Source organism: Paucibacter sp. B2R-40 (genome assembly GCF_025717555.1).
Classification (GTDB): Bacteria; Pseudomonadota; Gammaproteobacteria; order Burkholderiales; family Burkholderiaceae_C; genus Paucibacter_A.
This window is the reverse complement of the sequence record NZ_JAJIRP010000008.1, coordinates 1-56,970: the sequence shown is the minus strand read 5'-3', so window position 1 is coordinate 56,970 and position 56,970 is coordinate 1. Positions and strand designations below refer to the sequence as shown.

Sequence of the window (56,970 nt, the reverse complement as noted above, 5' to 3'; positions counted from 1 at the left end):
CAAACAGGCCGCGACCCAGACGCTTGAGCATGGTCGTGAGATTGTCGCCGGACGCCGTCAGGCGGCTGCTCATCTGCAAATTGTGCGAGCCGCCGGCATGACCGGTGGTGCGCATCCCCAGCTTGCGGGCCGAGTAGGTGGAGAGGAAATAACCTTGCAACACACCGGCCTCCACCACGCTACGCGCCTTGGTCATGACGCCCTCATCATCGAAGGGCGAGCTGCCCTTGCCCTTGAGCTCGTGCGGGTTCTCGTTGATGTCAATATGCGAGGCCAAGACACTCTTGCCCAAGCTATCGAGAAGGAAGCTGGCACGACGATACAAGGCACCACCACTGGTGGCCTGCACGACCGCACCCAACAGACCGGCAGCGACCGTGCTTTCAAACAAAACCGGCACCTCGGCCGTAGCCACCCGGCGCGACTTCAGCCGCGACAAAGCACGCTCGGCGGCGTAGCGGCCGATGCTTTCGGGCGTGGCCAGATCGGCCGCGCTGCGCATCGAGCTGTACCAGGCGTCGCGCTGCATCTGCGCGCCCCGGCCGGCAATCGGCGCGACCGAAATCGAGTGCCGCGAGCTGGCATAGCCCCCGCGAAAGCCGCGACTATTGCCCATGAAGAAATGCGATTGCTGGGCCGACACCGCGGCGCCCTCGCTGTTTGCTATGCGCTTGTCGGTGGCGAAGGCCGCGGCCTCGCAGCGCAGCGCCATCTCGGCCGCCGCTTGCGCGTCAATCGCCCAGGGGTGAAACAGATCAAGCTCGGGCCGTGCCGACGCGTCGAGCGACAAATCTTCGGCGTCCGGCAGGCCGGCGACCGGGTCTTCCGCTGTGAAGCGGGCAATATCAAAGGCCGCGCGCACGGTGTCTTGCAAGGCCTTGCGTGAGAAGTCCGAGGTACTGGCATTGCCACGGCGCTGGCCCACATAGACCGAGATGCCGAGCGACTTGTCGCGGTTGCGCTCGACATTTTCGATCTCACCCATGCGGGTCGAGACCGACAGGCCGCAGCCTTCGGACACCTCGGCGCCGGCGTCAGAGGCACCCAATTGCTTGGCCTCGGCCAGCACATCCTCGATCAACTGCTGGAACTGCTCCACCCGGTAAGCAAAGCCGCTGACGGACTCATGCGTGCCGTGCGATGCGGTAGGAGGCGAGGATGACTTTGCGAGCTTTGACATGGATGGGAGTGCCGAATTGGGTCAGGTAATTGAGGGCTGAACGAGGAGCAGCCGGCCTTGGTGCTGCGGGCAGACGGGTGGCCTGCCTGCGAATATTGCTAGAACTAAGGGACAATCATACGAGCCGCGCACGCAAGCTGCCCGCCAAACACGCTATCCACTGCGCTGCAAGCTGCCGAAACTTTTCGACTCAGCCCAGAACACCCGCCGAACTTTGCCCAAGAACCGCCATGCGAACACAAGAAGAAAACACGACCGAAGATGACGACTTTGACGGCCCCAGCAAGAGCCAGCTCAAGCGCGAAATGACCGAGCTGCAAAAGCTGGGCAAAGAACTGATGACGCTACCCGCCAGCCGGATCGCCCCCTTGAACCTGCCGGAAATCTTGGCCGACGCGCTCAAGGACGCCAAGAAGATCACCGCCCACGAGGGCCTGCGCCGGCAGATGCAATACATCGGCAAGTTGATGCGCCGGGTCGACCCCGAGCCGCTGCGGCAGGCGGTGGCCGACTTCAAGCTCGGCTTCGCCAAGGACAGCCTGGCCTTGCATCAGAGTGAGCGTTGGCGCGAGCGCCTGCTGGCCGAGGACGCAGCGCTGCAAGACTTCATTCAAGAGCATGCCGGCATCGATGTGCAGCAACTGCGCAGCTTGGTACGCGCCGCCCGCAAGGACGCCGCGCTTGCGCCCGAGCAGCGCTCGGGCCGGGCTTACCGCGATTTGTTCCAGTTCATCAAAACCGAAGAACTGCGTATCGCGCCCAAGACAGACATGGCCGAAGCCGCCGACGAAGATGAGGACGCCGATGAGTGAGCCCGTCGAGCCCGCAAAGCAAGTAGAGCCGGTCCGCATCGGCATCGTCTCCATCAGCGACCGCGCCTCGACCGGCGTGTACGAAGACAAAGGCCTGCCGGCCCTGCAGGCTTGGCTGAGCAGCGCGCTGCACAACCCGCTCGAGTTCGAAGCGCGCCTGATCCCCGATGAGCGGCCCGTGATCGCGCAAACGCTGCGCGATCTGGTTGACACGGCTCAGTGCGATTTGATCTTGACCACCGGCGGCACCGGCCCGGCACTGCGCGACGTGACGCCCGAGGCGACGCTGGATGTGGCCGACAAGGAAATGCCCGGTTTCGGTGAGCAGATGCGGCAAATCTCGCTGCGCTTTGTGCCCACTGCCATCTTGTCGCGCCAGGTTGCGGTGATCCGGGGCAAGGCCTTGATCATCAATCTGCCCGGTCAGCCCAAGGCGATTGCCGAAACCTTGGCCGGCTTGAAAGATGCTGAGGGCAAGCAAATCGTCGACGGCATTTTTGCCGCCGTGCCCTATTGCATTGACTTGATCGGCGGGCCGTATTTGGAGACACGCGACGAGATCGTGCGCGCTTTCCGCCCGAAGTCGGCGCAGCGCCCGGCCCGCGCCTAAGCCTATTCGGCTACTTGACCAAACGACTCAAACCGGCGGCATCAAAGGCCTCGTCCTGCTGCGCGTCTTGCGGCACGCAGTCACCAACCTTGGAGTTGGTTGCCGCCGACAGCTTGCACACCGCCTGCCAGAGCAAGGCAATTTGGTGGTCATGGCCGGCCGCGTTGTCGATCAAACCGCGCATCGCCTGCGCCACCGGGTCATCACCCAGGCTGACGCCGTAGGCCGAGAAGCGCTCCGGCACTGCTGGCTTGGCTTCGCTTTTGACATCGATCTTGGCCTCGATGATGCGCGCCGGGTTGCCCACGGCGGTCGCACCCGCCGGCACCGGCTTGGTCACCACCGCACCTGAGCCAATACGCGCGCCAGCGCCGACCGTGAAGCCACCCAGCACGCAGGCATTTGCGCCGACGATGACGCCGGCCTCCAGCGTCGGGTGGCGCTTGGCGCCTTTGACCAGGGCGGTGCCGCCCAGGGTCACGCCCTGATAAATCGTGCAGCCCTCGCCGATTTCGGCCATCTCGCCGATCACGATGCCCATGCCATGGTCGATGAAGACCTTGCGCGAAATCTGCGCGCCGGGGTGGATCTCAATCCCGGTGAAAAAGCGCGTCAGATGCGAGATGAAGCGGCCCAGCCACTTGAAGCCATGCTGCCAGCACCAATGCGCGCGCCGGTGCAAGACCAGGGCATGCAAGCCCGGATAGCAGGTGAGCACCTCGAAGGCTGAGCGAGCGGCGGGGTCGCGCTCAAGAATGCAGGCAATGTCTTCGCGCAGGCGTTGGAACATGGGGGGGTGGGGGCTTGGGTGAAAAAGCAAGAAAGAGCTAGACGCGGTCGGCCAGTTTAGCGGCGCGCTTCAATCTTCGCTTTCGGGCCTGGACTTGGACCGGACTGGCTCCACCATCGCCCGCGCGATGCCGCGAAAAATATGCACCTCATCCAAACTCAACTGGACGCGGTTGAACAGCTGAGTGAGTCTGGGCATCAGCTTCCTCGGCACCAGCGGGTCCAAGTAGCCGATCGTCTCCAACGAGGCTTGCAGATGGTCCAGCATGCCCTTCACCGCCTGGACATCGGCCAATTTGGGGTCGGGCGTGCGCGCCGTCACCGCAAAACCACCGAGCGCCTGGCGCCAGTCATAGGCCAACAACTGCACCGCCTGGGCCAGATTCAGCGAGCCGTAGTCGGGATGGGTCGGGATCGACAGCACCGCGTGGCAGCGGTAGACGTCCTCGTTACTCATGCCGAAACGCTCGCAGCCGAACACCAGGCCGAGCTTATGAACTTGAGCCTCGGGGGCCGTCAGCTCGGCAAACAGCGAGCGCGGCTCGCGCAGCGGTGGGCCGAAGTCGCGCGGGATCATCGCTGTCGCGCAGGCAAAAGTGACGCCGTCCAGCGCTTCTTCCAGCGTGTCGACGATGCGCGCACTCTCCAGAATGTCGTTGGCGCTGCTGGCCAAGGAGATGGCGGCCTGCTGGGTCAGCACATCGGCGTAACGCGGCCGCACCAGCACCAACTCGGAGAAACCCATCACCTTCATGGCGCGTGCGGCGGAGCCAACATTGCCGGGGTGGCTGGTTTGAATCAGGACAAATCGTGTCATATCAACGGGCTGGGCTCAGGTCGGACCGAGCAGGCATTTGGAGGAAATGCCCAGGCTCGGCTAAAATGCGGGATTATCCTTAGTCCGGACCAAATCACCGGCTGGGGCGCCGCTCTTTTTTTCCGCCAGTCCACCTCACAAAGTCAAGGTTCTACGCATGACGCAGCAGTCTTCCCTCCATCCCATGCTCAACGTCGCCATCAAGGCGGCGCGCTCGGCCGGTGCCATCATCAACCGCGCCTCCATGGACCTCGACATCCTGAAGATCAACACGAAGGCGCCCAATGACTTCGTGACCGAGGTGGACCAAGCTGCTGAAAACATCATCATCGAGACCCTGCTCGGCGCTTACCCCGACCACGGCATCCTGGCCGAAGAGTCGGGCCGCGAGCATGGCAACAAGACCTCCGAGTTCGTCTGGATCATCGACCCGCTCGACGGCACCACCAACTTCATCCACGGCCTGCCCATGTACTGCGTGTCGATCGCCTTGGCGCATCGCGGCGTGATTCAGCAGGCCGTCGTCTACGACCCGACCCGCAACGATCTCTTCTACGCCACCAAGGGTCGCGGCGCCTTCATGAATGACCGCCGCCTGCGCGTGTCCAAACGCACCCGCATGAGCGACGCGCTGATCGGTACCGGCTTCCCCTTCCGCCGTGGCGACAACTTCAAACGCTATATGAAGATGTTCGAAGAGGTGATGGTCGAATGCGCCGGCCTGCGCCGCCCGGGTGCTGCGGCCCTGGACCTCTGCTATGTCGCAGCCGGCTATTACGACGCCTTCTTCGAGACCGGCCTGCAGCCCTGGGATGTGGCGGCCGGCTCCTTGATCATCACCGAGGCCGGTGGTCTGGTCGGCAACTTCACCGGCGAGTCCGACTATCTGCACCAGCGTGAAGTGGTCGCAGGCAGCCCGAAGATTTACGGCCAATTGGTCACCATCCTGGCGCCATACACCCGCGTGATCAAAGCCGAGGAAGAAGTGGAAGCCAGCGCTGAAGCCGGCGACTCCTCGAGCCCCGTGGCTGTACTGGCCGCCGCTGCCGAGCCCAAAAAGCGCGCCAGCGTGCGCATCCGCAAGTCGGACGACGCTCAAGCCGACTAAACTTCGACTCAAGCATGGTCACCTCAAAGCCCTCAGCCGAGGGCTTTTTCAATTGCTGCAGCCAAAGTCGATGAGCCAAGTTCAGGATTTTTCCGCCCCTCTCTCCGCACACACGCCCGTGATGGCGCAATACCTCCGCATCAAGGCCGAGCACCCGGACGAGCTGGTGTTCTTCCGCATGGGCGACTTCTACGAGGTCTTCTTTGACGATGCCCGCAAAGCCAATGCGCTGCTGGACATCACGCTGACCGCACGCGGCCAGAGCGCCGGCCAGCCGGTAGTGATGGCGGGCATTCCGGTCAATGCATTGGAGAGTTATCTGGCCAAGCTGATCAAGCTGGGCGAGGCGGTGGCGATTGCCGAGCAGGTCGGCGATGTGGCGACCAGCAAAGGTCCGGTCGAGCGCAAGGTCGTGCGCGTCGTCACGCCGGGAACTGTCACCGACAGCGAGCTGCTGGCCGACAAGCAGGATTCCGTCTTGCTGGCCGTGGTGGCGCAGGGCAAGACCTTCGGCCTGGCCTGGCTGTCGATGACGCAGGGGCAATTGGGCCTGGCGGAATGCACGGACAAAGAGCTGCCCTCCTGGCTCGCACGCTTAAGCCCCGCCGAGGTGCTGGTGGACCGCGAGAAGCAGCCTGCCGCCGTCTTGGCTGCCCATGTGCCCATCACCAACCGGCCGAGCTGGCAGTTCGATACCGCCTTGGGCGCACGCAAGCTCTGTGAGCAACTGGCGGTCGCCAGCCTGGCCGGCTTCAATGCGCAGCAGCTGAGCGCCGCGCAAGCGGCTGCCGCTGCCTTGCTCAGTTATGCCGAACACACGCAGGGCCGCGCGCTGGCCCATGTGAAGAGCTTGAGCGTGCAGCGCAGCGGCGACTTGTTGGACCTGCCGCCCGCCACCCAGCGCAATCTGGAGCTCACCGTCACCTTGCGCGGCGAGACGTCACCCACCCTGCTCTCGCTGCTGGACAGCTGCCGAACCGGCATGGGCAGCCGCGCGCTGCGCCACTGGTTGCTGCACCCCAGGCGCGAGCGGGCCGAGGCACTGGCGCGCCACGGCGCGATCGATGCCTTGCTGCAAGGCTCGCCCGAGCCCTTGCGCGAAGCGCTGCGCCAGGTCTCCGACGTGGAGCGCATCGCCGCGCGCATCGCCTTGCGCCAGGTGCGCCCGCGCGAGCTGACCGGCCTGCGCGCGACCTTGCAGGTCTTGCCCGAGCTGCAGCGTTTGGTGCCTGCCGGTAGCACCTTGTTGGACGAACTGGCCACCGGCCTCTTGGCCTCACCGCATATCGAGGAGTTGCTGAGCCGCGCGATCGCAGAAGAACCTGCCGTGCTGGTGCGCGACGGCGGCGTGATTGCCGACGGCTTCGACGCCGAACTGGATGAGCTGCGCGCCATTCAGGGCAATTGCGATGCTTTCTTGATCGATATGGAAACACGCGAACGCGCACGCACCGGCATCCCCAATCTGCGCGTGCAGTTCAACCGCGTGCATGGTTTTTTCATCGAGGTCACGCAGGGCCAGGTCGACAAGGTGCCGCTGGACTACCAGCGCAGGCAGACGCTGAAGAATGCCGAGCGCTACATCACGCCGGAGCTGAAGGCCTTCGAGGACAAAGCCTTGTCGGCGCAGGAGCGCGCGCTTTCGCGCGAAAAGCTCTTGTTCGAAATGGTGTTGGATCAGTTGAACGACGAGTTGCAGCCGCTGACTCGCCTGGGCCGTGCGCTGGCCAGCCTGGACGCGCTGGCCGCCCTGGCCGAGCGGGCGGCAACGCTGCGCTGGTGCCGCCCCGAATTCGTCAACCAGCCGGCGATCGACATCACGGCCGGGCGCCATCCGGTCGTCGAGTCGCGCCTGCGCGAGACGGGGGCCGGCGAGTTCATGGCCAATGATTGCCGGCTCGACGCGCGTACGCGCATGCTGATGATTACCGGCCCGAATATGGGCGGTAAGAGTACTTTCATGCGCCAGGTTGCCTTGATCAGCCTGCTGGCCGCGATCGGCTCCTTCGTGCCGGCCGACGCCTGCCGGCTCGGGCCCATGGACGCGATCCACACCCGTATCGGCGCGGCCGACGATTTGGCTAACGCCCAGTCCACCTTCATGCTGGAGATGACCGAGGGTGCCGCAATTTTGCACAGTGCCACCGATCAATCCCTCGTCTTGATGGACGAAATCGGGCGCGGGACATCGACCTTTGACGGCCTCGCATTGGCTGGCGCGATCGCCAGCCATTTGCACGACAAGAGCCGGGCCTTCACCTTGTTTGCGACCCACTATTTCGAGCTGACCGAGTTCCCGGCCAAGCACCGCGAGGCGATCAACTGCCATGTCGGCGCGGTCGAGAGCGGTGACTCCATCGTCTTTTTGCACGAGATCCAGCCGGGGCCGGCCAGCCGCAGCTACGGCGTGCAAGTGGCCCGTCTGGCCGGCATGCCGGCCAGCCTGGTGCGCCAAGCGCGCGCGACCCTGGAGGCGCTGGAAGCCAAGGCCGACGAAGGCCGTGCGCAGATCGACCTGTTCGCGCCGCCACCGGCCGCGACTATGGCCACCGCCGTCACCGAAGCGACAAGCGCTTTGCATTTGGCAATGGATGATGTCGACCCCGACACCTTGAGCCCGCGCGAAGCACTGGCCCTGGTCTATCAATTGAAGAGCCTGAGTGAAGCAGCCCCTTGAATCCATGAGCAAGACCATCGTCTTCTCGCATGCCAACGGCTTTGGCGCCGGCTGCTATCGCCTGCTGTTCGAGGCCTGGCGTAGCGCCGGCTGGAGCGTCCACGCGTTACCCATCATTGGCCACGACCCCGCCTACCCCGTCACCAATAACTGGCCGCATCTGCGTTCCCAGCTGATTCATTTCATCGAGGACGAAGTACAGCCGCAAATGGCAAGCCCGGGCCCGGTGGTGCTGATCGGCCATTCGCTGGGCGGGCTATTGAGCTTGCTGGTCAGCAGCCGGCGGCCCGACTTGGTGCAAGCCTTGATCTTGCTGGATGCCCCGCTGGTGGCCGGCTGGCGAGCCCGCAGCTTGCAACTGGTCAAAGCAACGCGGCTGATTTCGCGGGTCTCGCCGGGCCGAGTCTCCAGCCAGCGCCGGCACGAGTGGCCCGACAAGCACGCGGTACACAAGCACTTTGCTGCAAAAGACAAGTTCGCCCGCTGGGACCCCCGCGTTTTACGAGACTATGTCGAGAGCGGCTTCGAGGACAGCAGCGACGGCAAAACCAGGCTGCGCTTCAGCCGCGAGCAGGAGACGCGCATCTACAACACCCTGCCCCATCATCTGGGCCGTTTGATTGAACGCTATCCACCGCATTGCCCGGTCGCCTTTGTGGCCGGCACGGAGTCTGAGGAACTTCGCATGGCAGGCTCGGCCGCATCCAAGGCCTTGGCCAAAAATCACTTCGCTTGGATTGAAGGCTCACACCTCTTCCCCTTCGAGCGGCCGGACGCCACCGCCGCCCTGGTGCTGCAAATGCTGAAAGCGATGCCGGTACTGGCAAGCCCAGCCACCTGACCCCTCTATAATCGCGTTTTACCACCACAGCGTTTTTGAAAGACGCTGCACGACATGACCAAATACGTCTACGTCACGGGCGGTGTGGTGTCCTCACTCGGCAAGGGCATCGCATCGGCTTCACTGGCTGCCATCCTCGAATCTCGCGGCCTCAAGGTCACCCTGATCAAGCTCGATCCCTACATCAACGTGGATCCGGGCACGATGTCCCCGTTCCAACATGGTGAGGTGTTCGTCACCGAAGACGGTGCCGAAACCGATCTGGATCTGGGCCACTACGAGCGCTTCATCACCACCCGCATGAAGAAGGCCAACAACTTCACCACCGGGCAAATTTATATGTCGGTGCTGGAGAAGGAACGCCGCGGCGACTACCTCGGCAAGACCGTGCAGGTGATCCCGCACATCACCAACGAGATCCAGGATTTCGTGCGCCGCGGTGCCGGCGTGGGCACTGCCGATGCGGTCGATGTGGCGATCGTCGAAATCGGCGGCACCGTCGGTGACATCGAGTCGCTGCCCTTCCTAGAAGCCGCGCGGCAAATGAGCTTGAAGGCCGGCCCAAACAATGTCGCCTTCGTGCACCTGTCCTATGTGCCTTGGATTGCCGCCGCCGGCGAGCTCAAGACCAAACCGACGCAACACACGGTGCAGAAGATGCGCGAAATCGGCATCCAGCCCGACGCTTTGCTGTGCCGCGCCGACCGTCGCATTCCGGATGACGAGCGCGAGAAAATTTCGCTCTTCACCAATGTGCCCGAATACGGCGTGATCTCGATGTGGGACGTGGACACCATCTACAAGGTGCCGCGTATGTTGCATGAGCAGGGTCTGGATCAGCTGATCTGCACCAAGCTGCAACTCAACACCAAATCGGCCGACTTGCGCCGTTGGGACACCCTGGTGCACGAGGTGCTGAACCCGGCCAAGGACGTGCGCGTTGCCATGTGCGGCAAGTACACCGACCTCAGCGATTCCTACAAGTCGCTGAACGAGGCGCTGCGCCATGCCGGCATCCACAACCATGCCCGCGTGAACATTGAGTATGTGGATTCGGAGTTGCTGACAGCAGCCAATATCGACCAGCTGGCGCAGTACGACGCTATTCTGGTACCCGGTGGCTTCGGCAAGCGCGGCGTGGAGGGCAAGATTTTGGCCGCCCAATATGCTCGTGAACACAAGCGCCCTTACCTGGGCATCTGCCTGGGCATGCAGGTCGCCACGATCGAGTACGCGCGCCATATGGCGGGCCTGGCCGGTGCCAACTCGACCGAGTTCGACCCCGAGACGCCGCATCCGGTGATCGCCTTGATCGATGAATGGCAGGACGCCGACGGCAGCATACAAAAGCGCGATGAAAAGTCCAATCTGGGTGGCACCATGCGTCTGGGTGCGCAGAGCTCGGATGTCGCCCCCGGCACCTTGGCTTTTGACATCTACGGCCCGGTGGTCACCGAACGTCATCGTCATCGCTATGAGGCGAACGAACATTACCTCGACAAGCTGCGTGAGGCGGGTCTTGTCATTTCGGCCATCACCCAGCGCGAGAAGCTGACCGAGATGGTCGAATTGCCGCGTGCGGTTCACCCTTGGTATGTGGGCGTGCAGTTCCACCCCGAGTTCAAGTCAACGCCGTGGGACGGCCACCCGCTGTTCACCGCCTTCATCAAGGCTGCCTTGGACCATAAATTAGCTTGAAGGAATCTAGACCATGAAGCTTTGCGGTTTTGAGGTCGGCATCGACCGTCCTTTCTTTTTGATTGCAGGCACCTGTTCGATCGAGGGGCTGGAAATGTCCATCGAGGTAGCCGGTCGGCTCAAAGAAGCCTGCGCGGGCTTAAGCATTCCACTGATCTACAAGGGCTCCTTCGACAAGGCCAATCGCTCGTCAGGCTCAACCAAGCGCGGTGTCGGCATGGACGCCGGGCTGAAGATCCTGGACGAGGTGCGCAAGCAACTGCAGCTGCCCATCATCACCGATGTGCATGAGGAGTCGCAGGTGAATGAGGTGGCCAGCGTCGTCGATGTGCTGCAAACGCCGGCCTTCCTGTGTCGCCAAACCGACTTCATCCGGGCAGTAGCCAAATCAGGCAAACCGGTCAACATCAAGAAGGGCCAGTTCCTGGCACCTTGGGACATGAAGAACGTTATCGACAAAGCCCGCGACGCTGCGCGCGAGGCCGGCCTGTCCGAGGACCGCTTCCTGGCCTGCGAGCGTGGCGTTAGCTTTGGCTACAACAACTTGCTTGCGGATATGTGCAGCTTGGCTGAAATGCGCAAGACCGGCGCACCAGTTGTGTTCGACGTCACCCACTCGGTGCAAAAGCCCGGCGGCCAGGGCACCAGCAGCGGCGGCGCTCGCGAGATGGTCCCTGTGCTGGCCCGGGCCGGCGTTGGCGCAGGCGTGGCCGGGCTCTTCATGGAAACTCATCCACGCCCGAATGAGGCTTGGTCCGATGGCCCCAATGCCGTGCCGCTCAAGCATATGCGCGCACTGCTGGAGCAGCTGGTCGCGATCGACCGCGTCGTCAAATCAAAACCTTTGCTCGAGGATGACTTCAGCTTCTGATAGCGCTGAATCAGCCACGCTCCTAACGCCCATGCCCCACGCCTACATCATCGTCAACTCCACGATCAGCAACCCCGAGCAATATACGGCTTACCGCCAGATCGCCAGCAAGGCGATCGAAGCCTACGGCGCCGAAGTGTGCATCCGTGGCGGTGAGATCGAAGTGCTGGAGGGTGATTGGACGCCGGACCGCGTGGTGCTCTTGAAGTTCCCTTCGACGCAAAGAGCGCGCGAGTTCTACAACTCGCCCGAGTACAGCCTCGCGCGCCAAGCTCGCGAGGGTGCGGCCGTGATGCGCATGGTGCTGGTAGAAGGCATCTGATGTAGCAGGCCCCCGGCTTCGATCTTGTTCAGCGCTGGTAACTACTAGCTGGCAAGATGCGGTCGAGACCAATTGTTTGTTTAAACCTTTCGGAGATTTTGAATGAGTGCCATTGTTGACATCGTCGGGCGTGAAATCTTGGACAGCCGCGGCAACCCTACCGTCGAATGCGATGTGTTGCTGGAGTCGGGCGTGATGGGCCGCGCCGCTGTGCCGTCCGGCGCATCGACCGGTTCACGCGAAGCGATCGAGCTGCGTGATGGCGACAAGAGCCGCTACCTTGGCAAGGGCGTGCTGAAGGCTGTTGAGCACATCAACGGTGAAATCTCCGAAGCCGTCTTGGGTCTGGACGCATCCGAGCAAGCCTTTCTGGACCGCACGCTGATCGACCTCGACGGCACCGATAACAAGGGCCGCCTGGGCGCCAATGCGATGCTGGCCGTGTCCATGGCCGTCGCTCGCGCTGCGGCCGAAGAGTCGGGCCTGCCGCTGTATCGCTACTTCGGCGGCATGGGTGCGTGCCAATTGCCGGTGCCGATGATGAACGTGATCAACGGCGGCGCGCATGCCAACAACAGCTTGGATCTGCAAGAGCTGATGATCATCCCGGTGGGCGCACCGAGCTTCCGTGAAGCCGTTCGCTGGGGCGCCGAGGTGTTCCACGCGCTGAAGAAGATCCTGCATGACAAGGGCATCAGCACGGCAGTGGGCGACGAAGGCGGTTTTGCGCCAAGCGTTGAAAACCACGAAGCCGCGATTCAAATGATTCTGGAAGCCATCGACAAGGCCGGCTACACGGCCGGCGAGCAAATCGCCATCGGCCTGGACTGCGCCGCCAGCGAGTTCTACAAGGACGGCAAGTACGAGTTGGGCGCCGAAGGCCTGAGCCTGAGCGCTCAAGAGTGGACCGACATGTTGTCCACTTGGGTCGACAAGTACCCGATCATTTCGATCGAAGACGGCATGGCTGAAGGCGACTGGGACGGCTGGAAGCTGTTGACCGACCGCCTGGGCAAGACCGTACAAATTGTCGGTGACGACTTGTTCGTGACCAACACCAAGATTTTGCAAGAAGGCATCGACAAAGGCATTGCCAACTCGATCCTGATCAAGATCAACCAGATCGGCACCTTGACCGAGACCTTCGCCGCGATCGAAATGGCCAAGCGCGCCGGCTACACCGCGGTGATCTCGCACCGTTCGGGCGAAACCGAAGACTCAACCATTGCCGACATCGCCGTGGGCACCAATGCCGGCCAGATCAAGACCGGTTCCTTGAGCCGCTCGGACCGTATGGCCAAGTACAACCAGTTGCTGCGCATCGAAGAAGACCTGGGTGATATCGCTTACTACCCTGGTCGCGCCGCGTTCTACAACCTGCGCTAAAGGCTGAGAACTTTTTACTGCGCGACCGCCATACGTCGGTGGCCTAGCCCAACGGTCACTCGCTTCACCGCGAAGTTTCAGCAAAGCTAAAAGTTCTCAGTCACAGGCACGCCGAGCTTGCTGCTCGGCTAAACTGCCGCCGTGAAAGTCATCAGCATCATCCTCGTCGCCTTTTTGCTGGCCATCCAAGCCCAACTCTGGTTGGGCAAGGGTGGCCTGCCGCGCGGCGTGCATCTGCGCGCGGTGCTCACACAGACTCAAGCCGAGAATGAACAAGCGCGGGTTCGCAACGCGCAACTCGAGGCCGAGTTGCGCGACCTGCGCGAAGGCCTGGAAATGGTCGAGGAAAAGGCCCGCTTCGAGCTGGGCATGATCAAGCCCGACGAAATCTTCGTCCAAGTCCGCCGCTGAGCGCTGGACTGCTGAACGCCATGGACGCGCTGTTACAGCCGCTGCAAGCCCTGCTCTTGCCGGCTTTTGAGCTGCTCGGCAGCCCCATCACCTGGATCGAGATCATCGCCTTTGCCCTGGCAGTCTGGATGGTGCTCTGCAATATGCGCGTGCATATGCTGGCCTGGCCCTTGGCCATCATCAGCTCGCTGCTCTACTTTGTCTTGTTCTGGAGCGGCAAGCTCTACGGCGAAGCTTCGCTGCAACTGCTGTTCGCAGCCCTTGCGCTATGGGGCTGGTGGCAGTGGCTGCGCGGCAAGGGCGAGGACGGCAAAGCGTTACGCGTGCGGCGCTTAAGCCCGCAGGGGCTGGCCGTCGCCGTGCTTGCCACGCTGCTGGCTTGGCCGGCACTGGGCTTTTTCCTGCAACATCAAACCGATTCGCAAGTGCCGTTCTGGGATGCATTCCCGACCGTGGCCAGCCTCTTGGGCCAATGGTTGTTGGCACGCAAGTACCAGGAAAACTGGAGTGTCTGGGTACTGGTCAATGTGGTCAGCGTGGCGCTGTTTGCCTACAAGGGCTACTGGCTGACGGTGCTGCTGTATGCCGTCTTCATCCCGATGTCGGTGGCCGGCTGGCGGGCCTGGGCGCAGCGGCTGCCACCTCGGGCAGCCGCCGCTTGATGAGCGCAGGCGATCCAACGTGACAGCCATGCTGATCGCCATCGTCGGCGCCGAGAGCACGGGCAAGTCGGCGTTAGCGCAAGACCTGACCCTTAGCCTGGCCGAAGCCACCGGCCTTCGCTGCGTCACCGTTCCAGAGCGTTTGCGCAGTTGGTGCGAAGCGGCAGGTCGCACCCCTCGCGCCGACGAGCAGCACAGCATCGCCGGCGAGCATATGGCCAATATCGACGCCGCCACCGCGCTCAACGACATCGTCGTTTGCGACACCACGGCCTTGATGACCGCCGTCTACAGCCAATATCTTTTTCAAGACGACAGCTTGATGGCGGCGGCCCAGGCCTTTCACCGGCGCTGCGCGCTGACCTTGTTGACCGCCTTGGATCTGCCCTGGGTAGCCGATGGCATTCAGCGCGACGGCCCACAGGTCCGAGCACCCATCGACGGATTGATTCGGCGTGCACTCCTGAGCGCTGGCCTAAGTTGGTCCGTTGTCGCGGGCCTTGAGCAGGCTCGGGTGGATGCGGCCTTGAACGTGATCACGCCACTCTTGAAAACCAAACCAAGTCCCAAGCGCGGCTTGTTCAGCCGACTCAGCAACAGGCAGGACGCCCTGCCCGAATGGCGCTGGGCCTGTGATAACTGCGATGTACCCGAATGCGAGCATCTGGTGCTGCAAAGTGCGCCAAAGCTACTGGCCTAAAGACAAGCCCAGGCCCTGCGCGGCCAGCAGCAAGGGGTGATCCAGCGGCACCAAGCGATTACGCCCGGCCACCTCGGCCAAGGCTACATCGCGCATCTCAGAGCCTTGCAAAACAATCATGCGGCCGAAGCTTGCCTGTTTGACCAGTTGAGCTGCGGCCCAGCCGAATTGCGTCGCCAGAATGCGATCGAACGCGGTCGGCGATCCCCCGCGCTGCACATGACCCAGCAAGGTTGAGCGTACCTCGCTGCTCAACAAACCCTGCAACTGATGGGCCAATACGGCACCGACTCCGCCCAGTCGAACCGGGTCGGGGCTGTCGGCCAAGGTTTGGCTAACGACCATACCTGCGTCTCGCGGATGCGCCCCTTCGGCGATGCATATGAGGGTGTGGCCGGCGCCCGCTTGCTCGCGCCGGCGGCACACATCTGCCACCGCCGCCACGCTATAAGGCAGCTCAGGAATCAGAATGACATCGGCCGCGCCGGCAATGCCGCCTTGCAATGCGATCCAGCCGGCATAACGTCCCATCGTCTCGGCAATCATCACCCGGCCATGGCTGCGCGCGGTGGTCTCCAGCCGGTCCAGCGCTTCGGCCACGATGCTGACCGCACTGTCGAAGCCGAAGCTGCGGTCTGTCAGGCATAAATCGTTGTCTATGGTCTTGGGCACGCCGACAATGGGCAGGCCCATGCGGCTGAGCTTGTTGGCGATGGCCATCGAACCATCGCCGCCGATCACGACCAAGGCGTCCAGGTTCAACTCCTGCACATACTCCATCAAATCGGTGGATACATCGGCCCCTCCCGCAGCGAAATAATGGAACGGATCACAGCGATTGTGGGTACCCAAAATGGTGCCGCCTTGCGCCAAGATGCCACCGACGGCCGCCTCGTCCAGCGCAAGCACCTGCCGATCCAGAAGTCCCAAAAAACCGCGGCGGATGCCTGTCACCCGGGCGCCGCATTGATTGATCAGCGCCAGCGTCACAGCGCGGATCACCGCGTTCAGGCCGGGGCAGTCGCCGCCACCTGTCAAGATACCAATATGCACGGGCCTGGCCTTTTCGATCCGCCTATTTGCTCAACACCAACCTGGCCCCGAAACCGAGCAGAAACAAGCCCGCCACCCGGTTCAACCAAACACCGACGGCCGGCTTGGCGCGCATGCGCTCGGCCAAATGGTGGGTCAACAAGACCATCACCAATCCATAGGCAAAGGTCAGCACCGCAATCGTCAACGCCATCGCGGCAAAGGTCAGCAAACCTTGATGCCGAGTCGGGCTGACAAACAAGGGGAAAAAGGCCATGTAAAAGATGATGGCCTTGGGGTTGAGCAAGGTGATCAAGACCGTCTGCTTGAAATAGTCGCGTGGCCGAATATTGAGCAGCGGCGCCGCGCCCGGCTTGGCCAGCATCATCTTCGCGCCCAGGTAGGCCAGATAGGCCGCGCCCGACCATTGCACCACCTGAAAGGCACTTGGGTAAGCCGTTAACAAGGCGGCCACACCCGCAACCGCCAGCCACATCAAAATTTGATCACCGGCGATCACGCCCAGGGTGGCCGCCATACCGCCACGCATGCCGCCCTTGCCGGTCGAGGTGATCAAGGCCAGATTGCCGGGCCCGGGAATCATCAAAAACACGATGATGGCCAAAGCAAACGCCGGGTAATCGGTAATTCCGAACATGCCGCACTCCAAGAATTAGGCCTCAGTCTAACGGGATCACCGCGCCAGCAAGAGGTAGTCAAACAGCTGCGCTCCGCCGGCCCCGCCCAAGGGCACCAGCAAGGCCTTCAACAAGGGCTGCTCGAACATCGGCGCAAACGCGCCGGTTTGATTGCCCTCAACCGAGGCGATCAAGCGCTTGAAGGGTTCCACCAAGACCGCCATATCGGACCGGCCTCCTGCCAACCAGCGCAGATCGGCATTCATGCTGGCCAGCGCGCGCTTGCGGGTTTTCTCTGCTGCAATTTTCAATAACGATGCCAGCACGATCAGCCAAATCAGGTAGAGGCTGATGGAAACAGCGATCGCCGGTGTCAGCGACCAGTTGTCGAACAGTCGGCTGCGCGCCACCACCAGCAGGGCCAACACAAGAAATGGGCCGATCACCAGGCGCGAGACATATTCGGTGCGCCGCGCCACCACTTGCACATCCAGCCAGTCGTCCAACAAACAGTGGAAAGCGCCACTTTGGGGTCCACCTTGGGGCAAAGCCGAGACGCTGTCTTGCCGCTCCTCCAAACGTGCCGGGAACAAACGCTGCCAAAGCGGCGCATGCAACTCACCCAACTGCTGGGCGAAATGCGCAATCGTGGCCTGCGGATAGGCCGAACGACCGCAATTCAAGTGTCCGATGAAGCGAAAGGCCAGCATGGTGGCGTCCGCCACCGCCACCACCAACAGCGGCAACAACAGCAAAGTGGCATACAGGGTCGCTCGCACCAATTGCCGATGCTCGGACCCGCGCACGGGCACTTCGGGCACCTGCCCTTCGCTGAGGCCGATGAACAGCGCCGTGACCACCAGCACACTGATCAAATACCAAACAATCGTGCGCGCGGCGCGCGGCCGGCTGTCGCCGCGCTCACCGTACTGTGTCCACAAGCTCAAGAAGTCACTGCTCTCGCCGCAGGGCCGCTGCCAGGTCGAAATGCTGATCTGTCTGAACCAGCCTTTGAGCATGCCCTGCACACCGATGCGCGAAACACCGGGCGCCTTGGCCTGCGGCAGTTGCAGCCAAGCCGAATCCTGGTGCATGCGCCTGAGCGTGTCGGACCAAGCAAAGTCCAGCGTCCACAGAATGGTCATCAAGGCCAATAAATGGATCAGTTGCGAGGGCCATGCGCTGACACCTTGCAACCAGGTCACGGGTTCGCAATCCAGACAGACCTTGTATTCGGCGCCCGGCCAAGCCACCCAGACCCAGGCACAGGCAATCAAGGCCAACACCGCCACATGCAGCTTGTCGACACCCGCCTCTTGCTCCGCCGTCGAAGCGACGGCGTTGCGCTGCTGCGCCAGCAAGCTGGGCATGACCGCCAGCAAAGCGGCAAATGCAGCCAATGCCGACAAAATCAAGGTCTGGGCAAAGCTCATTTGCTGCGGCCGCACCAGCTCGATCAGCGAGCAAAAGACATAGGCACACAGCGCTGCATGCAAAGCCACCAACACCACCGCAGGCAAATTCATCGGCAAGGCATCGGGCGCGAGAGGCCGGCGCAAATAGGCCATCCGCGCTTGCCTGATCGCCGGCGTTGAGGGCCATACCAACAGCCCAATCAGCATCAGCGCTGCCACCAATCCCGCCACGATCAACCGCGCCGAGCCTGAATTTGCTGGCTGATTCAGCAAGGCATAACCGCTCAGCGGCACGGCGCCGTTGCGGCCAATTTCGTACAGCGACGGGTTGTCAAGTGCATCGCTGGCGGCCAACTTTTCCTCGTCCAGACATTCAACACTGCGACAAGCTGCTCGCCGGGCGGCCAAATAGCTGGCGGTTTGATAGACATCGCGCAGCGGCGGTGTGCCGGCCTGCAAGTCGACAAGGCCCGGCTTGGGCGGATAGAACTCCAGCGGCAGACTGGTGGCGACGATCAAATTTCGGGTGAACGCTTGGACACGCGGATGCAGGAAGCGCGCGTCCATATCGGTGGTGAAAAACACCTTGTCCGAGAAAGTGTCGTGCAGCGCTTGCAGGACCAAGAGTTTGTCGTGCACATCATTGGCCAGAATGCCGATGGCACCGATGGGTCCACCGCTGCCCGGGGCTTCGCTGTTCCTCAAAGAGCTGGCCAAGCGGCGCAGATAGTCGAGCTGATCACGGCTTTCAGGCCACTCCAAGGCGGTCGCCTTGCTAGCGGCAGCGCGCTCATTGCTTTCACGCCCAGCATCGCGGGTCGTCACACCGTCAATGCCGCGAAAGAAATAGACCGGCTCGAAGCTCAAGTTGTGAAAATCCTTCAGCCGATGTTGCAACTCATTGACCAAGGACTGCGAGTAGATCGAGTCTCGCTCCGCCACCACCACCAGCCGCCGCTGCTCATTGGCCGGCAGGCGCAATTGCAACTCGGCCACCAAGCGTTTGATTAACTCGTTATCGGTGCTGATCGTGCGCTGAAAATCGATCTTCACCGGCGGCTTGTCGCCCAGCATGCGGTTGAACTTCTCATTCAAGAAAGCGTCCAAATCCTGCTTGCGCAACTCATCCAGCATATTGCTCGACGCGGTGGAGGCCGAGTTGAAGATCTTTGCTCCCGCCAAAAGCCGGTAGCCCTGCAAGGCCGGCCTTGGGTCGGCCAGCAAAGGGCAGCTCAGCACCTGCTCGGCCTTGTTGAAAACGCGCGCCTCCTGCGGCGCGCTGCCGGCGGAACTATCGACTTCGCTCTCCTGCGCCGGCGCATTGGCGATCACCGATGCGGCGGCAGCCTTGCAGTCACAAGCGAGTCCGCGCTCGCCCAGCGCTTCGAAAACTGGTTTTGAATCCTTGGCAAAAACCTCGCTGGCGCGGCGTAAGTCGCTCAGTGCGGTGCGCAAGGCGTCGGTGGACGAGGGCCCGATGATGGCCAAGCGAGGCACGGTGCGACTGGGCTTCACGCAAGGAGCGCGGTTGGCCACCAACTCGGGCCCGAACATGGCGTCCACCATGCGCGCCAAGCCGTCGAGCTTGGAGTCAGGCAGCGCAGACTCATCGACCCACAACACAGCCACTTGCTCAAACCGGCGTAACGGCCCCGTCGTATCGGCTTCACGGTGACGATTGCGTTTGGCCAGCATCTCGTAAGGGACGGTGAACTTGGCCTTGTCGGACGGTTTTGGCGCGCCGGCCCTGCGCAACTCGCGGCAAACCGGAGGATCGTTGTTGGAAAGTAGTTGAGCTGACGTGGAGGCGGAGGTAGAGCCGGACGTTGAGGCGGACGTTGAGGCGGCTGCCCCAGAGGCAGGCGCCTCTGGGGAATTGAGGCTCTGATGCCGGCGCGCGGCCCGCGCCGCCTCGCAGTCATTGGTCAGGCGCTGAACATCAAATTCGAGCAGGCCGATGCGCTCGGCGTTGTCAGGCACATAACCTTGAGCTTGCAGACCGGCGAGTACGGCATAGCGGGTCCGCCGTCGCCCCTCTTCTGCGCCAACAAAAGGGTTGCCAGGCACCAAGGCCAGCACAACGAGTGACTCACTGACGTCCTTGTCGCCGTCCCGGTCAAGCCGGTCACGCAAGACTTCGGGGCGACGCGCGCCTTCCCAACTGCTGCGGCAGGCCGCGATGCCGGAGGTCTTGACGACGCGCTCGCAGCGCTCGGCGCGCTCCAGCTCATAGCGACGCAAGGCCGCAAAAGGGTCTTCCCAAAGCCTGGCGTCGACCTCCATTTCGGCACTGAGCGAGCTTTGTGCCCGCTCCTTCTCGGCCGGTCTGAGTTGCTCGAAGGCATGTGGCACCAGCTGCGTGCTGCCTACAAATGCCACCAGCACCGCCACACTGGTCCAAGGTATGCCGCCGCCTTTGGAATCTGACATCGCACTCTCCCCAGACCGACTTCGGTACGTAGCCAAGCAAGGCCTTGGCTCGGGCCCTGCAAGCCCGCGAAGGTCGCAGTTCGGTGCGGGAGAGTCAATCCCCTAGTTGCTATTCAACGACGGGGCCTGCGGCCCTACTGCACCGTGCCGCTGCCGCCGGCTTGTGCCAGGTCCGAGGCAAACAGCTCGCCCACATCGACCGCGTCATAGTGATACTGGCGGCCACAGAACTCGCAGCCGATCTCGACATTGCCTCGCTCGGCCAGCACCGAATCCAGCTCTTCTCGCCCCAAGCCCTTGAGCATCTGACCGACACGTTCGGGCGAACAGGTGCAGGCGAATTTGGGCGTTAGCGGCTCAAAGCGGCGCACCGACTCCTCCCAGAACAGGCGGCGCAGGACGGTCTCGGCGTCCAGCCCCAGCAACTCATCGGCAGTCAAGGTCGAAGCCAGGATGCTGATGCGGTTGAAAGCATCGGAGAGGCCGATGTCATCCTCATTGCGGGCGCCCTGTCCCTCAAGATTGCCCTCACCCTGCATGGGCAGACGCTGGATCAACAGGCCGGCGGCGATCTCGTCATTGGCGAACAAAATCATCTTGGTGTCCAACTGCTCGGACTGCAGCATGTAATGCTCCAGCACCTCGGAGAGCTTTTGCAGCGGCTCTTTTTGATCACCATGCAGCGGCACCACGCCTTGATAGGGTTGCTGGCCCGGCAGACGATCCTTGGGATCGAGCGTGATCGCGCAGCGCCCCTGGCCATGCACGTTGAGCATCGCCTCTAACTGCGCACCCGCAGGCACCTCGCCGACCACTTTGGCGGTCGCGCGAAAGCTCAAATCCGGTTGCACCTCGGCCACGGCCAGTTTGACCGGGCCGTCACCAAAGACCTGCAGCACCAAGGCGCCATTGAACTTGATATTGGACTGCATCAAGACCGCCGCAGCGGCCATTTCGCCCAGCAGCGCACGCAGCTCGGGCGGATGTGCCCCAACCGCCTCACGGCGCTGCAAGACCTCGCGCCAGCTGTCGGTCAAGCGCACCAACATGCCGCGCACCGGCAGACCTTCAAACAAAAATTTATGCAGTTCACTCATTGGAATTAATCTTCAGTTTCTTCAAGCCTTGCGCATAGCGCTGACTGTTCTGGATGTAATGCGCAGCACTCGCCTTGAGGCCTTCTATTTGCGCTTCGGTCAGGGGGCGCAGCACCTTGGCGGGGCTGCCGACAATCAGCGAGCCGTCCGGGAATTCCTTGCCCTCGGTCACCAAGGCGCCCGCGCCGACCAGGCAATGCTTGCCGATGCGCGCGCCGTTAAGCACCACCGCGCCGATGCCGATCAGCGAGTAGTCGCCGACCGTGCAGCCATGCAACATGCATTGGTGGCCGACCGTCACGCCCTGACCCAGCACCAGCGGAAAACCGTGATCAGCGTGCAAGACCGAGCCGTCCTGGATATTCGTGCCGGCGCCAATGGTCAACTGCTCGGTATCGCCTCTGAGCACCGCCTTGAACCAAACCGACACCTCGGCGCCCAAGCTGACGCGGCCGATGACTTCGGCACTTTCGGCCACCCAGGCCGAGTCGGCCATCTCCGGGCTAAATTCGTCCAACTGATAGATGGCCATGCGCCTCCCGACGAAAAACGTTGATTTTAAGTGCGCGAGCGCAGCCAACCGATAATTCGAGCATGGAAACTCGCTCGCTGGCCCTGAAGGTTTTATGTTTGCAAGATCCGGCCGAAAAAGCCGCCGCCGCGCAGCACCTGTATGCCCAGGTCTTGGCCGGCTTGCCGCTCGATGAGAGTTTGCAGATCGCGCGCCCCGAGGGCGTGCCGGGGCGGCCGCTCAAGCCGCAGCTGATGTCGGCGCTTCAAGTGCCCAAGCGCTCGCCCTTCACTGCCTCCGGGCGCGCGGCGCTGCTGCATGCGATCGCCCATATCGAATTCAACGCCATCAATTTGGCGCTCGATGCGGTTTGGCGTTTCGCCGATATGCCTCGCCAATTTTACCTGGACTGGCTGAAGGTCGCTGCCGAAGAGGCTCAGCACTTCAATTTGTTGCACGCGCATTTGCAAAGCCTGGGCCACTCGTATGGTGACTTTGATGCCCATGACGGCTTGTGGACCATGGCCGAGCGCACCGCCGGCGATGTGTTGGCGCGCATGGCCCTGGTGCCGCGCACCTTGGAGGCGCGCGGCCTTGACGCCACCCCGCCGCTGCAGGCCAAGCTGGCCCGCGCCGGCGACATGCGGGCGGTGGAGATTTTGGACGTGATCCTGCGCGAGGAGGTCGGCCATGTACTGATCGGCAATCATTGGTATCGCTACCTGTGTGAATTGCAAGGGCTGGACCCGGTGGCCCTTTACCCGGATTTGGTGATCCGCTTTGAAGCGCCGCGCCTGCGGCCGCCCTTCAACCGCGGTGCGCGCGCGCTAGCGGGCTTCAGCCAGGAAGAACTGGACTATCTGGACGCTTGGGCGCGGGACTGAGGCTCTGCTCGATAATGTCGGGTTGCGCCTAAAGAGTTGCCTCCCCCCCCCCCTCCCCTATGTCCCGCATCCAAGCCAATCTGCTTCTTGTTGTCATCGCACTGATCTGGGGCTCGGCCTTTGTGGCACAAAGCCACGGCATGCAGCATCTCGGCCCCATGGCGTTCACGGGCATACGTTTTCTGATCGGCGCGCTGATGGTGGCGCCCTTGATGTGGTTTGAGTGGCGCAGCCTGGCGCTCAAGGGCCGGCCGCTGCGCCAAATCGACGGCGCCAAAATTGCTGGTCTGGGCAGCCTGCTGCTGCTGGGCGCGGCAATGCAGCAGATCGGCATTGTCAGCACCACGGTCACCAATGCCGGCTTCCTGACGGCGCTGTATGTACCTTTGGTGCCGGTCTTGGGCTGGTTGCTGTGGCGGCATCTGCCACATTGGTCGGTTTGGCCGGCGGCCTTGGCCTGTCTGGCCGGCGCCTTTTTGCTGTCCGGCGCAGAGCGTTTGGAAATCGGCGTAGGGGACTGGTGGGTGATCTGCTCGGCCTTGCCCTGGGCTTTTCACGTCGTGCTGGTGGGGCGGGTGGCAGACCGCATGGAAGCTCCCTTCTTGGTCGCCGGCGGCCAGTTCGCCGTCTGCGGCCTGCTCGCCTTGGCATGGGCCTGCTTCAATGAGCTTATGAGCTGGTCTGCCGTCGAGGCGGCCGCTTGGCCCTTGGTCTATACCGGCATGATGTCGGTCGGCGTGGCCTTCACCGCTCAAGTGGTTGCGCAGCGCTACGCGCATGCAGCAGACGCGGCCATCATCTTGTCGTCCGAGACCCTGTTTGCCGCACTGTTTGGCTACTACCTGATGGGCGACCGCCTGGGCTCCGCCGGACTGATTGGCTGCGCCCTGATCTTTGTCAGCATGTTGGCCGTACAACTGATTCCGGCTTTGACAATGCTGCAAAACAGCATTAATTCACGTTTGACGCAAAATTAAGGGTTTTCCCTTGGGTTTGTCATAGGGTTTTCACTGAGTTTCGTGACACTGAGGGCCGAGATGCATTGTTAGATGCGTCGAACGGCCCAAGCCCGATGGATCATCAAGCCATCCATGACTTGGACCTCCATAGAACAAAGGTCACTATGACCTGAATAGGGAGCCCTTCCATGTTTGCACTGAACAAGTTCATCGCCACATCGCAGCACTATTTCGTGACGCCTATGCCCAGTGACGCCAAAGTGCCAAGCACGACTGGCAGCGGCTTTGACAACAAGGTTTTTGCCGGTGAAGCACGTGGTCTGCCGATGGAACAATTGACGATGGCTGCGCTGTTGATACTGTCGGGACTGAACTTGGCCAATTCCATCCTGGCAGTTTGAGCGCGAGGGCGCTCGGATTTTTCAGAATTCAGCGCCAAACGTAGCCGACGCCTAGCAATATGTCGTAACGCGCTCTTTGCTGCACCAACGGGCTGTTTTTGATCCGGTCCGAGAACACATCTGCACTGAGAATGCCGCCGATCAACCACTGCGGATTGATCCGGTAGGACGCCACCATACTGGGCACCAAGGACCATGCATGGCCGACGCTATAGGCTGGCCGTCCAGGCGCAGCCTCTGCCGCCGAAACGCCACCGAAGTAGTAGTTAGCCAGTTTGTCCTGGCGCCACATCGCGCCCAAGCCTGGCATCACCATCCAGTTTTCATGCACCAAGGGCGCCGACCAGTTGAAGAGCAGTTCCGTGCCCTTGCTGCGACCACTGACGTCGCTGCTGAAGCGCGCCGTCCAGAGACCGACATCACTGACCAGGCCAAAGCCTAAACCCGCTTCAAGCTGGCCCTTGCGCTTTTCCATCCCATCCCATTTGGACGTATCGGCCGGATCGAGATTGCCCAGACGCAGCCGCAGGCGACCGTACAACTGCATGGAGCCCTGACGCGCGAAGGTATAAAAGGCGCGATCACCCAGGTACATAAAGTCTTTGCCGATATAGATGCCGCCGGGGATGGGCAAGGTCGTGTTGGGTCCGTCCTTGTAGACAGAGGACCCGGTGTAGGCCACGCCGCCTACCGTCCAACCGCCCGGCACCGGCGAGCGCGCTGTGTCGCCCAACATGGCCTTGATGCCCAACAAATCATCGGCTTGCGCAGCCTGCATCAACAACAAGCCCAAACAAAAAGCGGGAATAGATTTATACATAGAGGTTTGGAGTTAGCGATGATGAAACAGCCGGGAATGTAGCCGAGCCCATTCGGAGCCCACTAAAGATTGAACGCCGTCGTCCGTTTGATCGTGCGCAGCACCAACATCGAGTTGGAGCGCGCCACCTCGGGCAGTTGCATCAAGACATCGGTGTGGAAGCGCTCCAAATCCTCGGCATCTTTGTAGGCGAAGCGGATCACATAGTCGTTGGTGCCGGCCACATAAAAGCAGTCCAAAATATCCGGGCTGGCCAGCACCGCCCCCTCGAAAGCGGCCAGAGCCGCCGTCGTCATACGCTCCAAATTGATGATGGTGTAGCTGATGCCTTGCTTGCCGACCGCGCGCGGGTTGACCAAGGCCACATACTGGGCAATCACGCCAGTGTCTTCCAAGTGCTTGACGCGCCGCAAGCAGGCCGAGGGCGACAGATGCACGCGCTGCGCCAACTCCACATTGGGAAGCCGCCCGTCCTTCTGCAACTCATTCAGGATATTGCGATCAATCGCATCCAATTTCACTTCAGAACTCATATTTCGCATATTCCACCAGAAGATGTCGAAATTATGACGTCGAATTGCAAAACATCGGGTTAACGCCCTGCCAATGCGCTCACCTATTGCGTCGCCGCTTGACTAGACTGTTAGCCATTCGGGGCTACACCCCATGCACTCAGACAAGGTCGCAAAATGTCAAGCAATCCCGACGCCAAACTAGACGCCTATTGGATGCCGTTCACGGCCAACCGCCAGTTCAAGCAGGCACCGCGCCTGATCACCGGCGCCGACGGCATGTATTTCACCGACGACAAAGGCCGCCAGGTGCTGGACGGCATTGCCGGCCTGTGGTGTGTCAACGCTGGCCACAATCGCCCGCGCATCGTCGAGGCCATTCAAAAGCAGGCGGCTGAACTTGATTTTGCGCCACCGTTCCAGATGGCCCACCCCAAGGCCTTCGAGCTGGCGGAGCGCTTGATTGAGCTGACCCCGGCCGGCCTCAACAAGGCTTTCTTCACCAACTCCGGCTCCGAAGCGGTGGAAACCGCGCTGAAGATGGCGATTGCCTACCACCGCGTGCGCGGCGAAGGCGCGCGCACCCGCTTGATCGGCCGCGAGCGCGGCTATCACGGCGTCAATTTCGGCGGCATCTCGGTCGGCGGCATGGTGGGAAACCGCAAGATGTTCGGCACCATGCTGAGCGGCGTTGACCATATCCGCCACACCCATGACCCAGCCCGCAATGCCTTCTCAAAGGGGCAACCGGCCTACGGCGCCGAGTTTGCCAATGATCTGGAGAACCTGATCGCGCTGCACGATGCCTCGACCATTGCGGCAGTGATCGTCGAGCCCATCGCGGGTTCAACCGGGGTGCTGATTCCGCCGCAAGGCTATTTGCAACGCCTGCGCGAAATTTGCGACAAGCACGGCATCTTGCTGATCTTCGATGAGGTCATCACGGGCTTTGGCCGCACAGGTAATCCGTTTGCTGCACAGACCTTTGGCGTGACGCCCGATCTGATGACGGTCGCCAAGGGCCTCACCAATGGCTGCGTGCCTATGGGCGCGGTGTTCGCCAAGCAGTTCATTCACGATGCATTTATGCAGGGGCCGGAGCACCTGATCGAGTTCTTCCACGGCTACACCTACTCGGCCCACCCGCTGGCCTGCGCGGCGGCCTTGGGCACCTTGGACACCTATACCGAAGATGGCCTGCTGACCCGCGCAAGCGAGATGCAAGGCTATTTTGCCGAGGCGCTGCATTCCTTGAAGGGCGAGCCGAATGTGATCGACATACGCAATATGGGCCTGGTCGGCGGCTGCGAGTTGGCGCCGCTGCCGGGCGAGCCGGGCAAGCGCGGTTTCTCGGTCTTTCTAGATTGCTGGGAAAAAGGTGTGCTGGTGCGCACCACCGGCGACACCGTCGCCCTGAGCCCGCCGCTGATCATCGAGAAGCAGCATATCGACCACATCATCGACACCGTGCGCGGTGCCTTGAAACGCGCGGCTTGAGCTGGCATTCACACCAAGGACTGCCTAGCGCATACCTATGAGCCTACTCAGCATAGACCGCGAGCTCGCACGCGACAGCTATTACATGGCTACCGCGCAGCGCTCGGAGAGCTTCCCGACGCTGAATGAAGCGATCAGTGCAGACGTCGCGATCGTCGGCGGCGGTTTGGCCGGCTTGTCGGCAGCAATTGAGTTGGCGAGCAGCGGCTTGCAAGTGGTGTTGCTGGAAGCCGGCCAAGTAGGCGGCGGCGCTTCGGGGCGCAATGGCGGCCAAGCCTTGGCAGGTCTGGCTTGCGACCAGGCCACCATCGAGTCTCAGCTTGGTTTGGCCGAAGCCAAACGCATCTGGGCGATGAGCCTGGAGGCAGTTCAATTGATACGCCAACGCAGCGCGCAGTTCGGCATTGACTGCGAATGGCAGAGCGGCTACTTGAGCTTGGCCACCAGCGCGCGCAAGGCGCGCGAGCTGCAAGCCAGCGTCGAGGCAATGGCGCAGAAGTATGGCTTTCAGCAGCGCTGGCTGGAGGGCAAGGATCTGCCGGAATGGATCAGCAGCCCGCGGTTTACTGCTGGCTGTTTTGATGCCGAGTCCGGCCATCTGCACCCGCTCAAATATTGCCTGGGGCTGAGCTTGGCAGCCAAGGCCTTGGGCGTGCGTATCTTTGAGCACAGCGCAGTGACCAAACTGACCCCAGGAACGAAAGTGCATTTGAGCACCGCACTGGGTTCGGTAACAGCTAACCAAGTGCTGCTCGCCGGCAATGTCTATCTGCAAGAAATCGCGCCAGATCTGGCGCCAAGTTTGAGTCAGCGCATCATGCCAGTCGGCACTTATATTGCCTGCACGGAGCCTTTGGATGCAGAGCGCCTTAAAGCCTTGATCCCCTCGCGCGCGGCCGTCTGCGACACCAATTTCGCGCTCGACTACTTTCGCCCGACCGCAGATCAACGCCTGCTGTACGGCGGCCGCGTCAGCTACAGCACCGCCTCGCCGCGCGACCTTGAACTCAGCATGCGCCAGCGCATCTTGGCGACATTTCCGCAGCTGCAAGCTGTGGCGATCGACTATGTCTGGGGCGGTTTTGTCGACATTTCGATGAACCGCGCGCCTGACTTTGGTCGTCTGGGACCGAATGCTAACGTCTATTACCTGCAGGGCTTCTCGGGCCATGGCCTGGCCTTGACCGGCTTGGCCGGCCGTGTCGTGGCCGAGGCCATGCGAGGAGATGCGGGCCGATTTGACTGTTTCTCGAAACTGCGCCACCGCCCCTTTCCGGGTGGCAAACTGATGCGCATGCCGGCCCTTGTGCTGGGCATGGCTTACTACCGATTGAAGGATATGTTTTGAGTCCCCCGAACACAAAACCCAAGGCAAAACCCCTCGTGCTGGTGCCGGCCTGCAATCTGCCGCTGAATGGCCACCCGTTTCATATCGCAGGCAAGAAATACCTCGATGCCGTGCGCCTGGCCGGCTGCTTGCCACTGGTGGTGCCTTCTACGGCGCGGGATGATCTGGACCAGCTTCTGGAATTGGCCGACGGCATCTTCTTGACCGGCTCGCCGTCGAATGTGCATCCCGACCATTTCGGCGAGGCGGTGCACAACCCCGCCCTGCCACTGGACCCCGAGCGCGACGCGCTGACCTTGCCCTTGATTCGGCGTGCCGTTGCCGCCGGTCTGCCCTTGTTTGCGGTCTGTCGCGGCTTTCAAGAAACCAATGTCGCTTTGGGCGGCAGCTTGCACCAAGCGGTGCAGGAGCAAGCCGGCCTTCACGACCATCGCGCGCCCGAAGGCCAGCCCAATGAAGTCGCTTATGCCGACACGCACCCGGTGCAGGTGCTGCCCGGGGGACAGCTCGAGGCGCTGCTTGGCCACGCGCACATTCAAGTCAATTCACTCCACGGTCAAGGTGTGAAGACCTTGGCGCCGGGTCTGCGCATCGAAGCGGTGGCGCCGGATGGCCTGGTGGAAGCCTTCAGCGTGGTGGCAGACAGCAGCCAATTTGCGCTGTGCGTGCAATGGCACCCGGAATGGCAGGCGGCGCAAAACCCGCACTCGATGGCGCTGCTGCAAGCCTTCGGCCAAGCTTGCCGCGACTACCGGGACCAGATCCATCCGCTGCGCCATGACTCCTTGCGCGACCCGGAGACCTAGCGCCCAGTTTCAACGCCTTTTTCATCTTCATTTCCCGCACTCTGCGGAACCCAAGAAAAGTCGGAGAAACACCATGGTCGATAGAAGCAATTTCACTTTCAGCGAACTGGAAAACTGGTTCCGCCAGCAGCGCGTCACCGAGATCGAATGCCTGGTGCCGGACTTGACCGGCGTGGCGCGCGGCAAGATCTTGCCGCGCCAAAAATTCACCGAAGACCGCGGCATGCGTCTGCCCGAGGCGGTGGTGGCGATGGGCGTGACGGGAGAGTTCCCCGAGGAAGGCCCCTACTACGACGTCATCAGCCCGAATGACCGCGATATGCATTTGCGCGCCGACCCGACCACTGCGCGCCTGGTGCCCTGGGCGATCGATCCGACCGCGCAAATCATCCACGACTGCTACGACAGGCATGGCGTGCTGGTGCCGTTTGCGCCGCGCTCGGTGCTGCGCCGTGTTTGTGGCCTGTTCGAAGCCGAGGGCTGGGACCCGGTCGTAGCGCCCGAGCTGGAGTTTTATCTGGTCGCGCGCAATACCGACCCGAATCAGCCGCTCAAGCCGCCGGTGGGCCGCTCTGGGCGCGCCGAAACCTCGCGCCAGGCCTATTCGATCGACGCCGTCAACGAGTTCGACCCGCTGTTCGAAGATGTCTATGACTACTGCGAAAAGATGGAACTCAATGTCGACACCTTGATCCATGAGGTCGGCGCCGGTCAGATGGAGATCAACTTCTTCCACGCCCATCCGCTGGGCCTGGCCGACGAGGTGTTCTTCTTCAAGCGCACGGTGCGCGAGGCGGCGCTGCGCCACGATATGTTCGCCACCTTCATGGCCAAGCCCATCGCCGGCGAGCCCGGCAGCGCCATGCATGTGCACCAAAGCGTGATCAACAAGGCCACGGGACGCAACCTGTTCAGCAACGAAGACGGCTCGCCCAGCCAGGAGTTCTTCTGGTACATCGGCGGCTTGCAGAAATACATCCCCGCCGCGATGGCGCTGTTTGCACCCTATGTCAACAGCTACCGCCGCCTGGCTCGCTTCACCGCAGCACCTATCAATATTCAGTGGGGCACCGATAACCGCACGGTCGGCATCCGCTCGCCGCTCGCCGACCCAGCCGCACGCCGGGTCGAGAACCGCGTCATCGGCGCCGACGCCAACCCCTATGTCGCGCTGGCCGCTACGCTGGCCTGCGGCTACTTGGGCATCAAAAACAAAATCGAGCCTGCGCCCGAGTGCAAGGGCGACGCTTATCTGGGCGACTTCCAACTGCCGCGCAGCTTGCACGAGGCGCTCAATCTTCTGCGTGCAGAAAAGGAGTTAGCGGCGATTCTGGGCGAATCTTTTGTGACCGTGTACTCCGAAGTCAAAGAAATCGAGTACGCGGAATACATGAAAGTGATCTCGCCCTGGGAGCGTGAGCATTTGCTGCTGCACGTCTAAGTCAAAGCCAAGCCCAGCACAGGAAGCACCATGAGCAAGTCGAACCGCACAACCCAAGAATGGCAGGCCGCAGACGCCCGCCACTTCCTCCACCCCTTCACCGACTTCAAAGGCCTCGCGGCGAAAGGCTCGCGCATCATCAGCAAGGCCGACAACATCTACCTCTGGGACAGCGAGGGCCACAAAATCCTCGACGGCATGAGTGGCCTGTGGTGCGTCAATGTTGGCTATGGGCAGCAAAGCCTGATCGAGGCAGCCGCCAAGCAGATGGCCGAGCTGCCTTTTTATAACGCCTTCTTCCAGACCGCCACCATGCCGGCGATCGAGCTGGCCGAGGTCTTGGCCGAGATCAGCCCGCCCGGCTTTGAGCATGTTTTTTTCACCGGCTCGGGCTCGGAAGGTAACGACACGATTGTGCGCATGGTGCGCCGATATTGGGATCTGTTGGGAAGCCCCGAGCGCCAGATCATCATCGGCCGCATCAACGGTTACCACGGCTCCACCATGGCGGGCGCCTCGCTGGGAGGCATGAGCGGCATGCACGCACAGGGCGGCCTGCCCATCCCCAATATTACCCACATCGAACAGCCCCATTGGTTCGAGCTGGGCCAGGACATGAGCCGCGAGGACTTTGGCTTAAAGGCGGCCGGCTGGCTGGAGGAGAAGATTCTGGCCTTGGGTGCCGACAAGGTCGCGGCCTTCATCGGCGAGCCGGTGCAAGGGGCCGGCGGCGTGATCGTGCCGCCTTCGACCTACTGGCCCGAGATTCAGCGCATCTGCGACAAATACGGCATTCTCTTGGTCAGCGACGAGGTGATCTGCGGCTTCGGGCGCACCGGCAACTGGTTCGGCTGCGAAACCATGGGCTTCAAGCCCGACCTGATGACCTTCGCCAAGGGCGTCAGCTCCGGCTACATCCCGCTGGGCGGCGTGCTGGTCGGCGAGCGCGTAGCCAAGGTCTTGATCGACGAAGGCGGCGAGTTCAACCATGGCTTCACCTATTCAGGCCACCCGACCGCCTGCGCGGTGGCCTTGGCCAACTTGAAGCTCTTGCGGGAGCAGCATGTGGTCGAGCATGTGCAGGGCGATATCGGCCCCTACCTGGCACAGCGCTTTGCAGAGTTGAATGAACACCCCCTGGTCGGCGAAACCCAGAGCTGCGGCATGATGGCCGCCCTCCAATTGGTCAAAGGCAAGACGGTGCAAAAGCCAACCGGCACGGCTTTTGCTAGCGACTTGGAGGTGGGCATGATCTGCCGCAAGTACTGTTTCGCTAACGGCCTCATCATGCGGGCGGTGGGTGACCGCATGATTGTCGCGCCGCCCTTGGTGATGACCCGCACGCAAATCGACGAAATGATGGGCTTGATCCGGCGCTGCCTGGACCAGACCCTGGCCGAGTTGAGCGAGCGGGATTTGCTCTGAACAGGGCGCGAAGATGGAGCGCGGCGATGGTGTCGCGCCCGCCACATCTGCGGGTTTAGGCGTATGGGCATTGGCCCTCCATTCCTTAGACTGGCATAGAACGGCTATTCGATTTTCATTTGATCTTGCAGGGGATTTCTTCCATGAAACTGAGCACGCTTCGCACCGTCACGTCTCTTTTGGCGGCCTCTATGGGCCTCATGTTTGGGCAAGTCGCGCAGGCGCAGGAGGAAGAAAAAATCCTCAACGTCTACAACTGGTCCGACTACATCGCCGAAGACACGATCAAGAACTTCGAGAAAGAAACCGGCATCAAGGTGCGTTATGACAATTTCGACAACAACGAAATCGTCCACGCCAAGCTGGTCGCCGGCAAGACAGGCTATGACGTCGTCGTGCCGTCCAGCTACTGGGCCAAATTGCAGGCCGATGGCGGCCTGCTGCGCAAGATCGACAAGTCGCAAATCCCTAACTACAAGAATCTAGACCCCGATGTGCAGGCTCAATTGGCCAAGTTGGACCCGGGCAATGAGTTCTTCGTCAACTGGCTGTGGGGATACACCACCATCGGCATCAATGTCGACAAGGTCAAGGCCGCTTTGGGCAGCACGCCCATGCCCGAGAACGCCTGGGACCTCTTGTTCAAACCCGAGTACGTGTCCAAGCTCAAGAGCTGCGGCGTCAGCATGCTGGACTCGGCCACCGAGGTTGTGCCCGCAGCCCTGCATTATCTGGGCAAACCGCCTTACACCAAGTCGGTGGCGGACTTTGCGCAGGTGCCCGCCCTGTTGAAATCCATCCGCCCCTATGTGACCCTGTTCAGCAGCTCCGGCTATATCAATGACCTGGCCAACGGCTCGATCTGCCTGGCCCTGGGCTTCTCCGGCGACATCAATATCGCCCGCCAGCGCGCCATTGACGGCAAAACCGGCCAGAACATCCAGGCGCTGATCCCCAAGACCGGCGGCATCATCTTCATGGACGTGATGGTGATCCCGGCCGACGCGCCGCGCCCGGGCAACGCGCATAAATTCATCAACTACATCCTGCGCCCCGAGGTGCATGCGAGCTTGAGCAACAAGGTCTTCTACGCCAACCCGAACAAGGAATCGAAGAAGTTCGTCAAGCCCGAAGTGGCCAACAACCCCAGCGTCTTCTTGAGCGAGGCCGACCTCAAAAAGATGGCCGCCCCGGATGCGATCAATAACGACATCCGCCGCCAGATGACACGCATTTACACCTCATTCAAAACGGGGCTGTGAACATGGCGAACGCAGCCGAGGTGGCAGCAGCACAAACCACGTCAACGACAAGCTATCTGCAGATCGACAATGTCGTGAAGGACTTTGGCGGCGGCGCGGTCGCCGTGGACCGGGTCTCTATCGATATCGCCAAGGGCGAAATCTTTGCGCTGCTGGGCTCCTCGGGCTGCGGCAAGACGACGTTGCTGCGCATGTTGGCGGGCTTCGAGACGCCCACCAGCGGCCGCATCATCTTGAACGGCCAGGACTTGGCCGGCCTGCCGCCCTATGCGCGGCCGATCAATATGATGTTCCAGAGCTATGCGCTGTTTCCGCATCTGAGCGTCTGGGACAACATCGCCTTCGGTTTGAGGCGCGATGGCTTGCCCAAGGACGAAACCGCCGCCCGCGTCGAGGCCATGCTCAAACTGGTGCAGTTGGGCAAGTTTGCCAAGCGCAAACCGCATCAGCTCTCGGGTGGCCAGCAGCAACGCGTGGCACTCGCGCGCAGCCTGGCCAAGAAGCCGCAGCTCTTACTCTTGGACGAACCGCTGGGCGCGCTGGACAAAAAGCTGCGCGAGCAAACGCAGATTGAGTTGGTGAACATCATAGAAAGCGTCGGCGTCACCTGCGTGATGGTCACCCATGACCAGGAAGAAGCAATGACCATGGCCACCCGCATTGCGGTGATGAGCGAAGGCCGCATCATGCAGATCGGCGCGCCGGCCGAGGTCTACGAGACGCCGTCCACCCGTTTTGTGGCGGACTTCATCGGCAACGTCAATATGATGGAAGGCACGCTCAGTGTTGATGAGCCCGACCATGTCGTGATCGACTGCGCTGATTGCCAGCATTATGTCGGCCACGGCATCACCGGCACTGCCGGCATGGCGGTCGGCGTGGCGCTGCGGCCCGAGAAAATCCGTCTGAGCTCCGAAAAGCCCGAGGGCGAGTTCAATCAAGTGCTAGCCAAGGTGCGCGAGCTGTCCTACTTTGGTGCGTTCACCGTCTATCACCTGCAACTGCCCAGTGGCCAGATGCTCAAAGTCAGTGAAAGTAACTTGGCACGCTATCGGGCTGAGCCCTTGACCTGGGACCAGCAAGTCTGGGCTTCCTGGTCACCGACGGCACAAGTCGTGCTGATTCACTGAGGCCGGGCCGCCATCATGCAGCGCCCAACTTTTTTGAGTCGATTCTTGAGCCGAATTGTGAGCGGCCGCAGCGCGGTCATCGCCCTGCCCTATGGCTGGCTGCTGATCTTCTTTGCTTTGCCGTTTCTGATCGTTTTGAAGATCAGCGTCTCCGAAATGGAGACGGTGCACTTCAAGGATCTGCTCACCTACGCCGACGGCGTCTGGCGCCTGGCCATCAAGACCAGCAACTATGTCTTCATCACCGAAGATGACCTTTACGTCAAAGCCTATCTGGCCAGCCTGAAATACGCGGCCATCACCACCGTGGGCTGCCTCTTCATCGGCTACCCCTTTGCCTATTTCATGGCCAGGGCCAAAAGCTCGGTGCAGCCGGCCTTGCTGATGCTGGTGATGCTGCCTTTTTGGACCAGCTTTTTGCTGCGTGTCTATGCCTGGAAGGGCTTGCTGGGCGAGCATGGCTGGGTGTCGGAGGCCATCATTGGTCTTGGCCTGGACAATCTGCTGCTGGCTGCCGGCATGATCCCGGCCGCGGGCAAGCTGATGAACTCGCCTTTCTCCCTGGTCATCGGCATGGTCTACACCTATCTGCCCTTCATGATCTTGCCGCTCTATGCCAATCTGGCCAAGATGGACCTGCGCTTGCTGGAGGCCGCCAGCGACCTGGGCGCCACGCCTTGGCAAGCGTTCTGGCGCATCACCGTGCCGCTGTCCAAGGCCGGCATCATCGCCGGCGCGATGCTGGTCTTCATCCCTTGCGTGGGCGAGTTCGTCATCCCCGAGTTGCTGGGCGGTCCGCAGACCTTGATGATTGGCCGCGTGCTGTGGGACGAGTTCTTCAGCAATAACGATTGGCCCATGGCTTCGGCCGTGGCCGTCGTGATGGTGCTGTTGATCATCGTGCCGCTGGCCTTGTTCAATAAATACCAAGCCGAGAGCCAAGCTGGCGGGGGCGCCAAATCATGAACGCCCAAACTGCGAATAGCCGCGTCACGCGCGCCCTGCTCGGCCCCAAAGCGACCATCTGGTTTGGCCGCATCTGGTTGATGCTGGGTTTTGCTTTCCTCTTTCTGCCCATCCTGGCGCTGATCGTCTACTCTTTCAACGACTCCAAGCTGCCCTCGGTCTGGGGCGGCTTCACGCTGAAGTGGTACCGCGAGCTGAGCAGCGACACGGAGATGCTGACCGGCCTCAAGCTCTCGATGGAGATCGCGTTTGCGACCGCCTGCGCCTCGGTGCTGCTGGGTACTTTCGCCGCTTTCGCCCTGGTCAAGTACAAGCGCTTCAGCGGCCGCACGCTGTTTGCCGGCATGGTCAATGCGCCGCTGGTGATGCCCGAGGTGATTGTCGGCCTGTCGCTGCTCTTGATGCTGGTGACGCTGCAGCGTGCGATGGAGGCCAGCCTGGGTTGGAGCCTGCCCAAGGGCGTGCTGACCATCTGGTTCGGCCATTTGCTACTGGGCATGGCTTATGCGACGGTGGTGATTCAGGCGCGCTTGTCGGAGCTGAATCCGCAGTTGGAAGAAGCCGCGATGGATCTCGGTGCCAAGCCCTTGCAGGTGTTCTTGCTGGTGACGCTGCCCATGATCACGCAGTCGATGTTTTCGTCCTGGCTCTTGACCTTCACGCTCTCTTTGGACGATGTCGTGCTGTCGGCCTTCTTGAGCGGCCCGGGCTCGACCACGCTGCCCTTGGTGATCTTCAACCGCGCCCGTTTGGGCGTGAGCCCCAGCATCAATGCGGTGGCCACCGTCATCATCTTGGTGGTGGCCACCGGTGTGGTGCTGGCCAGTTACTTGATCGCACGCGCTGAGCGTCGGCGCAGTGCCGAGATGGCGGCAGCCCAGCGTGGTGGATGACGGTGGTGGATGGCCGTGGTGCATGAATTCGATAGATACAAACCGGAGAACCTGATGAAATTCCCAATATTCGCAGCCTTGACTCTGGCAGTGGCAAGCGCCTATCCAAGCGCCGCTGTGGCGCAGTCCAACGAAGAACTACTGAAAGAACTGCGCGCCTTGCGCGACCGCGTCAATCAACTGGAAGAACGCCTAAAAGCCAATGAAGCCAAGCCAGCAGCGCCGGCTGCGGCAGCAGCGGGCCAATGGGGTATGACGCCGCAGCAGGCGCAGGACTTCAACCGCATCGCCGTCAAGACCGAGGCGCTGGAAGACAGCATGGAAGCCTTCGGTTTGAAGAACCTGAAGATCAGCGGCTATATGGACCCCAGCTACATCTATAACCGCAATCAGAACCGCGCAGGATTCCAGTTCCTGAACAATGTGGCCAATGGCGGCTACCACTATGACAACTCTTATATCGGCACGGTCGCACTGGACCTGCTCAAGGAGACCGAAGGCGGCACGCGCTGGCACCTGACCTTGTCACCCAACCGCGGCACCGATGCGGTAATCGGCAACGGCAGCGTGATCCAGGAAGCCAGCGTGTCGATTCCCTTGGGCGACTTGCAGACCCGATTGATTGCCGGCCATATGCCGGATTGGTCGGGCTATGAAATGCTGCAGCCAACCCTCAACAAACTCGTCACACATAACCTCCTGTTCGACTTCACCTTGCCGACTGCCTATACCGGCGCCGGCCTGGAGTTGACGAGTGGCAAATGGATCACCAAGGCGGTGCTGGCCAATTTGAATGCCTCGATGTTGCCTGCAGGCGAGAAGTCGCCGGTGATCGCCTACCGGGTCGACTACGCCAAGGGGGAGTTTGACGGATTCGGTTTTGCCGGCGTGCACGGCAAGGCGGCCAACGGCATTGGCGGCACCGGCAGCACCATGCTGAACCTGTTTGAAGTCGATGGCTACTACATTCGCGGCGATTGGACCATGCAAGGCCAAGTCAGCTACGGCGGCCAAAAGCAGGCCTCGATCAGCCCCAACCCGGATACCGGTGCCTTGCGCAACTCCGAATGGTGGGGACTGTCGGGCCTGCTGGCCTACAAAATCAACCCAAGGTTCGAAACCGTCGGCCGATTTGATTATTTAAAGAACAGCAAGAACGGTGGTGGTCTCTTGGGCTTCGGCGCCGATGCGCGCAACGGCATCGGCCCCACCATGACGGGCCGCGACGGCGACACTGGCGATCTGCTGCTGACCGACACCGAGCGCGGCGCCAATCGAATGGCGCTGGCACTGGGCATCAATTACCTCTACGACCTCAACACCACGTTCAAGCTGGAGTATCGCTACGACCGCGCCGACCGCTCGGTGTTCGAGTTGGTCAAGGACGGCAGCTTCTCCAAGAGCAACAACCTGCTCGGCGCCTCGGTGGTGGTGAAGTTCTAAATAGAGAAAAAGGCAGATCCATGAGCAAGCCCTCCATCAACTGGCATGAACGCGCCGCCGTTTTGAAGATCGACGGCCGACCCTTGATTGGCGGGCGCCGGGTCGAGGGCTTGAGCGGCGAGCAGTTCGACTGCATCTCACCCATCAACGGCAAGAGCTTGGGGCTGGTTAGCCGTTGTCAAGCGGCCGATGTCGACGCCGCCGTGGCCTCGGCACGCGCTGCCTTCGATGATGGCCGCTGGGCGAGGCGCCCGCCTGCAGCGCGCAAGCGCGAGCTGCTCAAGTTCGCCGATCTGATCATGGCCGCCAAGGAGGAGTTGGCGCTGCTGGAAACGCTGGACATGGGTAAGCCCATCCAATATTCGCTCAGCGTGGATGTGCCGGCGGCGGCGCGCTGCATCGCTTGGTATGCGGAAGCGGTCGACAAGATTTACGACGAGATTGCACCGACCGGACCCAACGCCTTGGCCTTGATCCAGCGCGAACCCATGGGCGTGATCGGCGCCATCGTGCCCTGGAACTATCCGATGATCATGTCGGCCTGGAAGCTCGGGCCGGCGCTGGCTGCCGGCAACTCGGTGGTCTTGAAGCCTAGCGAAAAGTCCCCACTGACTGCATTGCGGCTGGCCGAATTGGCGCTTGAAGCTGGCCTCCCTGAAGGCGTTTTCAACGTGGTACCCGGCTTCGGCCATGAGGCGGGCGAAGCCTTGGCCCTGCATATGGACGTGGATGCGATCGGCTTCACCGGCTCGACCCGGGTCGGCCGCAAGATGCTGGAGTACGCAGGCCGCTCCAACCTGAAACGGGTCTATAACGAGCTGGGCGGCAAATCAGCCTTTCTGGTCTTTCCGGACTTTGACGACCTCAAGCGCTGCGCGCAAACCGTGGCCGGCAGCATGTTTTTCAACCAGGGCGAGTCCTGCAATGCGCCTTCGAGGGTTTTGGTGCAAGAAGACATCGCCGATGAATTCATCGCCCTGGTGGCGGCCGAGGCGCCGAAGTACCAGGCTGGCGATCCACTCGATGCCGGCACCGTGATGGGCGCCTTGGTGGACGAGGGGCAGCTGCGCACGGTGATGGGCTATATCGAATCGGGCGTGACCGAGGGCGCCCGCGTGGTCGCCGGGGCCAAGCAATCGCGCGCGGACAGCGGCGGCTTCTTCGTCGAACCCACCGTGTTCGAAGCAAGGCCGCAGATGAAGATCGCCCGCGAGGAGATCTTCGGCCCGGTGATGAGCGTGCTGCGCTTCAAGGACGAGGCCGAGGCCGTGGCACTGGCCAATGACAGTCCTTACGGCCTGCAGGCCAGCGTTTGGAGCAGCCATATCGACCGGGCGCACCGGGTGGCACGCGCCTTGCGGGCCGGTACCGTGCATGTCAACCAGTACGATGAAGACGATATGACGGTGCCGTTTGGCGGCTACAAGCAAAGTGGCAATGGCCGCGACAAATCCCTGCATGCGTTTGACAAATACACCGAGCTGAAAACGACTTGGTTGCGGATCAACTAGTCAAACAGCGAAAGTGGCCCCTAAGATAGGCGCATCTGTTTACGCGCTGCCCCGATGCCCCTTCTGCTCCCTCGTCTAAGAATCGGACCACGCCTGGCGCTGGTGTTCTCGATTCTGCTGGTCTTGCTGCTGCTGGTTGCGGGTATGGCGATCACCCGCTTCGGCCACTTCTCCAGCGCCTTGACGACGCTGGTGGCTGAGCAGGCGCAGACCGCAGAGTTGATCACCGACATCAGCGCAGGCTCTGAAGATGCCGCTCGTAAGCTGCTGGTTTTGATCAGCGCCAAGCGTGATCAACGGGTGCTAGCCTATGCCGCCATCGACGCGGCCAATCAGCGTCTGAACAAGGCCCTGACGCTGCTCGATCAACGCCTGCCTGCTGGCCCGCGTCATGCCGCATTTGAGCTGATGCGCAGCCGCCTGGAGGACTACCGTGCACATTACGGCTTCACCGCTGATCTGCTTGAAGCGGAGCTTTTTGAAGAGGCAAGGCGCATGTTGGGCGCCGAGACGGAAGCCAGCCTGAGCCGCTTGGCCGAGGCCATCCGAGATCTTTCCAGCGCCGAGCAGGTCGCATCTTTTGCTGAAGCGACCCGCTTGCGGGAGCAGATTGCACGGGACCGAGACGCCGTGCTGCTGGCTTGCCTGGTGGCCCTGTTGCTCGGCCTGGCGCTGGCAGCAGCGGTCACACGCAGCATCACCGTCCCTTTGTCCAAGACCGAGGACGGCGCCGGTTTGATCGCTGCGGGCAACTACGAGCACCGTATCGAGCGCCAGGGCAGCGACGAGGTCAGCCGCGTCAGTGGCGCCGTCAACACCTTGGCGCAAACGGTGGGCGACCGCGAGCGCCAATTGCGACATCAGGCCAATATCGACTTGCTGACCGGCTTGGCACAACGCGCGCACTTCATCAGGCTGGGCGACGAGCTATTGCAGCCGCTGCTGGCAACACAGGCCGCAGCGCTGCTGCTGTGCATGGACGTGGACCGGCTCAAGACCATCAACAACATCCTCGGCTTCGAGGCCGGCGATGCGGTCCTGCTCGGCGCCGCCGGCAAGCTGCGCGAGTTGTTCGACAACGAGGCCTGTCTGGGCCGGCTGGGCGGAGGCACTTTTGTGGTGTTGCTGGCCTTGCCGTCGGTTCAAGGCACAAGCAAGGCGCTGCAGGCCCAGGCCGTTGCCGACAAAGTCTTGCAAGCCGTTCAACATATTGTTTGCTGGCAGGGCCAGACCCTGGATTTGTCTATCTCGCTGGGCATGACGCTATTCCCCGAACATGGCCAAGGCTGCGAAGCCCTGGTGCGGCTGGCCGAGCAGGCGATGTTCGAGAGCAAACGCCTGCGCTCGCATGCCAGCCTGTATGTGCCGACACTGGAAGCAGCGCGCAAGCAGCAGCTGAGCTTGCTGTCCGACCTGCAAGAAGCAGTGGCGCACAACCATTTGCGGCAGTTTTTGCAGCCCAAAGTCTCAGCGCTGGACGGCAGCCTCAAAGGGGTTGAAGCGCTGGTGCGCTGGCAGCATCCGCTGCGGGGCTGGTTGCCGCCCAGTGACTTTGTGCCCTTTGCCGAGCAAACGGGCCGCATTCGTCAGATCACCCAATGGATGCTGGAGCGCGCCGTGCGCACGCTGTCCGCCTGGCATGCCCAGGGCCTGAGTTTGAGCATCGCCGTCAATGTCTCGACCCTGGATCTGCAAGACCCCAGCCTGGTCGGGCGGGTCGCGGCGCTGCTCAGCGAAGCGGACTTGCCGCCCCATTTGCTGCACCTGGAGTTGACCGAATCAGGTCTGATGGCGGCAGGGCCTGAGCCTATCCAGATGCTGCATGCGCTGTTTGAGTTGGGCGTCAAGCTATCCATTGACGACTTTGGCACCGGCCAATCCTCGCTGGCCTATTTGCAGATGCTGCCGGTGCATGAGCTGAAGATCGACCGCAGCTTTGTCGACGGCGTCAACTTCGACGCGCGCCGCCAAGAGTTGCTCGGCTCCATCGTCAAGCTGGGCCACAGCCTGCGTCTGACCGTGACCGCCGAAGGCGTCGAGACCGAGGCCGAGATGCTCGTGCTGCGCAGCGCGGGCTGCGATTTGGTGCAAGGCTATTTGCTCGCCAAGCCGATGGACACCTCGGCTTTTGAGCTTTGGCGCGAGCAGTATCAAGCGTCTTAGTTCAACTGTTCAGTTCAAGCGTAAGAGCACGTCGCGTCCAAGTCTGGCTTGGTTGCCGGCAAAGTCTTGTGCCGAGATGCGCAACACATAGTCGCCGGGCGCAAGGTGGCTGGTGTCCAGACTGCCCGCATTGGCCTCGCCGTCGTGTGCCTGATTGCTCAGCACATAACGGAACCGGGTGACGGCGCTGCCATGTACCGTGACACCGCTGCGCGAGGCGTAAATGGTCTTGACCGCGCTGTCATCGACCGGCAAGCGCTTGAAATCAAGATTCATCCGCACCCGCTCAAAGCCGCTGGCCGGCCGGCCATCGCTGTGCAATATCTGGTAGCCCAGCGAGTGCAGTCCGAGGCGGCGCCCCGCTTGGTTGTCGTCGACCTGATCCCAAGCGTCCACGACCACCTGCAGGCCGGCTGACTGGCGCGGCAGGGCCAAGCGCCCGGCCTTTTTCTGCAGCAAGGGCTTGCGGCTGTCCTTGAAAAAGAACTCCACCGCGTCGATATGTGGCTCGGCATGGTCGGCAAAGCCATTGAATGCCAGTAGCAGCGGGTTGCGTTTATAGCCGTTCGCGCCCAACTCCACATGTACATGGGCCATTGAATTGACGCTGCCCAGCACCTCGCCGGCCTTGAAGTGCGTGCCTCGCCGCACCCGCACCCGTTCGGCATTGCCTCGCTCATCATGCAGCAGCAAAAACCGGTCGGCATCAAGCACGCGACCGCTTGCGCTGCGGCCCACACGCAGATGGATGTAGCTGAGCGTGTCAAGTGCCAAGCCTTCGCTGGTCTGTCCCATCGCCCAACTCGAGACCGGGCTGCTGACCTTCGCATCGGCTATGGCCAGCACCTCCACGCCGGCCGCGCCGCCTACATCCAGGCCCTCATGCAAATGATCGCGGCTGTCGCCGCCATGCCTGCCGCGCACCTCACCCGGCGTGCCGACCACTTCATGCGATTGCAGCTGCGGCTTGAGCGGCCAGCGCCCGCCCGTGTCAGGCAATGCAAGATCGGGCGCCGGGCCTATCTCCGACGCCATGACTGACTCGCTCTCGCCCGCCGGCAGTACTTGCAACACATGCACCCGATAGGCGCCCGCGTCGGCGAGATGCAACTCACCCTTGGGTCCGAGCACCAGGCCGGTCGGTCGTGCGAAATGTGCGCTGGGGCCGCCACTGAGCCGGTGCAAGGCCCCGCCCGCTGAAAGTTGCAACACCGCACCATGGCGCAGCACGCCCAGGTAGAGCACGCCGTCATGCGCAACGGCAATGCTCAGCGGGCGCCGCAGCGGGTCTTTTTCGTCCTGCTCATTGCCACGCAACAAGGTGCTGACCAAGCCTTGCGGCGTGATCCGTCTGACCGCGTCGTTACGCGTATCGGCCACCCAGATCACGCCGCTGGCATCGACCGCCAACGCCCCTGGCGTGTCAAAGCGCGCCGCACTGCCCATGCCGTCTTTGAAGCCGGGCAGCTTCGCTCCCGCCAAGGTACTGACCTGGCCCTCGGGCGTGATGACGCGGATGCGGTCGTTATAGGTATCGGCCACATAGACCAGACCCTGGGCATCGACGGCCACACCGATGGGCCCATTGAACAGGGCCTGAGTGCCCGCGCCGTCACGAAAGCCGGGTCGGCCTTTGCCCGCCAGCGTCGTGACCAAGCCCTGCGGGCTGATTTTTCGGATCGCGTGGTTGCCGGTATCAGCGACATAGAGATTGCCGGCAGCGTCCAGCGCCAGGCCCGAAGGGGTGTGTAGCTGAGCCGCCGCGCCCAGTCCATCCTTGAAGCCTTCCTCGCCACCGGCCAGGGCGGTGACCAAGCCGGCCGAGCTGATGCTGCGGATGCGGTTGCTGGCGCCGCCGTCGGCCACAAAAATTGTGCCGCCCGGGCTGATGGCCAGGCCGTAGGGGTCGGCAAAGCGGGCTTTTGCAGCGGGGCCGTCTTGCACACCGGCGTGGCCATCACCGGCGGTCAAGCCGATGCGCGCAGCGCCGCCAAACAAGGTCGCGGTGGGCAGCAAGGGCAGCACGGCGGGGCTTGATGCGGAGATGGCAGAGATGACAGAGATGGCTGCAGGCTGGGCAGCAAGCTGGGCGGCCGCCAGCGGCACGGCCGTGCGCGGCGCGCTGCTGTCGGCCCTGCTGGCAAGCCATGCGACGGCCAGGACAACAGCCGCCAAGCCCAGTCCAATCAAAAGTCGTCTTATCATTTGCGATCACTTGGGTTGGTGCTCGAACTTGCCTCAATACCGCGGCGCTGCGCCGGCTTGTTGCAGCCAGTCATATGGCCACGGCAAACAAGGCCGATGCTGAATTTCGTGCAGGCATTGTCACCGACACTGCCCGCATTGCCGGGGCAGCCAGCAACCTCGCGGCTAAGGCGGCGGCGTCTGCAAGTCAGTCGCCGCGCTTCATTTTTGACTTCGTCGCTGGTCGAAAGTGCCATCGCCGCCTTCTGCATCGCACAGGCCTGGGACTTTTCGGCGAAACTGTGGCGGCGCAGTCTTCAAAATAGCAAGGGATCAAGGCCAAGCATGGAATGGTTTGCACTCAATCAACAAGTCCTCGCAATGGAGGCCGAGCTGAACGGGGGGGACGGCACGCAAGACCTGGCCTTGCTGATCAAGCTGGCTTGGCAACTGCGCCAACGTGACTGCCACCGTGCCTTGATTCTGGCCGCTGAGGCCGAATCACTGCTGACGAGCGCGACCCAGTTGGATGACATCGACCGTGATGGACATCGCGCGAGACTGCAGTTGCTCAGCGCCGAGGTCAGCTGGCTTTACGGTCAGCTGGAGGCCGCCGAGCAACTGGCGCAGAGCTCGCTGGCCCTGTTTGACCAAACAGGCGACCGCATCGGCAGTGGCGATGCACGCTGGGCCTTGGCCACCGTGTATCTGGAGCGCGGCGAGGTGCTGCTCGGCGATGAATACTTGAACGCCGCCATGGGAGACTTTCGCATCGGCGGCGACGCCGATCGCCTCGCCGCCGCGCAGGCTCGCAGTTTGGCGCACACCGCCTTTCGTGATGCACCAGCCACCGAGCTGAGCCTGCGCGATCTGTTCGATGAGCAGCGCTGCGCGTCGCTCGGGCTTGCCGCCACCGCCTGCCTGGCCAGCACCCAGGCCATCGTCGCCGGATTGACGGGCAAGCCCGGTGCCGGCAGCCAATACTTTGTGCGGGCCTTCAATGCCGCGACCGACACCGGTCAAATGCGTTTGGCCATCTATGCTGCCGGCAATGCGGCTGACGCGCTGGCCTCGCTGGGCGATATGGACGCCGCGCTGGAGTGGGGCGAACGCGGCTTGAGCGCAGCCCGCCAAGCGGCTTGGCCGGCTCCGCTCGGCATGGCCTTGGTACAGACCGGCAATATCCAGCGCCTGCTCGGCCGCTATGCAGATGCCCAAGCAACGCTGAACGAAGCGATGTTGGCCTTGCAGGAACTGCCGGCTTCACAAGGCCATATGTTGGCCCAGCTCTATCTGGGCGAACTAGCACTAGAAACCGGCGCGCCCGACGCCGCCCTGCGCCACTTCAGCAAGGCCGAAGAAAGCGCCTTTCAGGCCGGCAGTGCGGCCTACCTCTACCGCGCTTGGTCGGGCCAAGCGATGTCCTTGTGCCGCGCAGGGCAGGCCAACGAAGCCTTGAGCAAGGTCACGGCGGCGCTGAAGCTGGCGCGCCAACAAGGCGGCGCCGAGGATCAGGTCAAGATCTTGCGCGTCTACGCCGAGCTCTACCAGACCTATGCCCTGCCCGCGCCCGCTGATATGAGCGAGAGCAACCCGGTCCTGCATTATCTGAAGCAGGCGCTCGCGGTGGCCGCCAGCATTGAGGCCTATGCGGTGCCGATAGACTTGCTGAGCGATCTGGCCAATGCCTACGCTGCCAGCGGCGATGAACAGCAGGCCCAGGCTTTCGGCCAGGCGGCGGCCCAAGCGCGCGCCAATGAAAAGCTCGAACAGGCGCGCCACCGGGCCGAGTCCTTGCTGGTTCGGCAAGACAACGAACGGGCGCGAGCGGAAGCCCAGAGTCAACGCCAGTTGGCCGAAGCGCAGGCGCAACGCGCCGAGGCCTTGGAAGAAGCCAGCGCCACGCTGGAGGTCTTGAGTCAGATCGGCCTGGAGCTGACCGGCAATCTCAAGAGCGACGCGATTTTTGCCATCTTCCATCGTCACCTTGAGCAGTTGATGGATGTCAGCAGCTTCTTTGTCTATCTGATGGAGCCCGGCAGCAATAGCCTGAAGGCGGCCTTTGCCAATGCGGGCGCATTGGCCATCCAGGCGCCCCAGATCCCACTGAATCACCCCGGCTCACACACCGCCCGCTGTGCCCGTGAGCGGCAGCAAATCGGCAGCGGCGCGGCCAGCTCGGAACTGCATCCGGCTTCTTTGCTAGGTCCGCTTGAGACCGTCAGCATGATGTTCACACCGCTGTTGATTGGCGAGCGTTTATTGGGCGTGATGTCGGTGCAGTCCGTGCTCAGCGATGCCTATGGTGAGCGTGAGGCGGCGATTTGCCGAACGCTTTGTTCCTACGGCGCGATCGCACTTGAAAACGCGGCTGCCTATGCGCTGGTCGAAGCCGCCCAGCTGCAAACCAAACAGGCCTTGCACGAGCTCGAATTGGCCCAAATCAAACTGGCTGACCGGGCCGAATGGCTGGCCGGCGAGGTCGCCAAGGCGACCCAGGACGTGCTGGCGCGCGAGCGCGAAACCGTGGTGCGCCTATCCAAAGCGGCCGAGTACCGCGACCCCGAAACCGGCGCCCATATTCTGCGCATGGCGCATTACTCCGAACTGATTGCCCGCGGCCTGGGTTTGAGCGATGCAGATCGGCAGTTGCTGCTGGAGGCCGCCCCGATGCATGACATCGGCAAGGTCGGCATCACCGATTCCATCCTGCTCAAGCCCGGACGGCTGACGCCGGAGGAATTCGAAGTGATGAAGCAGCATGCGCAGATCGGCCATGAAATCTTGAAAGACAGCTCATCACTGGTCTTGCAAACCGGTGCGGCGATTGCGCTCGGGCACCACGAAAAATTCGACGGCAGCGGTTACCCGCAAGGCCTGGCCGGTGCAGCAATCCCGATCTTCAGCCGCATCGTCGCGGTGGCCGATGTGTTCGATGCGCTGACCTCGGAGCGGCCCTACAAAAAAGCCTGGTCACTGGAACAGGCTGCCGATCATTTAAGGGCCCACAGTGGCGCTCATTTCGACCCCGTTTGTGTGAATTGTTTCTTCGCCCATTGGGAGCAGGTGCTAGAGATTCGCCAGCGCTTCAAGGACGAGGAATAGGCTCTTGCCGGGCCACGCTTCACCGGCGTTTTTTGTTCGGATCACCCTGACCCAAGGCCACGACGTTCTTCTCCCGTCGTGCGGCTTTGCGTTCTTCCATTCTTTGCATGGCTTTGCGCTGCGTCAAACCACTTGAATCGGCCCATGCCCACCAAACCACCGCCAAGGCGAAGGGCGCCAACACCAGCAACCAGTTCCAGCCCGCCACCGGCGCCACGCCCAACAGCTTCAGCAGCAGCGTCAACACGCCGATTGCAACAAACCACATAAAGAGATCTCCGGTTGATGGTGCGAGGGGCTGGGTCAGCACTCTAGAATGAGCCAAGCTTTGCCTTGGGCAAACTGTAGTTCACATTCAACCCTAGACGGGGCGTCAGTATTTTTGTTTGTAAGCGAAAGGACCGCATGAAATTCTCCACGACTTTTCTACCTGCGTTGACCGCCTTGGTGGCTATCGCTCTGGCGCCGGCCGCCTTTGCCAATGCCGAGCTGGCGCAAAAGAAGAACTGCATGGCTTGCCATGCCATCGACAAAAAGATTGTCGGTCCGGCATACAAGGACGTGGCGGCCAAATACGCCAAGGACAAGGACGCCGTGGCCAAGCTGGCCGACAAGATCGTCAAAGGCGGCGCCGGCGTCTGGGGTCCGGTGCCGATGCCGGCCAATGGGCAAGTGTCGCCTGCTGAAGCCAAGGTCTTGGCAGCCTGGGTGCTGACAGCCAAATGAGCTTGTTGATGTGATGAGCAGCAAGCCCTGGCCCCGCGCCAGGGTTTTTTTTCGCGATGGGATTGAATCTGCACTTGAAGGGCCGATGCACAGCAAAACTCTGACGCCCACGCCTTGGCGCGCTTACGCCGCCCTCGCTCTCAGCACCAGCCTGGTTGGCAGCTATGTGGGCCTGTCCAAGCTGCTCTTGCTGGCTTTTCCGGTGTTTTTGTTGGCCTGGCTGCGCTTTGCTATTGCGGCGCTGCTGATGGCGTCTTGGCTCAAACCCGGCCCCGCCGAGCCGGCCCTGGATGGGCGTACCCGCTGGCTGCTTTTTTTTGAATCCTTCATCGGCAACTTTCTGTTTTCGATCTGCCTGCTTTTTGGCCTGCGCTACAGCTCGGCCATCGTCGCGGGCGTGATACTGGCCGGTATTCCGGCGGCCGTCGCCTTGCTCAGCCGGATTTTTCTCAAGGAAAAAATCAGCACACGCGGCGGGCTCGCCGTCTTGCTCGGCGTGGCCGGCATCAGCTTGGTGGCGCTCACGCGCGACCCTTCACAGGGAGCTGCGGCCGCCACACCGCTGGGGGCCGCTCTGCTGCTCGCTGCCACGTTCTGCGAGGCCAGTTATGTGGTCATCGGCAAGCGACTGACCGCGCAAATCTCGGCCCGCCGCATCAGCGCCTTGATCAATCTATGGGGCCTGGCCTTGGTCACGCCGCTGGGTCTGTGGCAGGCCTGGCAGTTTGACTTTCTACGGCCCGGCTGGTCGAGCTGGGCTTTGCTGGTCTTTTACGCTGCGACGGCCAGCATGCTCAGCGTCTGGCTGTGGATGACGGGCCTGCGCCAGGTGCCGGCGGCCAAGGCCGGCGTCTTCATGGTCTTCCTGCCCATCGCCACCGCCTTGGTCGGCCTGGCGCTGGGGGAGCAATTGGGTCTGCTGCAGGCGGGGGCCTATGCATTGGCCTTGGCAGGTGTGCTGCTGGCGACCTGGCCGGCGCGGCAAGGCACGGGCTGATAAAGTGCCGGGCATGCGAATCGATTTTGTCTCCGACGTTTCCTGCCCCTGGTGCGCCATCGGGCTCAAGTCTCTCGAACAAGCCATGGAGAAGTTGCCGGGGCTGCAAGTCGAGCTGCACTTTCAGCCCTTCGAGCTGAATCCGCAAATGGCCGCTGAAGGCGAAGAAATCAATGCTCACCTGGCGCGCAAATATGGCGCGGCACCGGCTCAGCTGGAACAAACCCGCGAGGCGATTCGGGCCCGCGGCGCCGAGCTGGGCTTCAGTTTCACCAAGGGCGCGCGTGACCGCATTTACAACACTTTCGATGCGCACCGCTTGCTGCATTGGGCCGGCTTGCAATACCCGCACTTGCAGCATCGCCTGAAGCTGGCCTTGTTGACCGCCTATTTCACCGAAGGTAAAGATCCGAGCTCGCACGCGGTCTTGCTGGAAGCAGCAGTCACCGTTGGTCTGGACTCCCAAGAGGCCAGCAAACTCTTGAGCTCAAACGATTTGGCCGATGAAGTTCGCGAAGCCGAGGCCTTCTGGCAAGCCCAGGGCATCAGCTCGGTGCCCGCCGTCATCATCAATCAACGCCATTTGATTTCGGGCGGCCAGCCGCCCGAGGTCTTCGAGCAAGCACTGAGGCAGATTGCCGCCGCTGAGCAGACCGGGGCGGCCTGAACAAAGCAGCTCGCGACATCTTGGGACGATAGGCATGGTCGACTGGTCGCAACATGGAGACTATTCGCTGCGCTGGCAAGGCGATATCTTGATGGCCGTTTACATGGGCGCGTGGAATGAGCAGGCGGCCAAGAACTTGCATCGTGAGGCTCGCGCCATGTGGCTGCAGCGAGGCGACGCGAGCTGGGGCTTGCTCAGCAACGCACTCGATTGGGACGGCGGCACGCCCGAGGCGCTGGAGGCCTGGTGGCAGTTTTTTGAAGACGGCGTGAAACACGGCATGGTGGCCGTGACCGATGTCTTGCCCTCGCGCTTTCATGCCGTGATGGTGCGCAAGCTGGCCGAACGAGCATTGAGCATTGCCCCATATCGCAGCAGTGCCAACATCGATGAAGGCCTGGCCTGGCTCGCCGAGCAAGGCCTGAGCATCAGCGATGCTGAATAGGCCTTTGCCTGCGAATTAACGCTTGATCGCAGCGGCCTCAAGCGCCAGCTTGGTAATGCGCGCCCAGTCGCCGGCATCCACCGCGTCTTGCGGCGTCAACCAGGAACCACCACACACCTTGACGTTAGGCAGGCTCAAGAACTGCGGCGCGGTGTCCAACGTGATGCCGCCGGTGGGGCAAAACGCCACATCGGGAAAGGGACCGCCCAGGGCCTTGAGCAGATTGATGCCGCCCACCGCCACGGCTGGGAACAGCTTCAGGAAGTTGTAGCCGGCGGCGTTCGCCTGCATCACTTCGCTGGCGGTCGACACGCCAGGCAGCAAGGGCAGGCCTTGCTCGCTGCAGGCCGCGCCGATCGCATCCGTGAAACCGGGGCTGACGCCGAACTGGCAACCGGCATTGCGTGCCGCCCGCACATCTTCAACCGTGCGCAAGGTGCCGGCGCCGACGATGGCCTCAGGCACCGCGCGCGCCATCGCTTCCATCGCCTGCAAGGCGCAGGCGGTGCGCAATGTCACTTCCAGCACACGCACGCCGCCGGCCACCAAGGCCTGGGCCAGCGGCACGGCGTCTTCCAGGCGCTGGATCACGATGACAGGAATGACTGGGCCGAAACTTGCCAGGCTGAGTGTGTTGGTGATGCTCATGGATGCTTTCCTAACTTGTTATTGAAGGTCAACAGACTCAAAGCCAGCTGACGGCGCCCTCTTCGGCGCTCTTGACATTGCGGCGCATGCCAGCAAACAGCTCCCGGCCCAGGCCGTGGCCGTTCTCGATCACTTGCTCGGGCGTGATGGTGACGAGTTCGCGCGCCGCCCACTCGTCCGCCGGCACCAGGGCCAGCAATTCGCCGCTGACCGCATCCATGCGCACCACATCGCCGTCGCGCAGTCTCGCCAACGGGCCACCCGCCAAAGCCTCGGGCGAGACATGGATGGCGGCCGGCACCTTGCCCGAGGCGCCACTCATGCGGCCATCGGTCACCAGCGCCACCTTGAAACCCTTGCCCTGCAGAACTGCCAAGGGCGGCGTGAGCTTGTGCAGCTCAGGCATGCCGTTAGCTTGCGGGCCCTGGAAGCGCACGACAACGATCACATCGCGTTCCAACTCGCCGGCCTTGAAGGCGGCCAGCATCGAATCCTGGCAACTGAAGATGCGCGCCGGCGCTTCGACGATATGGCGGTCATCCGGCACGGCGGAGGTCTTGATGACCGCGCGGCCGAGATTGCCGTCCAGCAACTTGAGGCCACCGCTGGGACTGAAAGGTGCAGCGGCCGTACGCACCACCGCATCATCGCCACTGCTCGGGGCCAGGTCTTGCCAGAGCACCGAACCGCCTTCGCCGAGCGTCGGCAAACGGCCGAACGGACGCAGCGAATCGCCGGCCACGCTCGACACATCGGCATGCATCAGGCCGGCGTCCATCAACTCCCGTATCACAAAGGCCGGGCCGCCGGCATCCTGGAACTGGTTCACATCGGCCGCACCGTTCGGGTAGACACGCGACAGCAGCGGCGTCATGCCGGACAGCTCCGAGAAGTCGCTCCAGTCAATGATGATGCCGGCCGCGCGCGCCACCGCCACCCAGTGAATCAGGTGATTGGTCGAGCCGCCGGTGGCCAAGAGCGCCACCATCGCATTGACGATCACCCGCTCGTCGACCAGGCGACCGATCGGCGTGTAACGCATCTTGTGGGTGATGGCCAAGGCATTGCGCACCGCCTCGCGCGTCAGCGCCTCGCGCAAGGGGTCATGCGGGTGCACAAAGGCAGCGCCCGGCACATGCAAGCCCATCGCCTCCAAGAGCATCTGATTGCTATTGGCCGTGCCGTAAAAAGTGCAGGTGCCGGCGCCGTGATAAGCGGCGGACTCGGCCTTCAAGAGCTCATCGCGGCCGACCAAGCCCTGCGCAAACTTCTCGCGCACCTTGGCTTTTTCATTGTTCGGCAGACCGCTGCTCATCGGACCCGCCGGCACAAAGATGCAAGGCAGATGGCCAAAGTGCAAAGCACCAATCAAGAGACCGGGCACGATCTTGTCGCAGATGCCCAAGAGCAGCGCGGCGTCAAACACATCATGACTGAGGCCGATGGCCGTGCTCATCGCGATGTTGTCGCGCGAGAACAGGCTCAACTCCATGCCGGGCAAGCCCTGCGTGACGCCGTCACACATGGCGGGCACGCCACCGGCCACTTGCACCGTGGCGCCCTGCTTGTGGGCCTCGTCGCGGATCAGCGCCGGGTAGGCCTCATAGGGCTGGTGGGCCGACAACATATCGTTGTAGGCGGTGACTATGGCCAGATGCGGCGCCTTCTCGGCCACGATGCGCAGCTTGTCATTGGCCGGCATCGCCGCCACCGCGTGCGCCACATTGGCGCAACCCATGCGCTCGATGCCGCGCTTGCGCCCGGCCATGCGGTCGATCCCGGCCAGGTATGCGGCACGGGTCGCGGCGCTGCGCTGGCGAATCCGTTCGGTAACGGTGAGAAGTGTCTTGTTCATTTACACGACCGATGTAACTCGGAGAGGTGAAAGTTGGTAACCATATTACAAGATTCGACCGACCCACGGGTTACAAGCGAGGTACGAAAAGGTCTTTCGAGCAAGTATTTATGCTGACGCCACGCGCTTTTAGCGTTCATTCAAACAAGCCTGAGCCAGAGACCAAGCAAGCCTAGTTCACATCCACACTGCTACTATTCTCGGCGTCAATTTTCACCGCCTTGTTCTGATGCGATCCAATTTGATGTCACAGCTTGAGCCATGGTCGCGTCGCGGTTTTTTGCTGGTCGCAACGCTGCTTCTCGCGGCCTGTGCATCGGCGCCGCCTCCCCTGCTGCCCAAGCCCGCGCCGGCCTATGCCGCTGCACCTAGCGCCTCGGGGCCCTTGGCCGGACTGGAAGCTCAATGGATTGACACGCATGGCGACCAAGTGTCCGGCTTTCGCCTGTTGGAGAAGAACTCCGAGGGCTTGAAATGGCGGCTCGCCCTGATTGACCAAGCCAGCCACAGCCTGGATTTGCAGTACTACGTCTGGTTTGGTGACGCCAGCGGTCAGCTTTTGATGGCCCGCGTGATTGCGGCCGCCGAGCGCGGCGTCAAGGTGCGCATGCTGTTTGACGACCTCAGCACCATGCTGCGCCGCATGAGCTCGCCCGAACTACGCGACGATTTGCTGGCCCATATCGACTCGCACCCCAATATCCAGATCCGTACTTTCAATGCCTGGCAGCAGCGTGACTGGTTGGGCCGGGTGGCCGAAGGCGCGGCCGACTTCGGCCGCCTCAACCGGCGCATGCACAACAAGCAGATGATTGTGGACAACCGGGTCGCCATCATTGGCGGGCGCAATATCGGTGACGAGTATTTCGGCCTGCTGGCCGAGTTCAGCTTCCATGATCTGGATGTGCTGGGCGTTGGCCCCGTGGCTCGTCAGGCCAGCGCCGTCTTCGATCGTTACTGGAACAGCGACTGGGTGCGGGCGATTCCGCCGGGCAGCCATCATCCGGAGGGCCGCGTGACGCCAGCCACTTTGGAAATACCCGAAGCCGCCGCGGCCCACCCGGCCATGCAAGAGTTGCTGGCTGGGCGGCGCAGCTGGACGGACGATCTGGCCAATTTGGGGCCATCGCTGGCTCTGGGCATCAGCACGGTGCATACCGATTCACCCTCGCGCGCAGCGGGCACACACAATCACATGCCGGAGGCCTTTCGCGCCTTGATGCGGTCGGCGCAAAAAGAAGTGCTGATCACCAACGCCTACATCATCCCGGACGCGAATTTCATGAGCGATCTGGCCGAGTTGAACGGGCGCGGTGTAAAGGTACGCATCCTGACCAACTCGCTGGCCTCGCACGATGTGCCGGCCGTCAACGCGCATTACGAGGACTGGCGCAAACCCATTCTGATTACCGGCACGGCGCTGTATGAGCTGCGCCCCGACGCCGCCATCAAGGCTGATTTCGTCGACACCCCACCGGTGCGTACCGAATTTGCCGGCCTGCACACCAAGGCGATGGTGATTGACCAAACGCGCAGCTTCATCGGTTCCATGAATCTGGATCCGCGCTCCGAGGTGATCAATTCTGAAATGGGCGTCATCATCGAAAGCCCCTTGCTCGGCGCTGCCCTGGCCGCTCGCATGGCCCGCGATATGACAGCGGCAAATAGCTGGACCTTGCAGCTCAGCCCCGAGAACAGCGTGCAATGGAAGAGCGACGGCCCGCCGCTGGATCAAGCGCCGGCGCGCAGCCCCTGGCAGCGCCTACAAAGCTGGTTTTTCAAACTGATGCCGGCCAGCTACTACTGAGAACTCATGCAGCGCGCCCTCTACTCCTACTCGCAGTTTGCCTTGCTGGTCTGCCTGTCCAGCTTGACCGCCTGCGCCAGCTTTGCCCCACAGCCGGCACCGGATGCCGAACCGTCTAGCAACTATATTGAGCTGACCACCCCTATCGTCGCTTTGGGCGACACCCAAGAGCATGAGCCAACCGGCTGGCCGTTGTATGACAACGACAGCGCGGTAGATGCCTATGTGGAGGTCGCGCAGCGCCCGCCCGAGCAGCCGCTGTTCGGGCGGCGCATCATGGAATGGGCGCTGCAGGCCCACCCGGAGGAGAACTTCCTTCATCTGGGCGATGTGCTGGATATGTCATGCCGCTCCGAGGCGCAGCGCATGAGCAAGGTCTTCAACGCGGCGGGCCGGGCCGGCGCGATCCTGCCCGGCAATCACGACGGGCTGATGTTCGGCATCTACGGCTACAGCATTCTTGATGATGTCTTGAACCGCGACGCGCAAAAGTGGAATCAAGCCTGCCGGCGCGGCGCCTCGCTGGAAGACAAGGCACACAAAACCGAAAACGAGGCCTTCAGCAAGCGCGACTTCATTCAGATGTATCTGAGTGGCCAGGCCGCCGTGCCGAGCCAGCCCGGCATCAAGTTGCCGCCCGCAAAAGGCAGCCACCGGGTCAGCTGGCGCAACCCCAACACCGCTGCTTTCTTGAGCGGCATCGAAGCCCATGTCCTGGACGGCTATGCCTACGCCGACTCCTTTTTGGCGCAGCGCCTGCAGCTGCCAACCGCGCCCGGGGCCAAGCGCCGCGTGATCGTGATTGGCCTGGACACCAACCAGGCCGGCGCCTTGGTCAGCAGCTGGGACACCTTGATGGGCCGCAGCCCCGGCAGCATCGGCCATGTCAATCTGGACCAGATACGCGCCATCGGCCATTGGGTCAGCGAGGCCAAGCGAGATGGCGATTTGATCGTCTTCGCTGGCCATCACAACTGGCGCGGTTTGGGCCTGCCGTCCAGACTCTTGCTGCGCAGCCTGATGGCGGAGCTCGAACACCCCTTGGTCTATTTGTCGGCGCATACGCACCGGGGTTTTTGGGCCGCGCACCGCGAGCTCGACCCCAGGCCCGTGTTGGAGCTTAATGTCAGTTCGCTGTCCGACTGGCCGATTGCCTACCGACGGGTGAGTTTTGCCTATGACGAAGACACCAATCGCATCAAGGTACGCGGCGAGCTGATGCCGCATGGCGAGCAGCCGGTGCACAGTGACGCCGATCTGCTGGCCGCCTGGGAGGCGCAGACCTGCGGCACCCTGGGTGTGGCGGTGGAAGACATTCGCGAGGTGGATCACGCGCTGGTGCGCAAGCAACGCGAATCACGCGGCAGCGTGGTCAAGTGGCTGCTCAGCCGCTTCGGGCCGGATTGCAAGGACTGCGACAGTGATTTGTACGAACATGCCCATGTCTATCAAGACGCGCTGCTGGATGCGATTGTGCAGGTCAAGGCTTTTCTCAATGCCGACACGCGCGCCTTGATTCGCACCGAGTTCCCTACCTGGTGCACCGGCAGCAATTTTGTGGAATGCATCGCTGACCTGAAGGCCGAGCAGCCGGCGGACCACGCCGCGCAGGTTGATCTGTTTCGGCGCAAGGCCAAGCTTGTCGATTTGCTGGGCGGCCATCTGGACGACTTGACCGAGCCGCGAGCCAAGGCCTATATGACTTGCCGCGCCGTGCAAGCGGCCAAGCTCGACTTTGATGCCACCGAAGAAACGCGCAATGAGAACCGCAGTGAAGCCAAGCGCCGCACGGAACGCTTCTTTTTGACCGAAGCCAGCGTCGGCATGCGCTGAAGGCGAATGATCTCCGAGATGAACTTTCGCTCTCCCGCCCTCCCTCGCCTCGCATTGACCCTCACCTTGTTGTGCAGCGGCTGCGCCAGCTGGGTGGCGCCACCCGATGTGCTGAGCCCGCATCCCATCGTCAATTTGCCCATCGCCGCGGCAGGCGTCATGGATGAGCGGCAGGCCTTTGCCGCACTGTTCGAGCAAGAGTTACAGGCCCACCCTGGCCCCAAGCCGCAAGCCTTAGCCGCTTGGTTGCATGGCATTGACGAACAAGCCCCAAGAAAACCTGACGACCTGGACGCAGTAAACCGACGCTTTGCCGCACAAGCGCCGGCCACTGCGGTGCTGCTGGTGCCGGGTCTGTTTGCCGATTGTTTCGAGGACCAATCGGTGCCTTTTGGCGACGGCTTGGTCAGAGAGCGCGGCCTGAACCGCAACGAGGCCTACCGTCAGTATGCGGACTTAGGTCTGGCCGGCATTCGCTCGATCGCCGTGGCGGGAAGAGAGTCCAGCGAAGCCAATGCGCTGCGGGTCGCCGAGGCGATCCGGCAAGAGGCCGCACGGCCCGAGGTGAAGCGCATCGTGCTGCTGGCCTATTCCAAAGGTGTGCCCGACAGCTTGCGCGCCTTGGCCCTGCTGCAAAGTCAAAAGGGCTTGCCCGCTGCCCTCACCGACCTGGTTTCGGTCGCCGGCGTGGTGATGGGCACTCGCTTGGCCGATCATTTTGAGGGCATGTTCGAGAGCCTGTCGACCCGTATCGATCCCTTTGGCTGCTCGGCCTCGGACGGCCGGGAAGTCAGCAGCGTGACCCAGCGCGAAAGCGTGGCCTGGCTGGTCGCCCACCCTCCGCCGGCTGAACTGCGTTACCACTCGGTGGTCGGTTTTGCTCAGAGTAGCGAAATCGGCATCTCGCTGCGCCCCTTCAATGCCGCGCTGAACAATATCGACCCGCGCAACGATGGACAGTTACTTAGCCGGGACGCGATTCTGCCCGGCAGCAGTCTCTTGGCCGAGGCCCGTGCCGATCATTGGGACATTGCGTTGCCGCGCGAGCGCCACCCCAGCAGTCTGATGCGCGCCAGCACCAGCGAACGCGGCTACCCGAGAGAAGCCTTGTTCCGCAGCCTGATCAAGTGGGTGTTGGCCGCGGAGCCCGGCGCTCACTCCCCCAAATAAGCGGCCCTGACCTTGGGATCATCCAACAAGGTCTTGCCCTCGCCCGTCATCGTCACCAGGCCCGA

Annotated in this window: 50 protein-coding genes and 1 pseudogene (1 of these 51 only partly in view); 36 read left to right on the top strand and 15 right to left on the bottom strand. The window is 62.1% G+C overall.

What is annotated here, in order from left to right:
• Window positions 1–1,180, bottom strand: the 5' portion of a protein-coding gene (gene pmbA, locus LNV09_RS16590; protein ID WP_263558186.1) for a metalloprotease PmbA. The gene continues 236 nt to the left of window position 1, outside the view; the window shows 1,180 of its 1,416 coding nt (coding positions 1–1,180); its start codon is at window positions 1,178–1,180; its stop codon lies off the left edge, out of view.
• A 230-nt stretch (window positions 1,181–1,410) separates the two neighbouring features.
• Between pmbA and yjgA the strand changes: the two genes are divergently transcribed.
• Window positions 1,411–1,992 carry a ribosome biogenesis factor YjgA gene (yjgA, locus tag LNV09_RS16585; protein WP_263558185.1) on the top strand — a complete coding sequence of 194 codons (582 nt, stop codon included), beginning with the start codon at window positions 1,411–1,413 and terminating at the stop codon, window positions 1,990–1,992.
• The gene (gene mog / locus LNV09_RS16580; RefSeq protein ID WP_263558184.1) at window positions 1,985–2,602 is read left to right on the top strand and encodes a molybdopterin adenylyltransferase; all 618 of its coding nucleotides are present in this window, start codon (window positions 1,985–1,987) and stop codon (window positions 2,600–2,602) included. Before yjgA ends, mog begins: the two co-directional genes overlap by 8 nt.
• A 10-nt stretch (window positions 2,603–2,612) precedes the next feature.
• Here the strand turns inward: mog and cysE are convergent, their stop codons facing one another.
• Together cysE and LNV09_RS16570 are read right to left on the bottom strand one after the other, a co-directional pair.
• A complete protein-coding gene (gene cysE, locus LNV09_RS16575; protein WP_263558183.1) occupies window positions 2,613–3,392 on the bottom strand; it encodes a serine O-acetyltransferase in 780 nt (259 codons plus the stop codon).
• 69 nt (window positions 3,393–3,461) lie between these two features.
• A complete protein-coding gene (locus tag LNV09_RS16570) occupies window positions 3,462–4,208 on the bottom strand; it encodes an RNA methyltransferase (protein ID WP_263558182.1) in 747 nt (248 codons plus the stop codon).
• A 157-nt stretch (window positions 4,209–4,365) separates the two neighbouring features.
• Here LNV09_RS16570 and LNV09_RS16565 point away from each other — a divergent pair, with 157 nt between their 5' ends.
• The 10 genes from LNV09_RS16565 to LNV09_RS16520 all read left to right on the top strand — a co-directional run bounded on the left by LNV09_RS16565 (window position 4,366) and on the right by LNV09_RS16520 (window position 14,884).
• On the top strand, window positions 4,366–5,316 hold the full coding sequence (locus LNV09_RS16565) for an inositol monophosphatase family protein (protein WP_263558181.1): 951 nt from the start codon (window positions 4,366–4,368) through the stop codon (window positions 5,314–5,316).
• A 70-nt stretch (window positions 5,317–5,386) separates the two neighbouring features.
• Window positions 5,387–7,993 (top strand): DNA mismatch repair protein MutS, encoded by a 2,607-nt coding sequence (mutS, locus tag LNV09_RS16560; protein WP_411969304.1) that lies wholly within the window; start codon window positions 5,387–5,389, stop codon window positions 7,991–7,993.
• Window positions 7,994–7,997: 4 nt separating this feature from the next.
• The gene (locus LNV09_RS16555; RefSeq protein WP_263558179.1) at window positions 7,998–8,834 is read left to right on the top strand and encodes an alpha/beta hydrolase; all 837 of its coding nucleotides are present in this window, start codon (window positions 7,998–8,000) and stop codon (window positions 8,832–8,834) included.
• A 54-nt stretch (window positions 8,835–8,888) separates the two neighbouring features.
• Complete coding sequence (gene pyrG / locus LNV09_RS16550) at window positions 8,889–10,532, top strand: CTP synthase (protein WP_263558178.1); 1,644 nt, start codon at window positions 8,889–8,891, stop codon at window positions 10,530–10,532.
• Window positions 10,533–10,545: 13 nt separating this feature from the next.
• Window positions 10,546–11,403, top strand: coding sequence for a 3-deoxy-8-phosphooctulonate synthase (gene kdsA / locus LNV09_RS16545; RefSeq protein ID WP_263558177.1), 858 nt, complete (start codon window positions 10,546–10,548; stop codon window positions 11,401–11,403).
• A 31-nt stretch (window positions 11,404–11,434) separates the two neighbouring features.
• Complete coding sequence (locus tag LNV09_RS16540; protein ID WP_263558176.1) at window positions 11,435–11,725, top strand: DUF1330 domain-containing protein; 291 nt, start codon at window positions 11,435–11,437, stop codon at window positions 11,723–11,725.
• Window positions 11,726–11,827: 102 nt separating this feature from the next.
• Window positions 11,828–13,111 (top strand): phosphopyruvate hydratase, encoded by a 1,284-nt coding sequence (gene eno, locus LNV09_RS16535; protein WP_263558175.1) that lies wholly within the window; start codon window positions 11,828–11,830, stop codon window positions 13,109–13,111.
• A 141-nt stretch (window positions 13,112–13,252) separates the two neighbouring features.
• Window positions 13,253–13,522, top strand: a complete 270-nt coding sequence (locus LNV09_RS16530) for a septum formation initiator family protein (RefSeq protein WP_263558174.1) — start codon at window positions 13,253–13,255, stop codon at window positions 13,520–13,522.
• 20 nt (window positions 13,523–13,542) lie between these two features.
• Window positions 13,543–14,184 (top strand): nicotinamide riboside transporter PnuC, encoded by a 642-nt coding sequence (gene pnuC / locus LNV09_RS16525; protein WP_263558173.1) that lies wholly within the window; start codon window positions 13,543–13,545, stop codon window positions 14,182–14,184.
• Between the two features lie 28 nt (window positions 14,185–14,212).
• Window positions 14,213–14,884 carry an AAA family ATPase gene (locus LNV09_RS16520; protein WP_263558172.1) on the top strand — a complete coding sequence of 224 codons (672 nt, stop codon included), beginning with the start codon at window positions 14,213–14,215 and terminating at the stop codon, window positions 14,882–14,884.
• Here the strand turns inward: LNV09_RS16520 and LNV09_RS16515 are convergent.
• From LNV09_RS16515 to LNV09_RS16495, 5 genes are all read right to left on the bottom strand, one after another.
• Window positions 14,873–15,937 carry a 6-phosphofructokinase gene (locus LNV09_RS16515; protein ID WP_263558171.1) on the bottom strand — a complete coding sequence of 355 codons (1,065 nt, stop codon included), beginning with the start codon at window positions 15,935–15,937 and terminating at the stop codon, window positions 14,873–14,875. The two genes, LNV09_RS16520 and LNV09_RS16515, sit on opposite strands and share 12 nt — an antisense overlap.
• A gap of 22 nt (window positions 15,938–15,959) precedes the next feature.
• Complete coding sequence (locus LNV09_RS16510; protein ID WP_263558170.1) at window positions 15,960–16,574, bottom strand: LysE family transporter; 615 nt, start codon at window positions 16,572–16,574, stop codon at window positions 15,960–15,962.
• Between the two features lie 36 nt (window positions 16,575–16,610).
• Window positions 16,611–20,399, bottom strand: coding sequence for a hypothetical protein (locus LNV09_RS16505; protein WP_263558169.1), 3,789 nt, complete (start codon window positions 20,397–20,399; stop codon window positions 16,611–16,613).
• A 134-nt stretch (window positions 20,400–20,533) separates the two neighbouring features.
• The gene (gene hslO, locus LNV09_RS16500; protein ID WP_263558168.1) at window positions 20,534–21,496 is read right to left on the bottom strand and encodes an Hsp33 family molecular chaperone HslO; all 963 of its coding nucleotides are present in this window, start codon (window positions 21,494–21,496) and stop codon (window positions 20,534–20,536) included.
• On the bottom strand, window positions 21,489–22,028 hold the full coding sequence (locus LNV09_RS16495) for a gamma carbonic anhydrase family protein (RefSeq protein ID WP_263558167.1): 540 nt from the start codon (window positions 22,026–22,028) through the stop codon (window positions 21,489–21,491). The genes hslO and LNV09_RS16495 overlap by 8 nt, the downstream gene beginning before the upstream one ends.
• A 62-nt stretch (window positions 22,029–22,090) precedes the next feature.
• Between LNV09_RS16495 and LNV09_RS16490 the strand changes: the two genes are divergently transcribed.
• From LNV09_RS16490 to LNV09_RS16480, 3 genes are all read left to right on the top strand, one after another.
• The gene (locus LNV09_RS16490) at window positions 22,091–22,891 is read left to right on the top strand and encodes a ferritin-like domain-containing protein (RefSeq protein ID WP_263558166.1); all 801 of its coding nucleotides are present in this window, start codon (window positions 22,091–22,093) and stop codon (window positions 22,889–22,891) included.
• A gap of 59 nt (window positions 22,892–22,950) precedes the next feature.
• The gene (locus LNV09_RS16485) at window positions 22,951–23,868 is read left to right on the top strand and encodes a DMT family transporter (RefSeq protein WP_263558165.1); all 918 of its coding nucleotides are present in this window, start codon (window positions 22,951–22,953) and stop codon (window positions 23,866–23,868) included.
• Between the two features lie 170 nt (window positions 23,869–24,038).
• Window positions 24,039–24,251 carry a hypothetical protein gene (locus LNV09_RS16480; RefSeq protein ID WP_263558164.1) on the top strand — a complete coding sequence of 71 codons (213 nt, stop codon included), beginning with the start codon at window positions 24,039–24,041 and terminating at the stop codon, window positions 24,249–24,251.
• A gap of 28 nt (window positions 24,252–24,279) precedes the next feature.
• On the opposite strand, the gene LNV09_RS16475 is transcribed toward LNV09_RS16480, so the two are convergent.
• Window positions 24,280–25,071 (bottom strand): MipA/OmpV family protein, encoded by a 792-nt coding sequence (locus LNV09_RS16475; RefSeq protein ID WP_263558163.1) that lies wholly within the window; start codon window positions 25,069–25,071, stop codon window positions 24,280–24,282.
• Between the two features lie 62 nt (window positions 25,072–25,133).
• Window positions 25,134–25,604 carry an Lrp/AsnC family transcriptional regulator gene (locus tag LNV09_RS16470; RefSeq protein ID WP_263558162.1) on the bottom strand — a complete coding sequence of 157 codons (471 nt, stop codon included), beginning with the start codon at window positions 25,602–25,604 and terminating at the stop codon, window positions 25,134–25,136.
• Between the two features lie 156 nt (window positions 25,605–25,760).
• Between LNV09_RS16470 and aptA the strand changes: the two genes are divergently transcribed.
• From aptA to LNV09_RS16410, 12 genes are all read left to right on the top strand, one after another.
• Window positions 25,761–27,080 carry an omega-aminotransferase AptA gene (gene aptA / locus LNV09_RS16465; protein ID WP_263558161.1) on the top strand — a complete coding sequence of 440 codons (1,320 nt, stop codon included), beginning with the start codon at window positions 25,761–25,763 and terminating at the stop codon, window positions 27,078–27,080.
• A 37-nt stretch (window positions 27,081–27,117) separates the two neighbouring features.
• Entirely contained in the window at window positions 27,118–28,428 is a 1,311-nt protein-coding gene (locus tag LNV09_RS16460; RefSeq protein ID WP_263558160.1) for an NAD(P)/FAD-dependent oxidoreductase, read from the top strand.
• A complete protein-coding gene (locus LNV09_RS16455; RefSeq protein WP_263558159.1) occupies window positions 28,425–29,234 on the top strand; it encodes a gamma-glutamyl-gamma-aminobutyrate hydrolase family protein in 810 nt (269 codons plus the stop codon). Before LNV09_RS16460 ends, LNV09_RS16455 begins: the two co-directional genes overlap by 4 nt.
• Before the next feature lie 73 nt (window positions 29,235–29,307).
• Window positions 29,308–30,675 (top strand): glutamine synthetase family protein, encoded by a 1,368-nt coding sequence (locus LNV09_RS16450; protein ID WP_263558158.1) that lies wholly within the window; start codon window positions 29,308–29,310, stop codon window positions 30,673–30,675.
• Between the two features lie 30 nt (window positions 30,676–30,705).
• Window positions 30,706–32,100 carry an aspartate aminotransferase family protein gene (locus LNV09_RS16445; RefSeq protein ID WP_263558157.1) on the top strand — a complete coding sequence of 465 codons (1,395 nt, stop codon included), beginning with the start codon at window positions 30,706–30,708 and terminating at the stop codon, window positions 32,098–32,100.
• A gap of 143 nt (window positions 32,101–32,243) precedes the next feature.
• Window positions 32,244–33,362 (top strand): polyamine ABC transporter substrate-binding protein, encoded by a 1,119-nt coding sequence (locus LNV09_RS16440; RefSeq protein ID WP_411969303.1) that lies wholly within the window; start codon window positions 32,244–32,246, stop codon window positions 33,360–33,362.
• 2 nt (window positions 33,363–33,364) lie between these two features.
• Window positions 33,365–34,492: an ABC transporter ATP-binding protein gene (locus tag LNV09_RS16435; protein ID WP_263558156.1), complete on the top strand. Its 1,128-nt coding sequence runs from the start codon at window positions 33,365–33,367 to the stop codon at window positions 34,490–34,492.
• A gap of 15 nt (window positions 34,493–34,507) precedes the next feature.
• Window positions 34,508–35,458 carry an ABC transporter permease subunit gene (locus tag LNV09_RS16430; protein WP_263558155.1) on the top strand — a complete coding sequence of 317 codons (951 nt, stop codon included), beginning with the start codon at window positions 34,508–34,510 and terminating at the stop codon, window positions 35,456–35,458.
• Window positions 35,459–35,538: 80 nt separating this feature from the next.
• Window positions 35,539–36,351, top strand: a complete 813-nt coding sequence (locus LNV09_RS16425) for an ABC transporter permease subunit (protein ID WP_263558379.1) — start codon at window positions 35,539–35,541, stop codon at window positions 36,349–36,351.
• Between the two features lie 54 nt (window positions 36,352–36,405).
• Window positions 36,406–37,794 carry a DUF3138 family protein gene (locus LNV09_RS16420; RefSeq protein WP_263558154.1) on the top strand — a complete coding sequence of 463 codons (1,389 nt, stop codon included), beginning with the start codon at window positions 36,406–36,408 and terminating at the stop codon, window positions 37,792–37,794.
• A gap of 20 nt (window positions 37,795–37,814) precedes the next feature.
• Window positions 37,815–39,305 (top strand): aldehyde dehydrogenase, encoded by a 1,491-nt coding sequence (locus tag LNV09_RS16415; protein WP_263558153.1) that lies wholly within the window; start codon window positions 37,815–37,817, stop codon window positions 39,303–39,305.
• 54 nt (window positions 39,306–39,359) lie between these two features.
• Window positions 39,360–41,468: a putative bifunctional diguanylate cyclase/phosphodiesterase gene (locus LNV09_RS16410; protein ID WP_263558152.1), complete on the top strand. Its 2,109-nt coding sequence runs from the start codon at window positions 39,360–39,362 to the stop codon at window positions 41,466–41,468.
• 9 nt (window positions 41,469–41,477) lie between these two features.
• Here the strand turns inward: LNV09_RS16410 and LNV09_RS16405 are convergent, their stop codons facing one another.
• On the bottom strand, window positions 41,478–43,673 hold the full coding sequence (locus tag LNV09_RS16405; RefSeq protein WP_263558151.1) for an NHL repeat-containing protein: 2,196 nt from the start codon (window positions 43,671–43,673) through the stop codon (window positions 41,478–41,480).
• Window positions 43,674–43,747: 74 nt separating this feature from the next.
• On the opposite strand from LNV09_RS16405, the gene LNV09_RS16400 reads away from it, so the two are divergent.
• A complete protein-coding gene (locus LNV09_RS16400) occupies window positions 43,748–43,978 on the top strand; it encodes a hypothetical protein (protein WP_263558150.1) in 231 nt (76 codons plus the stop codon).
• 19 nt (window positions 43,979–43,997) lie between these two features.
• Entirely contained in the window at window positions 43,998–46,757 is a 2,760-nt protein-coding gene (locus LNV09_RS24760; protein WP_318023301.1) for an HD domain-containing phosphohydrolase, read from the top strand.
• A 19-nt stretch (window positions 46,758–46,776) separates the two neighbouring features.
• Here the strand turns inward: LNV09_RS24760 and LNV09_RS16385 are convergent, their stop codons facing one another.
• On the bottom strand, window positions 46,777–47,025 hold the full coding sequence (locus LNV09_RS16385) for a TIGR04438 family Trp-rich protein (RefSeq protein WP_263558149.1): 249 nt from the start codon (window positions 47,023–47,025) through the stop codon (window positions 46,777–46,779).
• Window positions 47,026–47,162: 137 nt separating this feature from the next.
• On the opposite strand from LNV09_RS16385, the gene LNV09_RS16380 reads away from it, so the two are divergent.
• From LNV09_RS16380 to LNV09_RS16365, 4 genes are all read left to right on the top strand, one after another.
• Window positions 47,163–47,483, top strand: a complete 321-nt coding sequence (locus LNV09_RS16380; protein ID WP_263558148.1) for a c-type cytochrome — start codon at window positions 47,163–47,165, stop codon at window positions 47,481–47,483.
• Between the two features lie 85 nt (window positions 47,484–47,568).
• Window positions 47,569–48,480 carry a DMT family transporter gene (locus LNV09_RS16375; protein ID WP_263558147.1) on the top strand — a complete coding sequence of 304 codons (912 nt, stop codon included), beginning with the start codon at window positions 47,569–47,571 and terminating at the stop codon, window positions 48,478–48,480.
• Between the two features lie 13 nt (window positions 48,481–48,493).
• Complete coding sequence (locus tag LNV09_RS16370; RefSeq protein ID WP_263558146.1) at window positions 48,494–49,147, top strand: DsbA family oxidoreductase; 654 nt, start codon at window positions 48,494–48,496, stop codon at window positions 49,145–49,147.
• Between the two features lie 34 nt (window positions 49,148–49,181).
• Window positions 49,182–49,592 carry a hypothetical protein gene (locus LNV09_RS16365; RefSeq protein WP_263558145.1) on the top strand — a complete coding sequence of 137 codons (411 nt, stop codon included), beginning with the start codon at window positions 49,182–49,184 and terminating at the stop codon, window positions 49,590–49,592.
• A gap of 15 nt (window positions 49,593–49,607) precedes the next feature.
• Here LNV09_RS16365 and LNV09_RS16360 read toward each other — a convergent pair whose 3' ends face one another.
• Entirely contained in the window at window positions 49,608–50,240 is a 633-nt protein-coding gene (locus LNV09_RS16360; RefSeq protein WP_263558144.1) for a bifunctional 4-hydroxy-2-oxoglutarate aldolase/2-dehydro-3-deoxy-phosphogluconate aldolase, read from the bottom strand.
• 37 nt (window positions 50,241–50,277) lie between these two features.
• The gene (gene edd / locus LNV09_RS16355) at window positions 50,278–52,095 is read right to left on the bottom strand and encodes a phosphogluconate dehydratase (RefSeq protein WP_263558143.1); all 1,818 of its coding nucleotides are present in this window, start codon (window positions 52,093–52,095) and stop codon (window positions 50,278–50,280) included.
• Window positions 52,096–52,324: 229 nt separating this feature from the next.
• Here edd and LNV09_RS16350 point away from each other — a divergent pair, with 229 nt between their 5' ends.
• From LNV09_RS16350 to LNV09_RS16340, 3 genes are read left to right on the top strand one after another with little or no spacing between them, the layout of a single operon-like run.
• A complete protein-coding gene (locus tag LNV09_RS16350) occupies window positions 52,325–53,902 on the top strand; it encodes a phospholipase D-like domain-containing protein (protein WP_263558142.1) in 1,578 nt (525 codons plus the stop codon).
• A gap of 6 nt (window positions 53,903–53,908) precedes the next feature.
• Window positions 53,909–55,735 carry a hypothetical protein gene (locus LNV09_RS16345; RefSeq protein WP_263558141.1) on the top strand — a complete coding sequence of 609 codons (1,827 nt, stop codon included), beginning with the start codon at window positions 53,909–53,911 and terminating at the stop codon, window positions 55,733–55,735.
• A gap of 54 nt (window positions 55,736–55,789) precedes the next feature.
• Window positions 55,790–56,905 (top strand): hypothetical protein, encoded by a 1,116-nt coding sequence (locus LNV09_RS16340; RefSeq protein WP_263558140.1) that lies wholly within the window; start codon window positions 55,790–55,792, stop codon window positions 56,903–56,905.
• Here LNV09_RS16340 and LNV09_RS16335 read toward each other — a convergent pair.
• Window positions 56,890–56,970: pseudogene (locus tag LNV09_RS16335) on the bottom strand (ABC transporter ATP-binding protein); the annotation flags it as partial. The gene LNV09_RS16340 and the pseudogene LNV09_RS16335 sit on opposite strands and share 16 nt — an antisense overlap.

What these genes read in the sequence shown, in the direction of transcription:
- LNV09_RS16435 (WP_263558156.1), top strand. Translation starts at nt 33,365, where the DNA reads ATGGCGAACGCAGCCGAGGTGGCAGCAGCACAAACCACGTCAACGACA.
- LNV09_RS16360 (WP_263558144.1), bottom strand. Translation starts at nt 50,240, where the DNA reads ATGAGCATCACCAACACACTCAGCCTGGCAAGTTTCGGCCCAGTCATT.
- LNV09_RS16415 (WP_263558153.1), top strand. Translation starts at nt 37,815, where the DNA reads ATGAGCAAGCCCTCCATCAACTGGCATGAACGCGCCGCCGTTTTGAAG.
- mutS (WP_411969304.1), top strand. Translation starts at nt 5,387, where the DNA reads ATGAGCCAAGTTCAGGATTTTTCCGCCCCTCTCTCCGCACACACGCCC.
- yjgA (WP_263558185.1), top strand. Translation starts at nt 1,411, where the DNA reads ATGCGAACACAAGAAGAAAACACGACCGAAGATGACGACTTTGACGGC.
- LNV09_RS16365 (WP_263558145.1), top strand. Translation starts at nt 49,182, where the DNA reads ATGGTCGACTGGTCGCAACATGGAGACTATTCGCTGCGCTGGCAAGGC.
- LNV09_RS16420 (WP_263558154.1), top strand. Translation starts at nt 36,406, where the DNA reads ATGAAATTCCCAATATTCGCAGCCTTGACTCTGGCAGTGGCAAGCGCC.
- LNV09_RS16345 (WP_263558141.1), top strand. Translation starts at nt 53,909, where the DNA reads ATGCAGCGCGCCCTCTACTCCTACTCGCAGTTTGCCTTGCTGGTCTGC.
- hslO (WP_263558168.1), bottom strand. Translation starts at nt 21,496, where the DNA reads ATGAGTGAACTGCATAAATTTTTGTTTGAAGGTCTGCCGGTGCGCGGC.
- edd (WP_263558143.1), bottom strand. Translation starts at nt 52,095, where the DNA reads ATGAACAAGACACTTCTCACCGTTACCGAACGGATTCGCCAGCGCAGC.
- pyrG (WP_263558178.1), top strand. Translation starts at nt 8,889, where the DNA reads ATGACCAAATACGTCTACGTCACGGGCGGTGTGGTGTCCTCACTCGGC.
- LNV09_RS16445 (WP_263558157.1), top strand. Translation starts at nt 30,706, where the DNA reads ATGAGCAAGTCGAACCGCACAACCCAAGAATGGCAGGCCGCAGACGCC.
- LNV09_RS16540 (WP_263558176.1), top strand. Translation starts at nt 11,435, where the DNA reads ATGCCCCACGCCTACATCATCGTCAACTCCACGATCAGCAACCCCGAG.
- cysE (WP_263558183.1), bottom strand. Translation starts at nt 3,392, where the DNA reads ATGTTCCAACGCCTGCGCGAAGACATTGCCTGCATTCTTGAGCGCGAC.
- LNV09_RS16440 (WP_411969303.1), top strand. Translation starts at nt 32,244, where the DNA reads ATGAAACTGAGCACGCTTCGCACCGTCACGTCTCTTTTGGCGGCCTCT.
- LNV09_RS16450 (WP_263558158.1), top strand. Translation starts at nt 29,308, where the DNA reads ATGGTCGATAGAAGCAATTTCACTTTCAGCGAACTGGAAAACTGGTTC.
- LNV09_RS16410 (WP_263558152.1), top strand. Translation starts at nt 39,360, where the DNA reads ATGCCCCTTCTGCTCCCTCGTCTAAGAATCGGACCACGCCTGGCGCTG.
- LNV09_RS16565 (WP_263558181.1), top strand. Translation starts at nt 4,366, where the DNA reads ATGACGCAGCAGTCTTCCCTCCATCCCATGCTCAACGTCGCCATCAAG.
- LNV09_RS16470 (WP_263558162.1), bottom strand. Translation starts at nt 25,604, where the DNA reads ATGAGTTCTGAAGTGAAATTGGATGCGATTGATCGCAATATCCTGAAT.
- LNV09_RS16570 (WP_263558182.1), bottom strand. Translation starts at nt 4,208, where the DNA reads ATGACACGATTTGTCCTGATTCAAACCAGCCACCCCGGCAATGTTGGC.
- LNV09_RS16425 (WP_263558379.1), top strand. Translation starts at nt 35,539, where the DNA reads ATGCTGGGTTTTGCTTTCCTCTTTCTGCCCATCCTGGCGCTGATCGTC.
- LNV09_RS16485 (WP_263558165.1), top strand. Translation starts at nt 22,951, where the DNA reads ATGTCCCGCATCCAAGCCAATCTGCTTCTTGTTGTCATCGCACTGATC.
- LNV09_RS16370 (WP_263558146.1), top strand. Translation starts at nt 48,494, where the DNA reads ATGCGAATCGATTTTGTCTCCGACGTTTCCTGCCCCTGGTGCGCCATC.
- LNV09_RS16495 (WP_263558167.1), bottom strand. Translation starts at nt 22,028, where the DNA reads ATGGCCATCTATCAGTTGGACGAATTTAGCCCGGAGATGGCCGACTCG.
- aptA (WP_263558161.1), top strand. Translation starts at nt 25,761, where the DNA reads ATGTCAAGCAATCCCGACGCCAAACTAGACGCCTATTGGATGCCGTTC.
- LNV09_RS16385 (WP_263558149.1), bottom strand. Translation starts at nt 47,025, where the DNA reads ATGTGGTTTGTTGCAATCGGCGTGTTGACGCTGCTGCTGAAGCTGTTG.
- LNV09_RS16480 (WP_263558164.1), top strand. Translation starts at nt 24,039, where the DNA reads ATGTTTGCACTGAACAAGTTCATCGCCACATCGCAGCACTATTTCGTG.
- LNV09_RS16555 (WP_263558179.1), top strand. Translation starts at nt 7,998, where the DNA reads ATGAGCAAGACCATCGTCTTCTCGCATGCCAACGGCTTTGGCGCCGGC.
- LNV09_RS16350 (WP_263558142.1), top strand. Translation starts at nt 52,325, where the DNA reads ATGCGATCCAATTTGATGTCACAGCTTGAGCCATGGTCGCGTCGCGGT.
- LNV09_RS16375 (WP_263558147.1), top strand. Translation starts at nt 47,569, where the DNA reads ATGCACAGCAAAACTCTGACGCCCACGCCTTGGCGCGCTTACGCCGCC.
- LNV09_RS16505 (WP_263558169.1), bottom strand. Translation starts at nt 20,399, where the DNA reads ATGTCAGATTCCAAAGGCGGCGGCATACCTTGGACCAGTGTGGCGGTG.
- eno (WP_263558175.1), top strand. Translation starts at nt 11,828, where the DNA reads ATGAGTGCCATTGTTGACATCGTCGGGCGTGAAATCTTGGACAGCCGC.
- kdsA (WP_263558177.1), top strand. Translation starts at nt 10,546, where the DNA reads ATGAAGCTTTGCGGTTTTGAGGTCGGCATCGACCGTCCTTTCTTTTTG.
- pnuC (WP_263558173.1), top strand. Translation starts at nt 13,543, where the DNA reads ATGGACGCGCTGTTACAGCCGCTGCAAGCCCTGCTCTTGCCGGCTTTT.
- LNV09_RS16460 (WP_263558160.1), top strand. Translation starts at nt 27,118, where the DNA reads ATGAGCCTACTCAGCATAGACCGCGAGCTCGCACGCGACAGCTATTAC.
- LNV09_RS16510 (WP_263558170.1), bottom strand. Translation starts at nt 16,574, where the DNA reads ATGTTCGGAATTACCGATTACCCGGCGTTTGCTTTGGCCATCATCGTG.
- LNV09_RS16405 (WP_263558151.1), bottom strand. Translation starts at nt 43,673, where the DNA reads ATGATAAGACGACTTTTGATTGGACTGGGCTTGGCGGCTGTTGTCCTG.
- LNV09_RS16475 (WP_263558163.1), bottom strand. Translation starts at nt 25,071, where the DNA reads ATGTATAAATCTATTCCCGCTTTTTGTTTGGGCTTGTTGTTGATGCAG.
- LNV09_RS16400 (WP_263558150.1), top strand. Translation starts at nt 43,748, where the DNA reads ATGGCCACGGCAAACAAGGCCGATGCTGAATTTCGTGCAGGCATTGTC.
- LNV09_RS16430 (WP_263558155.1), top strand. Translation starts at nt 34,508, where the DNA reads ATGCAGCGCCCAACTTTTTTGAGTCGATTCTTGAGCCGAATTGTGAGC.
- LNV09_RS16520 (WP_263558172.1), top strand. Translation starts at nt 14,213, where the DNA reads ATGCTGATCGCCATCGTCGGCGCCGAGAGCACGGGCAAGTCGGCGTTA.
- LNV09_RS24760 (WP_318023301.1), top strand. Translation starts at nt 43,998, where the DNA reads ATGGAATGGTTTGCACTCAATCAACAAGTCCTCGCAATGGAGGCCGAG.
- LNV09_RS16490 (WP_263558166.1), top strand. Translation starts at nt 22,091, where the DNA reads ATGGAAACTCGCTCGCTGGCCCTGAAGGTTTTATGTTTGCAAGATCCG.
- LNV09_RS16380 (WP_263558148.1), top strand. Translation starts at nt 47,163, where the DNA reads ATGAAATTCTCCACGACTTTTCTACCTGCGTTGACCGCCTTGGTGGCT.
- mog (WP_263558184.1), top strand. Translation starts at nt 1,985, where the DNA reads ATGAGTGAGCCCGTCGAGCCCGCAAAGCAAGTAGAGCCGGTCCGCATC.